This is a genomic window from Streptomyces sp. NPDC021093 (assembly GCF_044333135.1).
Lineage (GTDB): Bacteria > Actinomycetota > Actinomycetes > Streptomycetales > Streptomycetaceae > Streptomyces.
This window is the reverse complement of record NZ_JBIRQJ010000008.1, coordinates 111,138-167,550: the sequence shown is the minus strand read 5'-3', so window position 1 is coordinate 167,550 and position 56,413 is coordinate 111,138. Positions and strand designations below refer to the sequence as shown.

The window sequence follows — 56,413 nt, the reverse complement described above, 5'->3', positions numbered from 1 at the left end:
GGGTTGCGCACCGGTTCACCAGGCTGAACGGGCTCGAAAGTGATTCCCGGTAGGGGCCGGTGATTTTTACGCCGCAGGTTCCGACGTACTCGCGGGCGGCCTCGAAGCCGAGTGCCTCGCTGGTGTCGTACCAGTCGAAGTACGACCCCATGGTGAACCTAAGACCGGTGGAGCCAGCCTCCGCGGCGGTGGATGCCGGATCGACGCCGAGGAGCCGGAACGATGGGGCCTGGAAGAAGTGTTCGGGTTTGCTGTACCTGTCGACGGCTGCCGAATAGGTGGGGACAGCCATCCCGTCGACGGGCGGCCAGTTGGCTTTCAACCGGTCCTTGGCGTCGTCGAAGGTGTCGGCTTGTGGCGCGGAGTAGTACAGATGGACGTCGAGCGGTGACATCGGACGAAGTGGAATCCAGCCCGGTCGAGTCAGCAGTGGGATGTGAGAATCGGCCATGTCCGCACGCTGTTCCGCAATGGACTGCACAATGAGAGAAGAGACCAACTGCCCAACATATCCATGCAGTTGGCGAAATCGGTCGACAAGGCGGGCGTCGTGCTCGGTGAGGCGGTGAGTCACGGCAGGTCCTAGTGGAAGAGGCTCCCGAACTGCTTCTATAGGCAGTGTGACAGGCGGCGAGGCTCCTGGACCCGGTGGAGAACGTGGAACAAACCTGAAGTCCCCTTGGTCCTGGTTGTGGTCGGCCGGGGCCTGGGCGGCGAGGAAGCGGGTGTGGCCGCGGCCAGCGCGGGCCAGCAGTGTCGGGAAGAGCCAGCCGTAGGCAGCGGCGCCAGGCAAATTGTCAGGGCGTGTCACCGGAGTAGTACAGGCGGCAGCTGACGCCCGCGCCCGGCGTGCGGGGTCCCCGGTCCCGGCAGATCATTTCGATGCCAGGATGCCAGGCCAGCCAGCGGGCCAGGGGCACCTTCTCCCGGCCGGGCAGCAGGTCGAGGACGGCATGGGTCTCGAAGTCGACCAGCACGGTTCCATACCTTCGGCCGCGCCGGGTAGCGAAGTCGTCCACTCCCAGCACTCGTGGTGATCCCGGGCACGGGTCGGGCAGTGCCATCAGTGCGCTCAGCAGCGTGACCGGCTGACGAGGATGTGGAGCGTCCCGGCGAGCCGCGCGCCGGCTCTGCCCGCCAGCGCCAGGGCGATCGCCCGCACTACTTCCCTCAGTGCAACAGCGTGACGGCCATAGCGGATGGTCAGCCTCTCGACCTGCTCAACAAAGGTCCGGCGCACGCAACTTGCGGCGTCACAGAAGAGCCGCCGCACGGCCAGCCAGGCCGATGACGACCGGCCGTCCGCCGACAGCCGTGTCAGCCAGGGCCTGCTGATACCAGCTGTGAACTCGGCACGAGGAAACACCACAGTCCGGGCACCGCAGCACACCTCCCCTGGTGCGGGCCTTGACCCGCACCACGCCGTCCTCCACACCCACCCGTTCCACCAGCACCATCTCCAGATGCGGGAACACAATGCCGAGCAAGTTGTCAGACACAATCGACCATGCCACCGAAGTGACGCAACGTCATCCGTCACGGAAATCTTGACTGAGCCCATCGAGAAGCCGGCCTCGTCTTCGAAGACGAGCCAGGCGTCGAGCGCCGCTGCAGCCGGTCGATGTGTGGGCCACCTCCCGCAGCGCGGTATGACAGCCGCGACGGGGACGGAACCCATGAGATCGGTCGGAGAACGTCGGCTCGTAATACGCCTCCGACAGGAGGCGGACTACTTCGCCCACAAGTCAATCCGACCAGGTCGGCAGTCCCAGCGGCCGCATCTTCCCATTCTTCTTCGGGATAAGGACGCGCCGGACCGGGTGGAAGCGGTATCGCTCGTGGCGAACAGCCTCAATGATCCGGATAATCTTCCGCTGTGACATACCATCCACGGTTTCCTGCGTGACTCCGGGCGTCATTGCACCTTGGTTGGCATAGATGCGCCCGTAGGCCATCAGATACAGCTGCGGGTTGAACAACTGTCGATACAGCTCACTGCACGGCAGGCGCCGCCTGCCGCGTTCACGCACGACACCCAGCACCGTTGCGGCACTCTGCATTTCGCATACCTCCCGGGTCTCGGGTGCCCGAACCACCTGGCCCCCTTCGCCCTGCGGACGGCCTTCCCGTTCTCCCTGGCCGGGCGTTACTCCGGCGACTACTACGGGGCCTCCGTCGCCATAGGACTCGCATCCCGTAGACGATCCCACGTTCGTCTCTGCTGTACGTACTAGCGCGACGTAGGCGTCCCACTCATCTCCTCGAAGGTCCTCGCTGGACATCGCTTCGCACTCCGGAGGTGCACTGGCCAAGCATTCAAAGTCGGTGCAGAGTACGACGTCGGTTTCAGCTGTCCTTCCGACGGATGGGAGCTTGCACCTACTGGAGATTGGGCTTCAAACAATTCAGTGTTCGCCATATCGCGCGGGCCACCCAGCACACCGTCCCTGACAACTGGGCCCGGTCACTGGTTTCCTGACATGCTCTTGTCCCATCTGCCTTTCGGCTTCAGGTAAGTCATTGACCCAGGAACCTCCTTCGAGTTCCTCCCGGCTGAGCCGGGAATACAGACAGAGCGCCTCGTGGCGCACAAACTCCGCTCTACCACCCAGCGGGTCTTGCCCAGGCCGGAGCCGTGCGGGGCACCTCGGCGGGCAATCTTCGGAGGTGATCCCTCGACTACGGAGGAGCCGCCGGTACTTGTCGAAGTCGTAGCCGCGGTCGGACACCGTCGTCGGGAGCGCGGCCGGCACCGTTGCCTGTCTGGTGGTTACCCCGCCCGGTCTTGGGTGAGGCCGTATGACGCACGGCCAGCCGCCCACTGACCTGAGTTGCGCTGGTAGAACTTGCTGTCGCGAACACGGTGCGTGATTCGCTCGGACTCCTCGCGGGCATCCTCCCGCACCGTGATCTGGCGGCAGCTACGGGAGGGGAGGACCAGCCGTTCAATGCCAACCCCGCCCACAGTGGTTCCAGCTACTGGTTCCCCGTCTCTGCCCAGCGGATCTTGACGCGGTCCCTGCCGTCGAAGCCGTTGCGACCCGTGTGCCTCACGCACTTCGACACGTAGATCTCGTCGATGGCGAGAGCCAGAAGGTCTCGGCGCAGCGCCGCGTCCGCTGATTCCCAGGCTTCGATCGCTGTTGTCTCTTCCAGGAGGAAGGAGATGTCCACGGAGGATCCCGCGAGATCGCGCAGCGCTTTTCCGCTCACCTCCACGTCTCGCGTGGCCTGTTCCAGCATCGGGTTGAAGAAGCGAGCGGCCGGTCCCTCGTAGACTCCGGCCTGCCGGTCGGCGAGCAGCCGTTGCACTGCGGATTCTGCGGCCTTCGCGGCGGCCCGCGTTGCTGCGATCTCCGCCGTCTCGTCGGGGCGGGTCAGCGCCAGCCACCTTTGTGCGGCGACGACGAGCATCGGGTCGTTCGGCTCTGCCCTCAGCAGCCGGTCGCGCCAGCACTCCACCACGTATCGTTCGAGGCTTCCCCTGATCGCCGAGGCGCGCGCCTCGCAGGGTTTCCCCGCCTTGTTGGCCACGCAGGAGTACGAGCTACCGGTGCACGGCATGCGGCTTCCGCAACCTTCGCATCGCAGCAGGCCGGTGAGCAGGTGTTTCGCCCGGCCGTGCCCACTCCTCTCGACCGCCATGTGGGCGATGCGGTGCCCTCCGACCGTCTCACGGGCGAGGTGGTGCTCCTCGTCGTTCACCACCCCCTCGCCCACCCGGACGGGGCGGCCGTTTCGGTCCATGTAGCGCACGGGGATGCCGTGCCCGCGGTTGAGGCGTGTGACCTGCCATCCGGCGTAGACCGGGTTGAGGAGATGTTGGTAGACCACCTGTGGACTCCACCGGCCGCCGGAACTCGACGGGATCCCCTCGGCGTTCAGCCCGCGGGCGATGGCGCGAGTGCTGTGCCCCTCGATCGCCTCCAGGTACCACCTGCGTGCAACATCGGCCTTGCTGGGGCCTGCCGGCTTGTCGGGGATGGCGGGCCTCGGGTCCGGCTCCAGCTTTCGGGTCTCCTCGGCAACCTTCATTCCGTAAGGCGGCCGTCCGGAAGCCCCCATGCCGTGCTCCCGCTGGTAGTCCTTGGTCTCCCGTACGCGCATCGAGGTGCGCTCGCTCTCCTCCCTCGCGTCCTCCGCGCGGTTGATGATCTGCCGGCGGTCTCGGGGGTTGGAGCTGTCCAGGTAGTCACCGTGGAAGATCAGACGCCTCGGCGGTGTCCCGTCTTCCGGGTCGATGATGTCGAGCACCGAGCGAGCGCCCTTGCGGCTCCACCGGTCGAGCCGGAAGCATCAGAGTCCGCTTACCTCACGGGAACGCACAGCATCGAGCGCGGCGTCGTAGTCGGGGCGCTAGACGTCCTTGTACCCCGAGGCGATGTCCTTCCAGACCCGGCGTACCTTCTTGCCCGCCCGTTCCGCCTCGGCCCGGCCCAGCGCCTCTTGAGCGTCCGTGGACAGCTCCTGTCGGTGCCCTCGGACGAACGCGGACTTACGAACGTAGATGTCCCAGTACTCTTCAGGGTCATGCCCCTCACCCACACCGCTCATCTAAAGATCCTTCTCCCTCTGGTCGTGGGCGACACATCATGGGGATGTGTCGCTCCACCCCAGGAGGGGCTGTTCCGGAAGCTGGGCGACGAGGGATGACCGAGCGGAGGTCGCAGGTCCAGTACACGGTCGAGGCGAAGGCGGTCCACGACAGCCTGTCCACCGAGCGGCAGGCCAAGGTGGACCACGCCGTGCGCGTGCTGGCCAGGGACCCGTTCCACAAGCTCGCCACGGCGCAGATCGGGCCCAACGAGACGTACCGCAAGGCGTATGTCGCACCGGGGATCGTGCTGGAGTACGTGGTCGTGCGCGAGGCGTTCGTCGTCGTGCTCCTTGAGCTGTTCGACGAGTCGTCGTACCTGATCGACGAGTCCGAGGGCGGCTCCGGGTGATCCGGACACGGCTGTACGCGCTCGGAGCGGCGGCGGGCGCGATCGCCGCCGCTCTCGGCATCCGGGCGGTCGGCAGCGGCGGCTTCGCGAAGTACTCGGGGGACTCGCTGTACACGGTGCTGCTGTACGCGCTCGTGGTCGCGGTGGCGCCCCGGGTGCGGCCGATGGTCGCGGCGGGGGTCGCGCTCGGGGTGAGCTGGGCGCTGGAGTTCGCCCAACTCAACTCCGTACCGGCGGAGTTGAGCGCCCGCAGCTGGCTGCTGCGGCAGATGTTCGGGTCGACGTTCAACGCACCCGACCTCTTCTGGTACGTCGTCGGGGCGGCCGCCGCGTGGGGTGTGCACCGGTTGGTGCGGGCGGGCCGGCCGGTGGGCCGATAGGGCACGGCTATCGGGCGCATACCCTAATCGGCCGTTGTGGCGGCCCCGCTCCTGAGCGAGCCTGGCCGGGGACGGCGTCGGGGACGGCGCCGGTCCCGGCTCGGTCCAGCGAAGGGGAGGGCATGGCACCCGTTGTGGAGCGCAATCGGCACGCGACCGCACCGCACCTGCGGCTCAATTTCATCGACGGACAGTGGGTGGCGGCGCAGTCCGGGCAGACCCGGGAGAACGTCAACCCGGCCGATCTCGCCGATGTGCTCGGTGAGTTCACCGAGTCCGGCGGGGTCGACGTGGACCACGCGGTCGACGCGGCGTCGGCGGCCCTGGAGTCCTGGCGCGGTCTCGGGCCCGTCGAGCGGGCCGGGTACCTCGTCGCGGCGGGCCGCATCCTGGGCGAGCGGGCCGAGGAGGTCACCGCCGCGATCACCCGTGAGCAGGGCAAGCTCCTCTCCGAGGCGCGCGGCGAGGTCGAACGGGCGCGGGCCGTCCTGGACTTCACGGCGGGCCAGGCCCGGCTGCTCGGCGGTGTGACGGCACCGGCCGAGGAGGACCGCACCTTCGCGTTCACCTTCCGCAGGGCGATCGGCGTGGTCGCACTGATCGCACCGTGGAACTTCCCGCTCGCCATCCCGATGTGGAAGGTGGCTCCCGCGCTGCTCGCGGGCTGCACTGCGGTCCTGAAGCCGTCGCCGCTGACACCGCTGACGTCGGCGCTGCTTGTGGAGGTCTTCCAGCAGGCGGGGGTTCCCGACGGGGTGCTCAACCTGGTCCAGGGCAATGTCGCGGCCGGTGAGGCACTGGTCGCGAACCCGGCGGTCGCGGGCATCAGCTTCACCGGTTCGCTGCCGGTGGGCACCGCGATCCACACGGGCGGCGCGCACCGACTGCTGCGTACACAACTGGAGTTGGGCGGCAAGAACGCGGTCGTCGTGTGCGACGACGCGGACGTCGACAAGGCCGTGGACGCGGTCGTGAAGGGAGCGTTCGGGCAGGCGGGGCAGCGGTGCAGCGCCACCAGCCGGGCCGTGGTCGACGTGAGCGTGCGCGAGGAGTTCCTGGAGAGGCTGCTCGCCAGGCTCGGTGGGCTGCGGGTGGGTCCCGGCGACGACCCGGCGTCGACGGTCTGCCCGGTGGTCAACACCGCCCGGCTGGACGCGGCGCTGGACGCCGTCGCGGGCGCGCGGCGCGAGGGCGGCAAGGTGCTGTGCGGCGGCGGGCGCGAGGTCCGCGACGACCTGCCCGAGGGCTGCTACGTGCAGCCGACCGTCGTACGAACCTCCTGGGACAGCGAGTTGGCGCAGGAGGAGGTGTTCGGCCCGGTCCTCGCGGTGATCGACGCGGACGGCTTCGAGCACGCCATGAGAATCGCCAACTCGGTGAAGTACGGCATGTCGGGGACCGTCTTCACCGCCTCGCAGTCCCGCGCCTTCGAGGCGATCGAGCGCTTCGAGGCGGGCATGCTGCACGTCAACCGGCCCGGCGTGGGCGCGTACGCGCATCTGCCGCACGTCGGCTCGAAGGCGTCCCAGTACGGTCCGCCGGAGTGCTCGCCCGAGGTCTTCGACTTCTACACGGAGTGGCACTCGGCCTGCATCAGCTACTGACCGCCGAGGGGCCCTGCGTACGTACGGGAGGTCCGGCACCCCCTCGTGAGGGCGTGCCGGACCTCCCGTACGTTCACGCGTCGTCCGCCTCCGCGAGTCTGCGGAGCAGCGGGGCCAGGGACACCACGGCACGGGCCTGCTCCGGGTCGAGGGTGCCGAGCCGGGCGGCCAGCGCCTCGGCCTCGGCGATGGCCACCTCGCTCAGCGCCTCGGCGCCGCGCGCGGTGAGCCGTACCGAGGAGGCCCGGCCGTCGCTGGGGTCGGGCTCGCGGCGCACCAGGCCCCGGGCCTCCAGGGCGGCGATCGCGGCGGTGGCCGTGGGCTGCGAGCAGGGCACCCGCGCGGCGAGTTCGCCGATCCGGGCCGGGCTCTTCTCGTACAGCAGGGACAGGGCGATGACCTGGGTGGGCTGGAGCCGGCCGGCCGGGGCGGCCCGGCGCAGGCTGCGCATCAGGCGGTGCAGGGAGACCACCAGGTCCCGTACCTGTGCGTCCGGTACATACGTGCCCTGCGCATCCGCATCCCGGACGACCGCGTCCCGCACGTCCGCGTCCCGTACCGCCGCATCCCGTACGTCCGCGTCCTCTGCACCCATGTCAACCCGCCCCCGTGCCACGATCAGGTCAAGAGAGTGTCAGGGTCGGCTTGTACATGTCCAGCCAAAGGGCCAGGTCGAGGGTGAGTTCCAGGCCCCGCCGGGAGGCCATGGTGATCTGCGGCGATTCCACTTCGGCGGCGAGCCCGAGCCGGCCCTGGTCCACGACGTCGAACACCCGGTGGCCGGGGTCGGCGAGGAGGTCCTTGGCGTGACCCTGGAGAGCGAGTGCGTACTTGGGGTCCTGGGTGGAGGGGTACGGGCTCTTGACCCTGTCGTACACCGAGCGCGGCAGGACGTCGGCGGTGGCCTCGCGCAGCAGGCTCTTCTCCCGGCCGTCGAAGGACTTCAGGGCCCACGGCGCGTTGTACACGTACTCGACGAGCCGGTGGTCGCAGAACGGGACGCGCACCTCAAGACCCGTGGCCATGCTGGCGCGGTCCTTGCGGTCGAGCAGGATGCGGACGAAGCGGGTGAGGTGGAGGTGGCTGATGCGGCGCATGCCGTACTCGAAGTCGCTGTCGCCGTCGAGGCGTTGGATGCCGGAGACCGCGCTCGTGTAGCTGTCCTTGACGTACGTGCCGAGGTCGAGCGAGTCGACGAGGGCGGGGCGCAGAACGGATTCGTCGCCGATGCCCAGGTGCTTCCCGGTCTCCCCCATCCAGGGGAAGGTGGTGCCCCGGCGGGCCTCTTCTTCGAAGAACTGCCGGTAGCCGCCGAAGACTTCGTCCGCCGACTCCCCCGAAAGGGCGACCGTGGAGCGTTCGCGTATCGCCTTGAAGAGGAGGTAGAGCGAGGCGTCCATGTCGCCGAGGCCCATCGGCAGGTCGCGGGCGCGGATCATTTTGGCGCGCACCTCGGGGTCGGCGAGGGCCTGCGAGTCCAGGACGATGTCCTGGTGGTCGGTGGCGGAGGCGCGCGCCACGTCGTGTACGAACGGGGTGTCGGGGGTGGCGCGCAGTGCGTCGGCGACGAAGCTCTCGGTCTGGCCGACGAAGTCGACGGCGAAGCTGCGCACCCGCTCCCCCGCCGGGGCGAGCTGCCGTGCGGCGAGCGCGGTCATCGCGGAGGAGTCGAGGCCGCCGGAGAGCAGGGTGCACAGGGGGACGTCGGCGACGAGCTGGCGCCGGACGATGTCGTCCATCAGCGTCCTGACGCGGGCGATCGTGGTGTCGCGGTCGTCGGTGTGCTCGGTGGACTCCAACTCCCAGTAGACGTGGCGGCGCAGGCCGCCCCTGTCCACCGTGACGACGGTGCCGGGCTCGACCTCGCGCATGCCCTCCCAGACGGCGTGTCCTGGCGTCTTGGTGAAGGCGAGCACTTCGCGCAGCCCGTCGAGGCCGACCTCACGGCGGGCCAGCGGGTTGGCGAGGATGGCCTTGGGCTCGGAGCCGAAGAGGACGCCGTCGGGGGTCTCGTAGTAGTAGAAGGGCTTGATGCCCATCCGGTCGCGGATCATGACGAGCCGCTGCTTGTGCTCGTCCCAGACGGCGAAGGCGTACATGCCGTTGAGACGGGAGGCGACGTCCTCGCCCCATTCGAGGTAGCCGTGGAGCACGACCTCGGTGTCGGACTCGGTGCTGAACCGGTGTCCGCGCGCGACGAGTTCGGCGCGGAGTTCGGTGAAGTTGTACGCCTCGCCCGAGTAGACGACGGCGACGGTACCGCGCGGGGTGTCGACGGTCATGGGCTGCCGGCCGCCGGGCAGGTCGATGATGGCGAGCCTGCGGTGGCCGAGGGCGGCGGGTCCGGAGATCCAGGTGCCGCGGTCGTCGGGGCCGCGGCAGTCCATGGTCTCGGTCATCGCGTCGACGGTGTGCTGCTCGGCGCGCAGATCACGTGCGTACGAGATCCATCCGCTGATTCCACACATGGGGGCTCCTCCTGACATCCGGGCCGGTCCGGGTCCGGACCGACCAGTTGTATCGGGCACCTATGTTTTGAGGGTGGGTCAGACGGAGGGGGCTCGTCAACCTGCCGGTGACATAACGAGGGGTGCCCGGGCGGAACTCGGCCGACTTTCGACCCGGGTCCAGCGGCGGACAACGCCCGGGACCCTGGTCGGATCACGGACCCCACGGGCCTCGCCCATAATGCGGTGCATGACTACTACTTGGCCGAAACACCTCGACGTGGGCGCCGTGCGCTTCGCCCGCCCCACCGCCCACTACGACGCGGTCCTCGCCTTCTACCGGGACGACCTGCAGCTTCCCGTGCTGGCCGACTGGCGGGGCCACGACGGATACGACGGCGCGGTGTTCGGGCTGCCCGGCACGCCCGTCCACATGGAGATCACCCAGCACGGCAGTCCGCCGCGGATACCGGAGCCGCACCCGGAGAACCAGCTCGTGCTGTACGTGCGCGGGCCCGGGGCCGTCGAGGCGGGCGTGGCCCGGATGCGCGAGCGCGGGCACGAGCCGGTGGAGGCGGCCAACGCGTACTGGCCGGAGCGCGGCGCGGTGGTGTTCGCCGACCCGGACGGCTGGATGGTCATCCTGGCGCCCTGGGTGTTCGGCGAGGACCCGGTGCCGACTCCGGCCTAGCGCTCACGCGGGCGGGGCCCGGGCGGCAACTCCCGCCGGGGCCCCACTCCTTGACGCACCGTCATCTCTGATCCGTCATCCCTGATCCGTCATCTCTGGTCCGTCAAGCCTGATCCGTCAGCCGGGGATCAGCTCCTGCGCGAGGCCGAAGGACAGCGTCATGCCCGCGCCGCCGACGCCGTTGACGACGGTGACGCCCGGCTCCGGGTTCACGATCAGTTCGGTGCGGCCGTCGCGCAGCGAAGGGTAGTAGCCGACCCAGCGCTCGGTGATCTCCGCGTTCGGGAGCTTCGCGAAGGTGGCGAGGTAGTCGAGCACCGCCCTGTTGATCTCCTCGCTCTCGAACGGGTCGAGGGTCCTGCCGTACGCGTGGCTGTCGCCGATGGTCAGGCGTCCGTCGGCGGTCTGCGAGAGCAGCACGTGGATGCCGTTCTCCCGGTGGAAGGGGTACTGCTCGCCCATCCGGCCCGCCAGTTCGGCACGCGACGTGCAGTCGTCGAACGCCGCGTAGTGCAGCAGGGTCAGGCCGCCGCAGAGCATCGGGCCGAGCTCCCAGCGCGACGGCTGCGGGCCGGTCCGCATCATCTGGAGCTTGCAGCGGACGATGCCGGCCTCGGCGAACACCTCGGGGTAGAGGGTCTCGAAGTCGTTGCCGCTGCACACGAAGACGTTGTCGACCCGCCAGTCACCGGCCGTGGTCGAGACGGTCGGCATGTCGATGCCGCGCACGGTGGTGCCGAAGCGGATGTCGACGCCGTACTCACCGATCAGGTACTCGGCGACGGCGGGTATCGCGCGGCGCGGGTCCACATTGAGCTCGGTGGGGCTCCACATCGCGGCGAGCAGGCCGTCCTCGACGGCGGTGGAGCTGCGCTCCAGGGCGTCCTTCGGGGTGATCATCCTGGTGCCCTGCTCACGGGCGGCCCCGGTGGTCTCCACGAACTCCTCCAGGACGGCGACCTCGTCGGCGTGGTGGGCGAGGTGCAGGGAACCGGTCGGGGCCGCCCACAGGCCGGTCCTGGCCGCGATCTCCTGCCACACGGCGCGGCTGCGCAGCCCGCGGTCGTACATGGCGCCGCGCTGCTGGCCGACCGACCAGATCATGCCGAAGTTGCGGATGGAGGCGCCGACGGCGTAGTCGTCGCGCTCGAACAGGACGACCTTGTCGCCCCGCTTGGCGGCGGCGAGTGCGTGGGCGAGGCCGACGATGCCGCCGCCGACGACGGCGGTGTCCGCACGGTTGACGGCTGCGCCGCTGACAACTGTGCTGTTTGCAGACATACGGGGTCCCCTATCTCAGAACGTACGTCGGTACAAGATCAGTTCGCGGTGTACGGGAGGCGACGTCCCGGCGGATGCCACCTTGCTCCGGGGTTACGCGGCCCGGGGAACCCGGTTCCAGTGCGGCACCATCAGCACGCCCGCCAGCAGCGCGGCCACCGCGAAGAGGGTGAACAGGACGCCTCCGGAGAGGAATCCGGGGAGCAGGCCGCCGAGGATGGCGCCGACCGAACCACAGCCGTTGACCAGGCCCGCGGCCGTACCGGCGCCCTTGGCGCTGCCGAAGTCGACGGCGGCGACGCAGGAGATCATCGCGTCGGCCGCGTACACCGAGATCCCGATGACGGCCAGCACGGCGATCATGATGCCGACGCTGCCGGTCGCGGTGAGCGGCATGAACAGGGCCAGTGCCGCCGTCAGGACGCCCAGCGCGACGACGCAGGCGGGGGCGCGCCGGGAGTGGAAGACGTGGTCCGAGACCCAGCCGATGAGGATCGGTGCGACGACTCCTGCGACGCCGAAGGCGACCGGGACGAGCGTGGCGCCCGCCTTGTCGATCTCGGGGATGCGCTCGGCGACGATGACCGGGCCCCAGAACAGGATGGCGTACCGGGCGGGCTTGAGCAGGAAGTAGCAGATGCCCAGGGTGAGGACCATGCGGTCGCGCAGGGTCTCCCGGTAGAGGGCGAGCCCGGTGGGCCGGTTCTCCTCGGCCGGTCCGAATGCCGTCCCGTCGGCCGACCGGGCGGCATTCGGGTCGAGGTCGGGGTCGTCGAGGCCCACGTCCCGGGGCGAGTCGCGCTGGAGGACCAGGAACAGTCCGAGGACGACGGCGAGGGTCGCGGCTCCGGCGAAGAAGGCCGCCTGCCAGCTGTCGAACACCGAGTACGCCAGCCAGCCGAGGAACGGCGGGGCGGCCAGGCCGCCGAAGGCGTAGTTGGTGCTCCACAGCCCCAGGACGCGCCCGCGCTCCTTGACCGTGAAGAAGTTGCCCATGTTCTTGCAGAGCGGCGCCCAGCCGGCGGACTGCGCGAGGCCCTGGAGTACCATCGCCCCGCCGAAGACGAGGACGGCGCTGCTGAGGCCCATGAGGCAGGCGGCGACGATCGCACCGATCATGCCGCCGATGACGACGACGCGCGGACCGAAGCGGTCGGCCCACATGCCCCAGAGGAACTGTCCCGCGGCGTAGGCGGCGAGGTAGACGGAGTCGATGACCCCCAACACCCCTTTGGTGAGTAAGGTGTTGACGGCGGGGTCGTCGAGGATGCCGAGCTTGGCGACGGAGAAGGCCTGGCGTACGAAGTAGAAGCCGGCGTAGGTGACCCAGGTGATCGCGAATATCTGCCGGCGCCAGCGGGAGGCGCGGGCGGAACGCAGCACCGGGTGGGTCCGGTGCACCGCCTCGCGGGTGGTGATGGTCTGTGGCTCTTCTGATCCTTGCTGTGGTGCGAGGTCGGCCATGGCGGCGGCGTCCTGTCCTCGACGTGCACGGGTAGGGGTGAGCGGTTCGGTACGGCCGTGCCCGCACTGCCGGCACGGGCGGGGTGCGGGCACGGCACGGCCCCGGCGCGCGCCCGGGCAGGCGCACCGGGGCCGGGTCCGTGGGGTTCGGTGGGGTTCGGTGGATTTCGGTGTGGGTCGGTGGAGTTCGGTGAGGTTCTGCCGGGTTCGGCGGTACGGATCAGGCGGTCAGGGACCGGCCCGCCGCGAGGGTGGTGCCCACCCAGTACGAGTCGAAGTTGCGCAGCCGGTGCCCGGCGGGCAGCTCGACGGGGACGTTCACCAGGAACGGCACCTTCTGCTCGGTGAGTCCGCCGTGCGAGCGCAGCGGCTCCTTGAAGCCGGAGATGTCGTGGCGCGAAGGCGTCGTGCCGAGGGCGGTGTTGCGGGTCGCGATGACGACGATGTCGCCTATCCGGTCGCCCGGCAGCTCGAACCGCTCGCAGGCCTCCTCGCGGGTCAGGACCGTGTCGACGCCGTCGAGAGCGGCGACCTCGCCGACGAGGGCTGCGGTGTCCGTGCCCTCCGGCAGGTGCACGGTCGCGTAACTGCCGAGCGCACCGTGGTGGACGGTGTACGGGTCGGTGATCGGCAGGATCACGCGGGAGGCGCCCGCGCCGAGCCTCCCGTCGAAGAAGTCCTGGAGGAAGACCACTTGGGCCACGCCGTCGGCGTCGCTCTTGGCGTTCATCCCGTGGTCGGCGGTGACGACGAGGATCGCGCCGAGGGCGTCGATCTTCTCGAAGTAGCCGTCGAGCATGCCGTAGAAGTCGTTGGCGACGGGCGAGCCCGGGGCGTGCTTGTGCTGGATGTAGTCGGTGAGCGACAGGTACATCAGGTGCGCGCCGTCCTTCGGGCTCTCCTTCTCCAGCACGTCGACACCGGCGGCCATGACCAGCTCGCTGAGCTCGGCGCTGTAGACGGACGGCAGTTCCATGCCGACCCGCTCCAGGACCTTGGAGATGCCGTTGTCCTCGTCCGTCACTTGGTCGGCCTTCTCCGCGGAGAAGCAGACGCCGTCGACCAGGTCGCGGCCGAGCAGGCGGCGCAGCTTGTCCTTCGCCGTGATGACGGTGACCCTGCCGCCGGCCTTGGAGAACTCGGCGAAGAGGGTGGGCACCCTGAGCAGCTCCGGGGCGTTCATCATGATCTCGGTGCCGGACTCGGTGTCGAAGAAGTAGTTGCCGCAGATGCCGTGCACGGCCGGCGGCCGCCCGGTGGCGATGGAGATGTTGTTGGGGTTGGTGAACGACGGCATCGTGCAGTCGCCGCGCAGGTCGGCGCCCCGCTCCAGCATCCTCTCCAGGAACGGCATCCGTCCGTCCGCGACGGCCCGCTCGTGGTAGGCGTCCTCGCTGCCGTCGATGCAGACCACGACGACCGGCCGCCGGGGCCAGGGGTAGTCGCGGCCGTTGACCTGAAGCTGCTCCATGGACGGAACTCCCTGCGGTTCGTAGTCACGGAGCGGTGGCTGCCGCCCCGTGGGACATGGGTAGCACCCGGCGCACGCCGTCCAGAACCTCTCGGTTCGCTATGGCTCCCATAGCCGCGTCCGGGCCACCGCACCCCCTCCCCCTGCGGCCGGATCGCGACTAGGCTCGCCGCGCGCACAGTCGATCAACGCGCGCACGGTTGATCAAGGGAGGCATGTGGAACTGAACCTCCACCGGCTGTGGATCTTCATGCAGGTGGTCAAGCACCACGGGTTCTCGGCGGCGGCGCAGAAGCTCTACATGAGCCAGCCGTCCGTCTCCAACCAGGTGCGCCGCCTTGAGCAGTCCCTGCGCGTGACGCTGATCGACCGCTCCGGCGCCAGGACCCGCCCGACGGCGGAGGGCGAGGTGCTCGCCGAGTACGGGAAGCGGGTCTTCCTGCTCGCCGAGGAGGCGGTCTCCGCGGTGCAGCAGGTCAGCGGCCTGACCTCGGGCCGGCTGCTCGTCGGCGGTTCCACGACGGTGGGCACGTACCTCCTCCCCCCGCTGCTCGCCCGCTACCAGCAGGACCATCCGGGGATCATCTGCGACATCTTCGTCGGCAACAACGAGGCGGTACTGGAACGCCTGTTGGGCGGCGGCATCGGCATCGCCGTCGTCGCCGGGACCCCGACCTCGAACCAGCTGGTCGTGGAGACGGTGCTGGACGAACGCCTGGTCGTGGTGGCCGCGTCGACGCATCCCCTCTCCGGTGCGGGCGAGGTCGCCCCGCAGGACCTCCGGGACTGCCGATTCCTGCTGCGCGAGCCCGGCTCGCAGACCCGTGAGCTGCAGGAACAGGTGTTGGGCGACTGGGAGTTGGCGGACGTCCCGCACGGTGACGTGTGGGGCCCCGAGGCCGTGAAGCAGTGCGTGGCGGCGGGCCTCGGCATCACCCTCATCTCGGAGCACGCCGTGGTGGACGACGTGAGGTCCGGGGCGCTGACGGTGGTCCCGGTGAGTCCGGCGCCACGCTCCCGGCCGGTGAACCTCGTCCGTCGGCGCGACCGGCTGCTCTCTCCCGCGGAGCACGCCTTCATGGCACTGCTCCGCACCATCGCCGGCTGGCCGCGCGAACTGCCCGCCCCACAGCGGGAGTCGGGGTCCGGGGTGCAGTCCCCGCAATAGCCCACGGCCAGGGTCACCCCCCTCCCAGCGCGGCAGCGATCCGGCGGGCCACACCCCGGTGGCCGACCCGGTGCGCCAGATCCGCCAGTTCGTCGCGCGCCGCCGCGCCGTCCTGCAGTGACAGCGCCACGACAGCCGCCTCCGCCACCTTGGGCGCGGCGGGTGTCCCGCTCGGCAGGGGCCGCAGCGCGGTGTCCGCGAGCCGGGCCAGGGCGGCGGCCGTGTCCGAGGCGGCGGGCAGCAGGCCCAGCAGCCAGGCGAGGCCGCGCAGGGCCTGGCAGTTGTACGGGTCGGGGCGCCCGGCCGCGTCGATGTCGCCGTACTGGTGGCTGCGCAGTGGTGGCGCCGCACGGTCGAGGCCCACCAGGTCGAACCAGGCGTGGACGCGGTGGCGCACCTGCTCCGCACCCGCCGCCACCAGCAGCGACCGGCCGGTGCGGGCCCACTTCGCGGAGGGTGCCCGGGCGGTGGGCGGGGCGGTGTGTGCCAGCAGCCGCTGCCAGGGTTCGCCGCCCGCGGTTTCGTCCTTGAGGGCCTGGTCGGCCCAGGGTTCTCCGGGGTTGAGGACCGGCCCGGGGCACACGGCGAGGAGCTCCCGCAGGGCGGGCTCGGCGTGGCATTCGAGGGCGGTGCGGCGGAACACCGCGAGGACGGCAGGGGCGGGGGTCCGGCCGGCGGCCAGCTCGGCCACCGCCAGCTCCCAGTCCCGATTGCCGGAGGCGACGACGTACCGCTCCCCCAACTCGATGAGCCTGGCCTGCCGTTCGGCAGCGAGCAGATCGCCGTCGAGGTCCCGGGCCACTCCGCTGGCCACCGTGAGGAGTTCGGCGCGCAGATAGCCCGGGCCGCGGCCGAAGTCCTCGAAGACGTACGGCCCTTCGTCCGCGACCCGCGCCAGCCAGTCCGCCCAGATCCGGGCGAGGGCCAGCCGGTCGGCGTCCGGGAGCGCGCGCAGCAGTGCCAGGTTGTCGGCGCCGGGGCCGGTCATGGAACCGTTGTGGCAGGAGGCCTTCATCACCGCACGGGCGAGCCCCGGCAGGTCACCGCGGGCGGCCAGCTCCCGGTACCCGGCCGCCTGTTCCACCAGCAACTGAGGGTTGCTCATCCATCTGCTCATGGTCACGAGCGTAGGAGCCACCACTGACAACGCCCCTGCGGTCGGCCGCCCGGACGGGGGTCGCGGCGTGACTGTCGGTGTCACGGGTTAGCCTGCGAATTCGGACGAAACCGCAGAGCAATCGAGGAGGACACGCACATGAGCCTGTACGACATCCCGCTGCACACCCTGGACGGCGAGCCGACGAGCCTGGCCGCACACAAGGGCAAGGCGGTTCTGGTCGTCAACGTCGCGTCGAAGTGCGGTCTGACACCGCAGTACGCGGGCCTGGAGGAGCTGCAGAAGACCTACGCGGACCGCGGCTTCACGGTCCTGGGCGTCCCCTGCAACCAGTTCGCGGGGCAGGAGCCGGGGAGCGCGGAGGAGATCGCGACCTTCTGCTCGGCGAGCTACGGGGTGACCTTCCCGCTTCTGGAGAAGATCGAGGTCAACGGGGAGCACCGGCACCCGCTGTACACGGAGCTGACGGCTTTCGCGGACGCGGAGGGTGAGGCGGGGGACGTGCAGTGGAACTTCGAGAAGTTCCTGCTCTCGCCCGCGGGCGAGGTCGCGGGCCGCTTCCGGCCGCGGACGGAGCCGGGTGACGCGGTCGTCGTGGCGGCGATCGAGGCCCAGCTTCCGACTGTGTAGCGGAACTTGGCGGGGGGGGGCGGGTGGTCTTCGTGCGGGTGCGTCGTGGCTGGCCGCCGGGGCGGGTGGTCTTCGTGCAGGTGCGTCGTGGCTGATCGCGCAGTTCCCCGCGCCCCTAAATGCCTGCCCCCTAGCCCCCTCGGTTCTCTAGCCCCCTAGCCTCCTTGGGCAGCGGGGCCGCCCCCGGGGGCGGGACGGGTGGGCAAGGGGGCGGCCCCCCCACTGCGGCACGCCCCATCCCGCGACCGCACACGCTCGCGACCGCCCCGCCCCGCCCCGCCCCGCCCCGCGCCCTAGCGGATCGGCATGCCCGACAGCGTCCGTGCGATCACCAGTCGCTGGATCTCGCTCGTACCTTCAAAGATCGTGTAGATCGCCGCATCCCGGTGCATCCGCTCCACCGGGTACTCCCGCGTGTAACCGTTGCCCCCCAGGATCTGGATCGCCTGCGCGGTCACCTTCTTCGATACCTCGCTCGCGTACAGCTTCGACATCGAGCCCTCCGCCGCCGTGAACGGCTTGCCCGAGACCGCCATCCAGGAGGCACGCCACACCAGCAGGCGGGCCGCGTCGATCTGCGTGCGCATGTCCGCCAGCTGGAAGGCGACGCCCTGGTTGTCGATGATCGGGCGGCCGAACTGCTCGCGGGTCTTCGCGTAGTCGAGGGCGACCTCGTAGGCCGCGCGTGCCGTGCCGACGGCCATCGCGCCGACCGCGGGGCGCGAGGCTTCGAAGGTCGCCATCGCCGCGTTCTTCACCCGCTCGCCGCCACCCTTGGCCGCCCGCTCACGGGCCCTCGCCAGACGCTCGTCGAGCTTCTCCTTGCCGCCGAGCAGGCAGCTGCCGGGGATGCGTGCGTCTTCGAGGACGACCTCCGCCGTGTGCGAGGCGCGGATGCCGTGCTTCTTGAACTTCTGGCCCTGGGAGAGGCCGGGCGTCTGCGGCGGGACGATGAAGGAGGCGTGGCCCTTGGAGCCGAGGGCGGGGTCCACGCAGGCGACCACGACGTGGACGTTGGCGATGCCGCCGTTGGTCGCCCAGGTCTTCGTGCCGTTGAGGACCCACTCGTCCTTCGCCTCGTCGTAGACGGCGCGGGTGCGCATCGACGCGACGTCGGAGCCCGCGTCCGGCTCCGAGGAGCAGAAGGCGGCGACCTTCACGTCGTTCGCGTCGCCGTACATCTGGGGTATCCAGGTGCCGATCTGTTCCTCGGTGCCGTTGGCGAGGACGCCGACGGCGGCGAGGCCCGTCCCGACGATGGAGAGTCCAATACCTGCATCGCCCCAGAACAATTCCTCCATAGCCATGGGGATACCGAGACCCGTAGGGTCGAAGTACTGCTGGGCGTAGAAGTCGAGCGAGTAGATTCCGAGCTTGGCCGCCTCCTGGATCACCGGCCAGGGTGTCTCCTCACGCTCGTCCCACTCCGCTGCTGCCGGGCGCATCACATCCGCGGCGAAACCGTGGATCCAGTCCCGGACCTGCTTCTGGTCGTCATTGAGATCGAGCGTGAACTCGGCCATGTCCCCTCCAGCGCGTGCAAGTTACTTGCGGTAACCCCGAGTGTGTTACCCGCGAGTAGCCCCTGTCAACAGCTCACCCCCGACGGGCAGTGTTACGTTGCGCGGGCGTCACGGAACGGAATCACCTGGGCGGGGAGAGCACACGATGGAGACCACACAGCAGGCCGGATCGCAGCGGTCGAGTGCCGAGACCCGGCGGCGCGAGCTGCTCGAAGCCGCGGACCGGGTGGTCCTGCGGGACGGCCCACAGGCCTCCATGAACGCGATAGCGGCCGAGGCGGGCATCACCAAGCCGATCCTCTACCGGCACTTCGGCGACAAGGGCGGCCTCTACCGCGCCCTCGCCAAGCGGCACACGGACGCCCTGCTCGACGCCCTGCGCAGCGCGCTGGACGCACCGGCGGAGCGGCGCGAGCGGGTGGAGCGGACCCTCGACACCTATCTCGCGGCGATCGAGGCCCGCCCGCAGGTCTACCGGTTCCTGATGCACCCGGCGGAGGACAGCGCCACCCCGCAGCCCGAGCAGGGCTTCGACGTGGGCCGCCACTCGGCGCCGCTGCTGCGGCGGATGGGCGAGGAGCTGGCCGAGGTGATCGCCGAACGCGTCGACCTCGGCCCGAACAGCGAGCAGCTGGCCCGCGTCTGGGGCCACGGCATCGTCGGCATGATGCACGCGGCCGGCGACTGGTGGCTCGGTGAACGCCCGTGCTCCCGCGCCGAGTTGGTGAGCAGCCTGGCCGACCTGCTGTGGGGGCGGCTGGCTGCTGCTGGGGACCGGCCGGGTGGGCCCGGCTTCTAGGCGCGCAGCGCCCCCGCCCCCCGCCTGGCCCCCTTGGGCAGCGGCCCCCCCGCTCCGGGCCCACCCCGGAGCCGCCCCCGCCCAGACCCCGTACGGTCACACTTCGTGCCCGGTGCGCCCCCACTTCGCCTTGCGGGCCTCCCGGAGCACCTTCGCTCTGCGCCAGCCCGTGAGCCGGTCCGGGTAGACCTTGCCGTCAAGGTGGTCGCACTCGTGCTGGAGGCAGCGGGCGAAGAATCCGGTGCCGGTGACCGTGACCGGCTCGCCCGTCATGGTGAAGCCCTCCACGACCGCGTGGTCGAAGCGGGGGGTGCCCGCCTCCAGGCCCGGGAGGGAGAGGCAGCCCTCCGGGCCGCGCACGGTCGGGCCGTCGGCCTCGACGAGGCGGGGGTTGACGACGTGGCCGAGGTGGCGGACGTCCTCGTCGTCGGGGCAGTCGTAGACGAAGACCCGCAGGGACTCCCCGACCTGGTTGGCGGCGAGACCGACGCCCTCGGCGGCGTACATCGTCGCGAACAGGTCCTCGACCAGTTCCGCGAGGTCCTGGCCGAACTCGGTGACCGGCTCGCAGGGCGCGTGCAGGACGGGGTCGCCGAGCAGTGTCATCGGGCGTACGGTGCCGGAACTGCCGGGAATGGGACGAAGGCGCATGGCCGCAAGCGTACGTTCCGCCACACGTCACGTACCGTCGAGCCTGGTCCGCGCCCTTCCCCACGGGTGCCGCGGTTCGGGCACGCGGCGGGATCTCGATAGGCTGAGCCCCGACTGTTGACCGGTGGACCTGGGGCAAGTGCGGCGCCGGATGCAAGGAGGATCAGTGACGATGGCAGGCAACACGGAGCCGTTGTCGCCGCGGGCCAAGCTGGCCGTGACGGCAGGCAAGGCCGCGGCGGCGGTGTCCCGCGCCGCGGGGCGCGGCAGCGGCTCGGTGATCGGCGGAAAGGTCGCGCTCAAGCTCGACCCGGACCTGCTGGGACGACTCGCAAACCACCTGGACGTGGTGCTTGTCTCGGCGACCAACGGCAAGACGACGACGACCCGGCTGATCGCGGAGGCCCTGCGGGCCAGCGGTCCGGTCGTCTCCAACGCGCTCGGCGCCAACATGCCGGCGGGGATCACCTCAGCCCTGGCGGGCGGCTCGGACGCGAAGTACGGCGTGATCGAGGTCGACGAGAAGTACCTCGCGGGCGTGGCCCGCGACGTGACGCCGAAGGCGATCGCGCTGCTGAACCTCTCGCGCGACCAGCTCGACCGGGCCGCCGAGACGCGCATGCTGGCGGAGAAGTGGCGCGAGGGGCTTGCCGGTTCGAAGGCCGTCGTCATCGCCAACGCCGACGACCCGCTGATCGTGTGGGCGGCGTCCTCGTCCCCCAACGTGGTCTGGGTGGCGGCAGGTCAGGAGTGGAAGGACGACGCCTGGTCGTGCCCCTCCTGCGGCGGTGTGATGCAGCGGCCTGGCGACGACTGGTTCTGCGGCGAGTGCGGCTTCCGCCGTCCGACGCCGAGCTGGGTGCTCTCCGGCGACCACGTCCTGGACCCGCACGGCTCCGCGTGGCCGATCCACCTCCAGCTGCCGGGCCGCGCCAACAAGGCGAACGCGGCCACGTCCGCCGCCGTCGCGGCGACCTTCGGCGTACCGCCGCAGGTGGCGCTGGAGCGGATGTACCAGGTGCAGGCGGTGGCCGGGCGGTACGACATCGTCCAGTTCCAGGGCAGGGAACTGCGGCTGCTGCTCGCGAAGAACCCGGCCGGCTGGCTGGAGACGTTCTCGCTGATCAACCCGCCGCCGACGCCGGTGATCCTGGCCGTCAACGCCCGTGGCGCCGACGGCACCGACACCTCCTGGCTGTGGGACGTCGACTACACCCGGCTCGCCGGTCACCCGATCTTCGTGCTCGGCGACCGCAAGCTGGACCTGGCGGTACGGCTCGAAGTCGCGGGCCTGGACTTCCGGGTGTGCGAGACCCTCGACGAGGCCGTGCAGCTCGCACCGCCGGGCCTGATCGAGACGATCGCCAACTACACCGCGTTCCAGGACCTCCGCCGCCGCGTCGGCAACTGACAGAAACCGCAGAGGATCATGACTCGAATGAACGACAGCAGTCTGCGGCTGGTCTGGATCTACCCGGACCTCCTCAGCACGTACGGCGACCAGGGCAACGCCCTCGTCGTCGAGCGCCGGGCCCGCCAGCGCGGCCTGGACGTGCAGCGCGTGGACGTCCGCAGCGACCAGCCCGTCCCCACCTCGGGCGACATCTATCTGATCGGCGGCGGTGAGGACCGCCCGCAGCGTCTGGCGGCCGAGCGGCTGCGCAAGGACGGCGGCCTCAGCCGCGCCGTGTCCAACGGCGCGATCGTCTTCTCCGTCTGCGCCGGGTACCAGATCCTGGGCCACGAGTTCGTCAACGACCTCGGCCAGCGCGAGCAGGGCCTCGGTCTGCTCGACGTGATCTCCACCCGCGGCGAGGGCGAGCGCTGCGTCGGCGACGTGCTCGGCGACATCGACGCCCCGCTGAACCTCCCGCAGCTCACCGGCTTCGAGAACCACCAGGGCATCACCCACCTCGGCCCCACCGCCCGCCCCTTCGCCCGGGTCCGCATCGGCAAGGGCAACGGCACGGGGGACGGCACCGAGGGCGCGTACAACGACACCGTCTTCGGTACGTACATGCACGGCCCGGTGCTCGCCCGCAACCCGCAGATCGCGGACCTGCTGCTGAAGCTGGCCCTCGACGTGAACGCGCTGCCGCCGACGGACGACCGCTGGTACGAGGCGCTGCGCGCCGAGCGCATCGCCAGCGCCACCCAGCCCGCCTGACGCACGATCACGGGAGCAGTCCACCCGTTGGACGTCCGGTTCGGTCCCGTCACCCCGCACTTGTAGGGTGACGGGACCCCGCCCGGACGACGTGGTCCGGTCAGTCGGCCCACGTTGCAAAGGTTTTCGCGCCATGCGCATTGGTGTCCTCACCTCCGGCGGCGACTGCCCCGGCCTGAACGCCGTCATCCGTTCCGTCGTCCACCGCGCCGTCGTCGACCACGGTGACGAGGTCATCGGCTTCCACGACGGCTGGCGGGGCCTCCTCGAATGCGACTACCGCCCGCTCGACCTGGACGCCGTGAACGGCATCCTGGCCCGTGGCGGCACCATCCTCGGCTCCTCCCGGGTCCAGCCCGCGCACCTGCGCGGCGGCGTGGAGACGGCCCGCGGGCACGTCGCCGACCTCGGTCTCGACGCGATCATCCCGATCGGCGGTGAGGGCACCCTCAAGGCCGCCCACCTCCTCTCCGAGGCCGGTCTGCCGATCGTCGGTGTACCGAAGACCATCGACAACGACATCGCCTCGACCGATGTCACCTTCGGCTTCGACACCGCGGTGGGCGTCGCCACGGAGGCGCTGGACCGGCTGAAGACCACCGCCGAGTCCCACCAGCGCGTGCTGATCGTCGAGGTCATGGGCCGGCACACCGGCTGGATCGCGCTGCACTCGGGGATGGCGGCGGGCGCGCACGCCGTCGTCGTCCCGGAGCGTCCCTTCGACATCGGGGAGCTGACCGAGCTGGTCGGCAAGCGGTTCTCGGCGGGCAAGAAGTTCGCGATCGTCGTCGTCGCGGAGGGCGCCAAGCCGCGCGAGGGCTCGATGGAGTTCAACGTCGGCAAGAAGGACCAGTACGGGCACGAGCGCTTCGCGGGCGTCGCCAACCAGCTCGCGATCGAGCTGGAGGAGCGCCTCGGCAAGGAGGCCCGCGCGGTGATCCTCGGCCATGTGCAGCGCGGCGGGACCCCGACCGCGTACGACCGTGTACTGGCGACCCGCTTCGGGTGGCACGCGGTGGAGGCGGCGCACCGCGGCGAGTTCGGCATGATGACGGCGCTGCGCGGCACGGACATCGAGATGGTGCCCCTGGCCAGCGCGGTCGCGGAGCTGAAGACGGTTCCGGCGGAGCGGTACGCGGAAGCGGAGTGCGTGCTCTGATCCCGTCGGGTTCCCGAGCACTGCCCCCGGTCGCAGCAGCGGCCGGGGGCAGTTCTACTCTGGATCGGACAACCGGCACTAATCAGGAGTCAGCGGATGGACCACAGCGGGCACGGCATGAACATGGATCTGCCGCCGTTCACGCTGGGACGGGGCCTTGAGCTCTCCCCCGATCCCTTCTTCCTGATCGGCTGCCTCGCGGCGCTGGCCCTGTACGGGTGGGGCGTGGTGCGGCTGCGGCGGCGAGGCGACGGCTGGCCGGTCGGCCGGACGGTCTTCTTCGTCGTCGGTGTGCTGACCGTGCTGCTCGTGATGTGCACCAAGCTCAACGACTACGGCATGGTCATGTTCAGCGTGCACATGGTGCAGCACATGATCGTCAGCATGCTGTCGCCGATCCTGCTGCTGCTCGGCGCCCCGGTGACCCTGGCGCTGCGCGCGCTGCCGGTGTCGGGGCGTGGGCGCAAGGGCCGCAAGGGTCCGCGCGAGCTGCTCCTGGCGCTGCTGCACAGCCGGTACATGAAGATCATCACGCACCCGGCGTTCACGATCCCGCTGTTCATCGCGAGCCTGTACGGCTTCTACTTCACCCCGCTCTTCGACCTGCTCATGGGCAACACGGTCGGGCACGTCGCGATGATGGTGCACTTCCTGGCCGTCGGCCTGATCTTCTTCTGGCCGATCATGGGCGTCGACCCGGGGCCGCACCGGCCCGGTTACGTGATGCGGATGCTGGAGCTGTTCGCGGGCATGCCCTTCCACGCGTTCTTCGGCATCGCGCTGATGATGGCCTCGCAGCCGATGGTGGAGGCGTACAAGAATCCGCCCGCCTCGCTGGGCATCGACGCGCTCACCGACCAGAACGCGGCGGGCGGCATCGCCTGGGCGTTCAGCGAGATCCCGTCCGTGCTGGTGCTGATCGCGCTGGTCTTCCAGTGGTACCGGTCCGAGCAGCGCGTGGCGCGGCGTTCGGACCGGGCGGCGGACCGCGACGGCGACAAGGAGCTGGAGGAGTACAACGCGTACCTGGCTTCGCTGCGGGCGCGCGGCGGCGAGTCGTAGACGCACGGCCGTTCAGGTGCACAGCTGTAGCGGTGGTGCGCCCCGGCGGGCGAGGATGACCCTCCACTCGTCAGTGAGGGGGCACGCATGTCCGGTTCGCCGAAGTCGATGGGAATGCTCACCGTCGGAACGCTGGTGGTCATCACCGCGTACACGGCCGCGATGGGCAGCAACGGCTGGCTGTGGTTCGGCTGGGTGGTGCTGCTGCTGGCCACCGTGGGAACGGCGGCGACGACGCGGGGCCGCTGACCCGGGGGGCGCGGCCGCACGCCGTACGCGTGCCTGCCGGGCAGGTCGGAACCGGTCAGAACCGGAACACCGGTCCGGTCTCCGCGTCGAGCACGCACGCGTTGGAGAAGGTCTTCGTCCAGTGGACGGTACGTCCGCGCCAGGTGCCGTCCGCCGTCGCGATCACCGGGTCGTACTCCTTGGTGCACGGGTACGGGTCGCCCCGCAGTGCGTCGAAGTCGCCGCGGGCCCAGGTCAGGGCGTTGCACGCGGCCCGCGCCTCCGGGTGGCCGCCGCCGGCCCGCGGCCCGCACTGCAGTCCCACGCCGCGGATCCAGGTGCCTTCCGCTCCGGAGACGGTGAGCAGCAGGCCCCGCTTCGGGGCGGGGTGGCTTTCGGCGACAGCGGTGGCCGCCGGGGCGAGGGCGAGCAGGGTGACTGCCGCGACGGCGGCGGAACGGATGCGCATGGGGCCTCCAGGTCGGGAACGGGGTGCCGGGAAGAGCGCACCCGCCGCTGAAGGGCCCCGCCAACAGGCCACGCCGCCCACCGCTCCCGCGTCGCCCGTCCGGGGGTGTTGCGTTGCCCCACTTGGCCCCTGCCGGAGCCCCGCTCGGGCCCTGCGTGAAGCGTCCCGGGGGCCGTGGGAAGTGACGTACCGTACACCCATGATCGTATTCGCGCCGGCCGGGGCCTTCCTCCTGGCCCTCGTCGTCAGCATGCTGAGGGACCGCCGACGTCTGAGGAACGGCGTCTACCTGGTCTTCGCCCTCTTCTTCGCGGTCCTCGGACTGATGCTGAAGGCGGGGCAGACGCATCCCGTCCTCGCGGGCGTCTTCGCCGCCGTCCTCCTCCTGCTGGCCGTCCTGTCCGCGCTGACCCTGGCCGTGTTCCTGATCAGGAACGGTCTGACGATGGTCCGCAAGGAGGGCCGGAGCCCGGCCAACCTTCTCTCCCTGCTGGCGGGCCTGGGCATCGTCGCCCTCTCCGCGATGCTCGTCGCGACGCTCTCGACCGGCTCGCGCGCGCTGGGCACGGTGACCGTGATCGCGATCCTGGTCGTCGGTTACGTGTCCTTCCTCTTCACCTGTTTCCTGCTGTACTCGCTGCTGTACGGCTGGTTCAGGCCCCGGGGCCGCCTCGACTTCGTCGTCGTGCTGGGCTCGGGACTGATCCGCAACAAGGTGCCGCCGCTGCTCGCGAGCCGGCTGGACAAGGGCCGTGCGCTGTACGACGCCCAGGTCGCGGCCGGCGGGAACCCGATGATGGTCACCTCGGGCGGGCAGGGCCCGGACGAGGACCGCCCGGAGGCGCAGGCCATGGCGGAGTACCTCGTCGAGGCGGGCGTGCCGGAGGATCGGATCCTCCAGGAGAGCAGGTCCCGCACCACGGAGGAGAACCTGACATTCAGCGGCGCCATGATGCGCGAGGTGGACCCCGGCTACCGGTGCGTGGTCGTCACGAACAACTACCACGCGTTCCGGGCCGCCCTGATGGCCCGCAAGACCCGGATCAACGGCCAGGTGATCGGCTCGCCCACGGCCCGCTACTTCTGGCCGAGCGCGGTCATCCGGGAGTTCGTCGCGGTGTTCATGGGGCACAAGGTGATCAACTTCGGGATGTGCGCGCTGCTGGTCCTCATGGGCTCGCTCTCCGGGCTCACCTGAGCCACGGCCGGGACCGCGCGGTGCGGGGCCCGTCCCTGAGGTGTGAGGGGGGGCGGGCCCTGCGGCGTGTTTCGGCCGTTGCTGTCCGGTCCGTTGTCCCGCTCCGGAGGGTGGGCATGATGCCGGGTGGACATCGGCAGTCGATTCCGGTGCTTGGCCGGACGTCGGGAGTTCGCTCATGCGTATGTCTCGGGCCGTCACTGCGGCAGTGGCCACCGTGCTCTGCGGAGCCGCCGTCGCCTGCGGAGGAAGCGACGGGGACACGGGAGGCAAGGGGGGCCGGGGCGACAGAAGCACGCTGACGATCGCGGTCAGGGACGACCTCCCCGGCATCGGGCTGCGGACCCCCGACGGTGTCTACGAGGGGTTCGACATCGACGTCGCGACCTATGTCGCCGGCCGTCTCGGCGTGCCGGCGAGCCGGATCAAGTGGAAGGCCACGGTGCCCGCCGAGCGGGAGAACCTGCTCGTCCGCGGGGACGTCGACCTGGTGATCGCCACCTACTCGATCACCGAGCAGCGCAAGCGGAAGGTCAGCTTCGCGGGCCCGTACTTCCTGGCCCACCAGGACCTCCTGGTCCGCGCCGACGACCGTTCCCTCCGGAGCGCCACGGACCTGAACGGCAGGAAGCTGTGCTCCGTGACCGGTTCGACGTCCGCGCAGAACGTGAAGAACAAGCTCGCCCCCGACGCCGACCTGCAGGAGTTCTCCTCCCCCACGGAGTGTCTGACGGGTCTGGAGAACAAGGCCGTGGACGCCCTGACCAACGACGACTCGATCCTGGCCGGGTTCGCGGGGCAGCGGCAGCACCGGGGCAAGTTCCGGCTCGCCGGCCTCAGGCTGAGCGACGAGCGCTACGGCGTGGGGATCGCCAAGGAGGACGGCGCGCTGCGCCGCGACGTCAACCGGGCGCTCGCCTCGATGGTCTCCGACGGCTCGTGGGACAAGGCCGTACGCACCCACTTCGGCCCCGGCGGTTACGTGCCCGAGAAGGCGCCGAAGATCGACGAGACCGGCGAGCCGGGCTGAGGTCCCGGCGTGCCCGGGTTCCTCGACCCGCAGCGCTACGACGTGCTGGGCGCGTTCGCGGTGACGGTCCAGCTCGCCCTGTGGTCGGCGGCGGGGGCGCTCGTCTGGGGCACGGTGCTGGCGGCGCTGCGGGTCAGTCCGGTGCCGGTGATGCGGCTGTTCTCCGCCGGGTACGTGACGGTCGTCCGCAACACGCCCCTGACCGTCATCGTCGTGGCCGCCTCGCTGGGCCTCCACCAGACGCTGGGCATGGCGCTGGGCGGGGACACGGCCAAGGAGTCGGGTTTCCGGCTCGCCGTGCTCGCGCTCGCGGCGTACACGGCGACGTTCGTCTGCGAGTCGCTGCGCTCGGGCATCAACAGCGTGGACGCCGGCCAGACGGAGGCCGCCCGCGCGCTCGGGCTGAGCCTTCGTCAGGTCCTGGTCTGTGTGGTGTTCCCGCAGGCGTTCCGCAGTGTGGTGGTCCCGCTGGCCACCGTGCTGATGTCGCTGACCAAGAACACCACGGTGGCCGCCGCGATCGGAGTGGCCGAGGCGGCCCTCCTCATGAAGGAGATGATCGAGAACGAGGCCGACGTGATGTTCGCCGTCTTCGGCGTCTTCGCCCTGGGGTTCGTCTGCCTCACCCTGCCCGTGGGGCTGCTGCTCAACCTGGTGGGCCGGCGGGTGGCGGTGCGGCGATGAGCGGGCCGCCGCCGCGGGAGGAACCGCGGGGGGAGCCGCGGGAAGAGCAGCAGGGGGAGCCGCGGGAGGTGGGGCCGTGAGCGGGCTGCCGCCGCTGTACGACTCCCCCGGTCCGCGGACCCGTCGTCGGCACGCCCTGCTCGCCGTCGTCTTCGTGCTCGCCCTGGCCCTGGCGCTGGCGTGGGTGGCGTACCGGATGGCCGGGCGTCACCAGCTCGACGCCGACAAGTGGAGCCCCTTCGTCACGGACGTACGGGTGTGGACCGAGTTCCTGCTGCCGGGTCTGCGCACCACCGTCGAGGCGTCCGCGCTCGCCATGTCGCTGAGCCTGCCGCTGGGCGCGCTCCTCGCCGTGGCCCGGCTCTCCTCCCGCGACTGGCTGCGCCGCACGACGGGTTCCCTGACCGACCTCCTGCGGGCCGTTCCGGTCCTGCTGCTGATGCTGCTGGCCAACGAGGCGTACGCACGCTTCAGCGACGTCTCCCCCGACACCCGCCCGTTCTACGCGGTGGTCACCGGGCTCGTCCTCTTCAACGCCGCCGTCCTCGCCGAGATCGTCCGGGCGGGAATCCTCGCGCTGCCCGCCGGGCAGGCGGACGCCGCCAGGGCGGTCGGCATGCGCGAGTACCAGGTCATGGCTCTGGTGCTGCTCCCCCAGGCCGTCACCGCGATGCTGCCGGCGCTGGCGAGCCAGCTGGTGGTCGTGGTCAAGGACACCGCGCTGGGCAGCGAGATGCTCGGCTTCGGCGAACTACTGCACCAGGCGAGGCTGATCGCCGCCAACTACGGGGCCAACACCATCGCCTGCCTCACCGTGGTCGCCGCCCTCTTCATCGCGCTCAACTTCCTGCTGACCACCCTGGCCGCCCGCACCGAACGCTTCCTGCGCACGCGGGTGCGCTAGCCGGCCGGTCAGACCGTGTCCGCCTCCCGCCCGCTCACCCGCAGCTGGAACTCCAGGGCGGCGACCGCGGCGCGGGCCGCCCGCACCGCTTCTTCCTGGGTCGGGGCCGAGGCCCTCGCGTACGCCACCCGGGAGACCGAGCTCTCCAGCGTGCCCACCTTCGCGCCGGGGCGGAGCATCAGGTCCGCTTCCGTCACGCCGGGCAGGGCGCGGGCCTCCTTGAGGCCGTGGACCTCCTCCAGCGTGCCGGGGGCGTCCAGCGCGGCGAACCAGATGGCCGAGCAGTCCCGTTGGGGCCCTCGGGCGGCCGCCTCCAGGGTGTCCTTGATCGCCGGGAGGACCTGTTCGCCCAGGGTCTGGCGGGCGGTGCAGTCGTCGATGTCCACGCCCGTCGCCTCCAGGGCGAGCGTCGGGATCATGTCGCCGCCCATCCGGACGTGCGTCTCGATCAGGCGCGGGCCCTTCGCGGTGAGGATGACCTCCGTGTGGGTGGGGCCGAAGGTGATGCCGAGGGCGTCCAGGATCCCCGGTACGTAGTCGTGGATCGCCTTCGTGTCCACGTCCGGCAGGTCGGCCGGCGCGACGTGACCGAGCTCGACGAAGCTCTGCGGGTCCGAGTACTTCCGGGTGATCGCCACCATCGTGTGCTCGCCCGCCTCCGAGAAGGCCTCGACGCTGAACTGCGGGCCCTCCAGGAACTCCTCCACCAGGACCCCGGTGTTGGACAGGCCCAGATAGCTGTCGGCCGCCCGCTCGAAGGCCTCGGCCAGTTGGCCCTCGTCCGAGATCTTCGTGACGCCCGCGCTGCCCGAGCTGGAGACCGGCTTCACCACGCACGGGGTGCCGTGCTCGCGGACGAACGCCCGCAGTCGGTCCACGTCGTCGACGCGCGCGCAGGCCGTCGTGTCGACGCCCGCCTCCCGCAGCCGTACCCGCATGGCCTCCTTGTCGTGGACCAGCGTCACCGTGCGCGGGGTGTGGGCGGGCAGGCCGAGGGCGTCGGCGATCACCGCGTAGTGGTCCTGGTCGCGTTCGCCGAACGTACCGATCCGGGTGAACGGGTCGCGGGCGTGCGCGGCTGCCGCCAGGTCGATCCACTCCTGGTCGGGGGCGTCGCTGCGGATGCCGAGTACACGGGCGTTGGCGCCGGGATCGCGGACCTTGCCGACGTAGTCGAGCTGGCAGATCACCGTGGTCCTGGTGCCGGGCCGGGCGCCGCGGATACGGGCCGGGAAGTCGCGGCCCGGACCGACGACCAGTACGTGCTCGGACGAAGTCATGGGGTCTTTCTCCCTCTCGGACAATTCCTCGGTCAGTGAGGTCAATGAGGTCAGTGCGGTCGGTGAGGTCGGTGAGGTCGCGTCAGTCGGGTCGGTCCACGCCGCGTTCATGTGCCACCAGTCCATCGCCTCGGCCAGCAGCCGCTGCACCGTCCGCGCGCTGTCCGCCGTCACGAACACCGTGGCCGCCGCGTCCGAGACGTGCTCCACCCCCCTGCTCCGCGCGCCCGCCTCAAGCAGCAGCGTCACCTCGGCGCCCGGTACGGGACAGGGCCCGGCCGGCGGTACGAACGTGCCGTGTCCCGGCGGCAGCAGCACCCAGCCGACCGCGGCCGATGGCGCCGCGGGCTGTGCGTCGAGCGTCAGCTCCGCACCGCACTGGGCCCGCAGCCCCTCCTTCGCCAGCTGGACGCCGAAGGCGCGCGCGTAGGCCTCCGCGATGAGCGCGCCGCCCGCCCGGCTCGCGATCTCGCACAGCACCGGCTCGCCCTCGGAGTCGAGCCACGCCTCCAGGTGGAAGGCGAGCGGATGCGGCGCCGCGGGCAGCGCCGCGACCACGTCCGCCGCCATCTGCCGCAGTACGGCCGCCTCCGGGTCGTCGGGGTCCAACAGGACGCTGCCGATGTGCAGTTGGTCGTGGAGGCGCTCGGCGAGGCCGCCGCTGTACCGGGCGGGCCAGGCGTGCACGATCCGGCCGTCCCGCATGATGCCGTCGACGTGGAAGAACTCCCCCGTCTGGAAGGCTTCGGCCATCCACTGGCCAGGGAGGTACGGCACGTCACTGGTGCGCTGCCGGTCGAAGAAGGCCGTCAGGTCGGCCGGTCCGCGCAGGATCGAAACGTCCTCCGCGCCCGCGCCGAGGCGCGGCTTCACCACGACCGGAAAGCCCTCGGCCGCGACGAAGTCCAGCAGGTCGGCCGGGCTGTCGACGGGCGTGAACGCGGGCACCTTGAGGCCGGCCCGGCGCACCTGCTCCTTCATCACGACCTTGTCCCGGTACGCGAGGGCCGAGGCGACGCTCTGCCCCGGCAGGCCGAGCCGCTCGCGCAGCCTGGCCGCCCGCAGCACGTCGCTCTCGCTGGTGCTGGCGACGAGTTCGGCCCCGTGCTCCAGGGCCGCTTCCTCCGCGGCCTGCTCCGTGGACCAGGCGTGGTAGTCGTCGACGAGCCGGTGCTGCGGGAAGTACCCGGCGAGCGTGGCCCCGGCGTCGGCGACCGCGCCCGGGGTCGTCAGCAGGACGATCTCCTCGGCGGTGCGGTCCAGCCAGTCCTGGAGGGGGCGCGCGGCCAGCGGCTGGCGGGAGAGCAGAAGGGCTTTCGGCATGGTTCAGGTCCTCGCGGGAGTGGGAGCGGTGACGGGGCGCAGGCTCCCGTGCAGATGCACCAGGCCGTCGCCGGGAGCCCCGTGCCGTACCTGCTGGACTGCGCCCACCAGCAGGTGGTGGTCGCCGAGCCGGAGCCGCTCGTACGGGGAGCAGACCAGCCAGCTCAGGCAGTCGTCGAGCAGCGGAACACCGTGCGGGCCCGGCTGCCAGTCGGTGGGCGGCGCGAAGCGGTCGATGCCGGGCGTGGCGAAGCGCTGTGCCAGGTCGGCCTGGTGGGCCCCGAGCAGCTGGATGCCGAAGTGACCGCAGTTCCGCAGCCGCGCCCAGGTGCTGGACGTGTCGGCGAGGGTGACGGAGACCAGGGCGGGGGCGGCGCTCACCGAGGTGAAGGAGGTCACCGTCACGCCCAGCGGTCCGGCAGCGTCGGCGGCGGTGAGCACCGCGACTCCGGCGGCGTGCGCCCGCAGTACGGAGCGCAGGTCGCCGCCGTCCACCGTCATGGTGGCCATGTCGACGCTCACCTGCCCGCACCCGCTGCCGCGCCGGTGCCCGCCGCCGCGCCGAGAGCGGCTGCCGCGCCGAACGCGGGACGTGGCAGGCCCAGGTTCTCGCGCAGCGTCGTGCCCTCGTACTCGGTGCGGACCAGGCCGCGCCGCTGGAGCTCGGGCACGAGCAGGTCGACGATCGCGTCGAGGCCGTCGGGGTGGTAGTCCGGCATGATGTTGAAGCCGTCGGCGGCCTCGTTCACGAACCACTCCTCCAGCTGGTCCGCGACGGTCTCGGGGGTGCCGAGCAGGAAGCGGTGACCGCGGCCCGCGGCGACGGACAGGTACAGCTCGCGGATGGTGAGCCCCTGCCGCCTGGCCTGCTCGTAGATCATCTGCTGCTTGCTGGTGCTGCCCTCGGTGGCGGGCAGTTCGGGCAGCGGTCCGTCCAGCGGGTAGCCGGAGATGTCGACCATGCCGAGCTGGTACGAGAGCATGCCGAGGCCCACCACCGGGTCGACGAGCGCCTGCAGCGTCTCGTACTTGTCCTCGGCCTCGGCCTGGGTGCGGCCGACGACGATGAAGGCGCCGGGCAGGATCTTCACGTCGTCGGGGTCGCGGCCGCAGTCGGCGACCTGCTTCTTCAGGCCCCGGTAGTAGACCTGCGCCTGGTCCAGGGTCTGCTGCACGGTGAAGACGACCTCGGCCCAGCGGGCGGCGAAGTCCTGGCCGTCCGGGGAGGATCCGGCCTGCACGATCACCGGGTAACCCTGCGGCGGGCGGGCCACGTTGAGCGGGCCGCGCACCTGGAAGTGCTCGCCCCGGTGGCCGAGGATGTGCAGCTTCTCCGGGTCGAAGAAGCGGCCGGACTCCTTGTCGTACAGGAAGGCGTCGTCCTCCCAGCTGTCCCAGAGGCCGGTGACGACCTCCATGAACTCGCGTGCCCTGCGGTAGCGCGCCGAGTGCTCGGGCTGCTTGTCGAGGTGGTAGTTGCGCGCCTCGGCGTCGGTGGCGGAGGTGACGACGTTCCAGCCGGCGCGGCCCGCGCTGAGGTGGTCGAGGGAGGCGAACTGCCGGGCCACGGTGAAGGGTTCGTTGTACGTCGTCGAGGAGGTCGCCGTCAGGCCGATGTGCGTGGTGTGCACGGCGAGCGCGGACAGCAGCGTCATCGGCTCGAAGTGGACCATGCGGCCCTGCCTGCTGAGTTCGTCGGCGTCCTTGTACTTGGTGCGTACGCCGGCCCCGTCCGACAGGAAGATCATGTCGAACTTGCCGCGCTCCGCGGTCTGTACGAGCGAGCGGTAGTGGTCGAAGTCGAGGCCGCCGTCGGGGCGGGCGTTCGGGTGCCGCCAGGCGGCGACGTGGTGACCTGGCGCGGGAAGGAAGGCGCCGAGCTTCATCATGCGGCGCTGCGGGCTGCTCACCGGTGGATCTCCCAAGGGCTTGGGGCAGAGGGTCTGCCGGGGGAAGGGGGAAGAGGGGAAGGAGGAAAGGGGAAGGGGGAAGGCTGCGGTCAACCGGGCTCGCGGACGGGTGCGCGCAGTGTCACGGCGATGGCGAAGTCGGCGACGGCGAAGTCGGCAAGGGCGGCACAGCGCGGCCGCATGTCAGTCCTCCTCCTGTGTGTACGTGGCTGCGAACGTGGCGAACTCGGCGGGCCCGGCCGTGGGGGCGGCGCCGATGCCGGGCGTCGAGGGCAGGATCAGGGCGCCGCGGTCGATGCGCACGCCGGTGAACGGGTCGTCGAGCAGGCCGACGGGACCGTCCAGGTCGAGCTGGTCGGCGAGTCCTGCGAGCTGTGCCATGGCGGTGGTGCCGAGGCTGCTCTCCACCTTGCAGCCGAGCATGACCTGCAGGTCGCAGGCGTGCGCGAGCGTGATCATCTGGTGGGCGCGGGCGAGGCCGCCGCACTTGAGCAGCTTGATGTTGACTCCGGCGACCCGGCCGCGCAGCCGCAGGACGTCCTCGGGCCCGCCGCAGTCCTCGTCGGCGAAGACCGGCACGGGGGAGCGTTCGTGCACCTGCCGGAGGTCGTCCAACTGCCCCGGTGCGATGGGCTGTTCGAGGAGCTCGACGTCGTGCCGGTGGAGCTCTTCGGCGACCTTGAGTGCCTGTTCGGGCGTCCAGGAGCCGTTGCCGTCGACCCGGATGCGCCCGCCGTAGACGGAGCGGAGCACCCCGGCCCGACTGCCGTCGTCCTCGGGGGTGAGCTTCAGCTTGAGGACCGGCCAGTCGGCCAACTCCCCGGCCCGTACGACGAGTTCCTCGTCCGAGCAGACTCCGATGGACAGGGCCGTGGGCTGCGGCGGCAGCCCGCCGAGGCCGAGCAGGCGGTGCAGCGGCTGCCCGCAGGCCTTGCCCAGCAGGTCGTGCAGCGCCATGTCGAGGGCGGCCCGCGTGGCGGGGCCGACTCCGCCGCTGCCGTCGACACCGCCAATGCGGTCGATGCCGTGCAGCACGCGCCGGATCTCGTACGGTGACGCACCGTCAAGGAGCGGTTCACAGGCTGCCAGTTCGGCCGCGGAAGCGCCGCGCGCGGTGCCGTAGCCGGTGTGGCCGTCCCAGTCGAGCTCGACGATCCGCTGGCGCACCTCGGTGGTGACGCCGGTGTTGCTGATGAACGGCTCCCTGAGGCGGACGACGACCTCGCGGTGGGCGATCCTCATCCCAGTACCTCCTCGAAGGCCGCGACCGCGCCGCATGCCTGACGGAAGCTCAGCTCGCGGAAGCCCTCGGGTTCCACCGGCACGGCGGGCTCGCGCAGTGCGCCGTCCGCGGGTACTCCGCTGCCGCTCCTGAAGCGGCCGCGCAGATACCCGGAGAGCCGCTCGCCGTTGCCGTCGAGCCAGCCCAGCGTCGTCTCGTACGCGGCGGCGGGGCCTGCGGCCCGTACGGCGGCGAACAGGCCAGCGAGGACCTCGGCGTCGTCGGGCGAAGTGCTGGGCGGGCAGAGCATGAAGGCCTGCGCGGGCAGCAGCACGAACGCCATCGGGGCGGCCTCGTCGAAGTGCTCGGTCAGCGGGTCGGTGAGGGCGCGCAGGGAACGCACCGTGGAGCGGCGCGAGAGATAGCCGCCGCGCCGGGGCGGGCAGCCCGCCATGGCCCGCGCACCCCAGTGGAGGTGGGTGATGAACGGCGCTTCCGGAGCGCCGGGCGGGGCGTCCGGGTGGTGCATGTCGAGCAGCGCGAACAGCACGTTGGTGAGCTGCAGCGACATCACCGGGAGCACCGGCGGCAGTTCGGGCATCCTGGCGAAGAACTCCGCGGGCTCCACGAGGGCGCGCACCGTCAGCAGTACGGTCTCGGCGAGTGCGCGCGCCGACGGATAGCGGTGGCCGTCGAGCAGATAGCCGGTGCCGTCCGGGCGCAGGTCGCAGCGCGCCACCTCGCCGTCGAGCCGTACCGCCTGGCTGATCAGTTCGGCGAAGGCCTGGTTGCGGCCCTGCGCCGCCGCCTGTTCCAGGAGCAGCGTCAGCATGTCGGTGACGAGCGCGGCGTTGTCGGTGAGGGCGGCCGCCCACTGCTTGAAGGGGTAGCCGAGGTCCTGCATGCGCTGCCAGTGCAGGTCCACCAGGGGGTGCAGCGAGCCGTCCACCTCCGCCTGCACGAGCGGGCAGAACAGGGCCCGCGAGCGGTCCCTGCGCACGAAGCCTGTGCCGTCCCAGGAGTGCAGCGCGAGGGTGTGCCGCTTGCCCCCTTCGATCAGCGAGCCGGGCTGGTAGGCCTCGTCCCCGCCCTCCGTGTCGGCTTCGGTGCGGGTGAATCCGTAGATCAGCGGATAGCCGTGACCGCCGCCGCAGATCGCGGTGTTGAAGTCCATCGGTCCCGAGCGTCCTGCCGCGATGTCCTCCCAGTTGCCCAGGTGGCCGGTGCGGGGCGGCAGCAGGGTGGGGTCGGCGGCGATTTCGTCCAGGACGGTGGCGATGGACACGTCGTGGTTGCCGACGTGGACCGGTACGAACGTCTTCCTGCCGGAGGCGAGCGCGTCGGCGCCGGCGGCCTCGCGCAGCCCCAGCCGGTCCAGGAGGTGGGTGCTCACGGGGCTCGTGGGGCTCGTGGGGCTCGTGGGGCTCGCAGTGCTTGCAGTGCTTGCAGCGCTCTCAGTGCTCGCGGGCATCACGGTGCTCGCGGGGATCACGGTGCTCACCGGGCGGCCTCCGCGGGGTACGGGCTCTCCGCCACGGCCTCTTCCGCGTGCAGCCGCCCCAGCAGGTACGGCAGGGTGCCGCCCGCCAGGACCACGTCCCACTCCCCCGCCGACCGCACGTCGGCCACCGCGGTGAAGGCGAGGGAACCGGCGGTGACCGGCACCCGGCCGGTGTCCCGCACCCGGTCGAGGTCGAGTGCGTACTCCTCGCGCCCGGTCAGGCCGAGACCGGCCCAGCTCCGGGGCAGCAGCAGCGGCAGGATGCCCATGGCGCACAGGTTGGCGCGGTGGATCCGCTCGAAGCTCTCCGCGAGCACCGCCCGCACCCCCAGCAGCCAGGGGCCCTTCGCTGCCCAGTCGCGGGAGGAGCCCATGCCGTAGCTGTGGCCGGCCAGGACGACGAGGGGGGTGCCTTCGGCGGCGTAGCGCTCGGCGGCCTCGAAGACCGGCAGCCGTTCGCCGGACGGCAGGTGCAGTGTCGTACCGCCGCTGTCGCCCTCGCCGACCAGGGAGTTGCGCAGGCGCGGGTTGCTGAAGGTGCCGCGGGCCATCACCTCGTGGTTGCCGCGCCGGGAGCCGTAGGAGTTGAAGTCCCGTACCCCTCGCGCCAGCAGGTGCCGCCCGGCGGGCGAACCGGCCGGGATGGCACCGACCGGTGAGATGTGGTCGGTGCTGATGTCGTCGCCGAGCGCCAGCAGCGCACGGGCGCCGGTCAGGGAGGAGCGGGCGGGCGCCGGGTCCACATAGGCGGGCGGGCGGATGTACGTGGAGTCCTCGTCCCAGGCGAACACCTCGCCCCGCGGTGCGGGGATCGCCTGCCAGGCCGGGCCGGGGGCGTCCTCGCGGGCGAAGACGGCGGGGGTGACGAACTCGTCCTCCAGTTCCCGCAGTTCGCCGCTGTGCGGCCACAGGTCCCGCAGATGGACGGGGTTGCCCTCGCGGTCGGTGCCGAGCGGCTCGCTCGCCAGGTCGGCGCGGACGGTGCCGGCCAGGGCGAGGGCCACGACGAGGGCCGGGGAGGCGAGGTATCCGGCGCGGACCTGGGAGTGCACGCGGGACTCGAAGTTGCGGTTGCCGCTGAGGACGGCGGCGACGGTGAGGCCCGCCCGGTCGACGGCCTCGCCGACCCCCGCGTTGAGGGGTCCGCTGCCGCCGTTGCAGGTCATGCAGCCGTAACCGGCGACGTGGAAGCCGAGCGTCTCCAGGTCGGCGAGGAGGCCCGAGTCGCGCAGATAGCGGGTGACGGCGCGGGAGCCGGGCGAGAGGCTGGTCTTGACGTGTCCCGGCACGGTGAGTCCGCGTGCGACGGCCCGCCGGGCGAGCAGTCCCGCGGCCAGCATCGCCTTCGGGTTGGAGGTGCTGGTGCAGGAGGTGATGGCGGCGATGACGAGGTCGCCGTCGGTGATGCCGTCCTCGGTGCGTATCTCCCCCTCGTGCGGTGCCTCGGACGACTCGTGCTGCGGCTCGGAGGACTTGCGCGGTGCCTCGGACGACTGGTGCAGCGCCTCGAAGGAGGCGGGCAGTTCGCCGAGCGAGATCCGCTGGTCGGGGCGGCTCGGCCCGGCGAGGCCCGGCCCGACCTCGCCGAGGTCGAAGTCGATGACGCGCCCGAAGACGGGGTCGGGGCCCTCGCGCAGCAGTCCCTGGGCGCGGCAGTAGGAGCGCACCCGTGCCGCGTCGGCTTCGGACCTGCCGGTGCGCCGCAGGTAGTCGAGGGTCTCCTCGTCGACCGGGAAGAACGCGGACATGGCACCGTACTCGGGGGCCATGTTGGCGATGGTGCAGCGGTCGGGTGCGCTGAGCGCCCCGAGTCCCGGCCCGGTGAACTCCAGCATCAGCGCCCGTACGTTCTCCGCGCGCAGCCGTTCGGTCAGGGCGAGCACCACGTCGGTGGGCGAGGTGCCCTGGCTGACGACGCCGGTGAGGCGGACGCCGACGATCTGCGGGACGCGCAGCGGCTGGGCGAGGCCGAGCACCTGCGCCTCCGCCTCCAGGCCGCCGACGCCCCAGCCGAGCACGCCGAGCCCGTTGACCATGGTGGTGTGGCTGTCGGTGCCGATGACGGTGTCGGGGAACAGTTCCCCGTCCGGCCCTTCGGCGACGACGGTGGCGAGCTGTTCCAGGTTGACCTGGTGGACGATGCCGCGCCCCGGCGGGATGACCCGCAGCCCGTCGAAGGCTCCTTCTGCCCACTTCAGGAAGGCGTAGCGCTCCTGGTTGCGGGACATCTCCAGGGCCTCGTTGAGGCCGAGCGCGTCGGGCCGGCCCGCCCAGTCGGCCTGTACGGAATGGTCGACGACGACATCCACGGGCAGTGCCGGGTTGACCCGGCCCGGTTCGGCGACGCGGTCGCGCAGCGCCGCGAGGTCGACGAGCAGCGGGATGCCGGTGTAGTCCTGCACCAGGATGCGGGCGGGACGGAACGGCAGCTCCAGGTCCGGTTCCTCGCCGCGGGCGAGCCGCTTGCCCAGGAGGGCGGCCCGGTCCTGGTCGCCGTCCCTGAGCAGCGCCTCGATCAGGACGCGTCCGGTGTACGGGACGGCGTCGAGTGCGAAGCCGTGCGCGGCGGCGAAGCCGGGCAGCGCGGGGGTACGGGGCGCGGAGGTACCGGTCGAAGGGGTACCGGTCGAAGGGGTGCGGGGTGCGGAGGTACGGGTCATCGTGCGGCCGTCCCCGGGTAGCCGCGGTCCTGCTCGCCGACGTAGTCGAGCAGCGGCCTGATCAGGACGTTGTTGGACTGCTGCTCCAGCGCCTGGGCGACCCAGCCCGCGGTGCGGCCCACCACGAAGAGCGGCACGGCGAGGTCGTCGGGCAGCCCGAGCAGGCGGTACGCGAGCCCCGCGTACAGGTCGACGTTGGCGGCGACGCCGTGCCGGTGGTACGGGGCCATCGCCGCGGCCACCGCGTCGAGGATCTCCAGCCCGGTGCCGTCGCCGCGCTCCTCGCTCAACTCCACGACGGTGGAACGCAGATGGCGTACGCGCGGGTCCTCGGTCCGGTAGACGCGGTGCCCGAACCCCATCACGGGCTCGCCCCGCCCCTGGAGCTCGGCGACGTGCGCCTCGGCGTTCCGGGGCGAGCCGACCCGGTCGATGAGGCCGACGACGCGCTCGGCGGCGCCGCCGTGCACGGAACCGGCGAAGGCGGCGACGGCGGCGGTGACGGCCGCGGTCATGCCGGCCCGGCAGCCGATGGCGACCCTGGCGGTGAACGCGGACGCGTTGGAGCTGTGGTCGGCGTGCACGATGAAGCCCTTGTTGATGAACCGCACGGCGGCCGGGCCCGGCTTCTCGCCGAGCAGGACGGTGAGGAAGGCTTCGGCGTGCGTGGCGTCCTCGTCGGGCCACAGCGGCTCCCGGCCGCTGCGGAAGGCGTGGTGGGCGGCGACCAGCATCGGGATCTGCGCGATCAGCTCGATGCCGGTGCGGCGGGCCTCTTCGATGCTCTCGTCGGTGCCGTGGGCGCGGCGCGGCGCGTAGGCACCGAGCGCGGAGACGCAGGTGCGCAGCGCGTCCATGGGGTGGGCGTGCGCGAGGGAACGGGCGAGTTCGAGCACGGGGGCGGGCAGCTCGCGGGCCACGGTCAGCTGCTTCGCGAAGCTCTCCAGGGCTGCCGCGTCGGGCAGTTCACCGTGTACGAGAAGGTGGGCGACCTCTTCGAAGGAGGCCTGCCCTGCGAGGTCGTGGATGCTGTAGCCGCGGTATTCGAGGATGCCCGCGGTGCCGTCGATACGGGTGATGGTGGTGCGGTCGAAGGCGATGCCTTCCAGGCCCCGGTGGACGGCGCGGCCGGACTCGGGGGCCTTGGTGGCGGCCTCCGCGGTGGTACGGGCTTCCTGGACCGCCGTCCCGGCAGCGGTCCCGGCGGCGGTCCCGGCGGCCAGGGTGGCCAGGGTGGCGGCGTACTCGCGGATGTCGGCCACGGAACGCAGGGTCAGCACGAGGTCGTCGTCGACCTCGACGCCGTACTCCTCCTCGATCGCGACCATCAGCGACACGTGCCGGAGCGAGTCCCATTCCTTGATCGACTGGTATTCGAGCCCGTCCGTGACGCGCTCCTCGGCGATGCCGAGGGTGGAGGCGATGAGCTGGTCGACGTTGCTCACACGATGCCCTTTCTGCGGGTATGGGGGTGGTGGTCAGGCCCGGCCGGCGTCGGCCGGGGCGTCGAGCAGGCGCCGGAGTGCGGCGCGGTCGACCTTGCCGTTGCCGTTGACCGGCAGCTCGTCGACGAGACGCACGGAACGCGGCGTCATGTACGCGGGCAGGGCGGCCTCGCAGGCCGCGGCGAGCGGGTCCGGGTCCGGGACGCCGGAGACCACGGCGGTCAGGGTGTCCCGGTCCGGCCACACCAGGGCGACGGCCTCGACGGCGCCGGCCCTGCGCAGCACGGCCTCGATCTCGCCGAGTTCGATGCGGTGCCCGCCGACCTTGACCTGCTGGTCGTTGCGTCCGAGGCAGACGTACTCGCCGTCCTGCAGCCGGACCAGGTCGCCGGTGCGGTAGTAGGTCCTGCCCGCCCGGCGGAAATAGCGTGCGGCGGTGAGGTCCGGGGCCTGCCAGTAGCCCGGGGTGGTCTGGGCCCCGGCCATGCAGAGCTCGCCGCTCTCCCCCGCTCGCACGGGGTTCAACTCCTCGTCCACGACGAGGGGTTGGAGGCCGGGGTAGGGGCGTCCGATGGGTACGTTCTCGTGGACGCAGGCGGCCGGGCTGGTCGCCGGGTCCCAGCGGTGGACGGTGCAGGCGACGGTGAGCTCGGTGGGCCCGTAGAGGTTCTCGACCGTCGAGTGGGGCGCGGCCGCCTGCCACGCCTCGGCGGTGGCCCGGGGCAGCGGTTCGCCGCAGAACAGGCTCCACCGCAGGGTGGGCATGGATCCCGGCTTGAGCGCTCCCCGCTTGCGCAGCACGGCGCCGACGGAGGGCACGGAGAACCACACGGTGATTCCGTTGCGCTCCAGGTACTTGGCGGGCGCGATGATCTCCAGGGGGTCCATCGCGCAGAGCCGCGCGCCGTTCTCCCAGGCCATGAACAGGTCGAAGACCGACAGGTCGAAGGTCTGGTCGAAGGTCTGGGTGAGCCGGTCGTCGGCGGTGAGCCGATAGCGCTCCTGGTTGGCGTCGAGGAAGGCCCGCACGTTCCCGTGCGTCACCGGGACACCCTTGGGGGTGCCGGTGCTGCCGGAGGTGAAGAGCAGGTACGCGACGTCGGTGGCGTCCACCGGGGGGAGCTGGAGCAGGGGCGGGGCGATGGCGAGGTCCATGGCGTCCAGCACCCGTACGTCCGGGCCGAGTTCCCCGGCCTCGCTCCGTACGACGTCGGGAAGCAGCACGACGGGCTTGCGGCGCAGGCCCCGGAGTACGTCGGCGAGGGCGGGCAGTGAGGCGGCGTCGACGATCAAAGCGTCGACCTCGGCGCGCTCCAGCATCGAGCGGGTGCGCTCGACGGGGAACTTCCGGTTGAGCGGCACGAAGGCGGCGCCGGCGAAGAGGGCGGCGGCCACCCCGAGGTAGGAGGCTTCGCTGCGCTGGGCGAACACGCCGACGCGCCCCGGCCGGCCGCCGACGGACTCGACGAGCAGGGAGGCCCAGCGGCGGGCGGTGTCGACGGCCTCTTCGTAGCTGTAGTCGCGGCGGCCGACGGTCAGGGCCGTGCGTGCCGGCTGCAGACGGGCGTGTTCGAGAAGGCCGGCGCCCAGGCGCGGGTTCAGTGCTGTGGTCATGACGATCCGAACGCTTCGGGAACGGGACGTACAGGACGCTATCGACGCGGCCGACCAGGCTCTCTATTGCGCGCGCTGAACCCCTAAACACTCTTGAGCCGAGTAAATCCCTTTGTGCTCACGGGAGTTGCGGGGCGGTCGGGCTGGGCGCGCGGGCCTCGCGGGGGGGGACACGAGGACGGTGCGGGTACGGGGGCACGTGCCCGGTGCGGGTGGCCCGTGCGGGTGGCCGGTGCGGGTGCACACAGACATGCGGGCATACGGGCGTTGCGGGGAGCGGGGCGCGCGGGTGCGGAGGCGCGCGGGGGCTCTGTGGGCCTACGCGGGCGTACGGGGCACACGGGTGCGAGGGCGTTGCAGGCACTGCGGGGCACGTGGGCGCTACGGGCGTACCAGGCGCGCGGGCGTTGCGGGGAGCGCGGGCGACCCGGCAAGCGGGCGCTGCTGGGGACCGGGCACCCTGCGGGGGACGGGGGGGCTCTGCGGGCGTACGGGGCACACGGGTACGAGGACATTGCAGGCACTGCGGGGCACGTGGGCGCTACGGGCGTACCGGGCGCGCGGGCGTTGCGGGGAGCGCGGGCGACCCGGCAAGCGGGCGCTGCTGGGGACCGGGGGCACTGCGGGGGACGGGGGGCTCTGCGGGCGTACGGGGCACACGGGTACGAGCACATTGCAGGCACTGCGGGGCACGTGGGCGCTACGGGCGTACCGGGCGCACGGGCGTTGCGGGGAGCGCGGGCGACCCGGCAAGCGGGCGCTGCTGGGGACCGGGGGCACTGCGGGCGCGCGGGCGTTACGAGGCGCGGGCACTGCGGGCGTACAGGGACGTTGCGGGGTGCGGAGCGTGCGGGTGCGAGGGCGTTGCGGGCGTACAGGACGCGCGGGCGTTGCGGGATGCGCGGGCGAGCGGGCGCTGCTGGGGACCGGGGGCTCTGCGGGCGACGGGGACGTTGCGGGACGCAGGCACTGCGGGCGTACGGGCACGTTGCGGAGCACGCGCGCGCGAGAAGCGGGGGCTCTGCGGGCCTAGGCGGGCGTTGCGGGGTGCGCGGGCGTTGCGGAGTGTGCGGGCGTTACGGAGTGTGCGGGCGTTACGGAGTGTCGGGTGCGCGGGTACAGCAGTGGGCGGCCGGTGGGGTTGGTCCACCGGCCGCCCGTGCGTGCCTCACGGTCTCTCCTCGGGCCTCAGTCCGTGAAGCCCTGTTCGCTCAGCGCCTTCTCGATCCGCGCCCGGTGGTTCTCCTCCCAGGCGTCCAGCGTCTCGCCGGCCTCCTTCACGAGCTTCGCCCGCGCCGCTTCGAGCACCTCCTGCGCACGGGCGGACGGCGTGACGACCACGCCCTCCTCGTTCGCCACCACCACGTCGCCCGGGTTGATGAGCACGCCGCCCACCCGTACCGCGGCCCCCACTTCGCCCAGCTTCTTCTTCGTGCCGGGGATCGGGATGACGCCTCGGGAGAACACCGGGAAGCCCGCCTCGCGGACCTCCGCGAGGTCGCGGATGACTCCGTCCACCACGAACCCCGCGATGCCCCGGCGCTGCGCCACCGCGCACACGTTGCCGCCCGCCAGCGCGTGGTCCAGGTCTCCCGACTCGACGACGACGACCGAGCCGGGTTCCGCCCGGTAGATCGCCGCGTGCAGCATCAGGTTGTCGCCGGGCACGCACCGCACCGTGTAGGCGGGGCCCGCGATGCGGGGCGAGTCCCACAGCGGCCGGATCCCGGCGTCCATCACCTGGGCCCGGCCCAGCAGGTCCGCCAGCGTGGTGGGGGGAACGTCTTCGAACGTCTTGATCTCGGTCATCGCTTGTCCTTCTCCGGGCTGTAGAAGTGCTGGTTCCATGTTGTGCCGCCGTCGGCGGTCGAGAGCACATGGCCCTCGTCGCCGACCGTCCAGATTTCCAGACCGGTGAACACCTGGACGTTCCACAGGGACATCCCCGAGCCGGTGGAACCCGGCTGCCACGTCCCGCCGCCGTCCCGCGTCGTGATCACCGTGTCGCTGCGGCCCACCGCGCTGCCGTTCCTGCCGTCCGGCGTGAAGTGGACCGCGGTGAAGTTCTGGCCGGTGGGGCTCGGGCAGCGGTGCCAGTTGCGGCCGCCGTCCCGGGTCCGCAGGATCGTGCCGCGGTGGCCCACCGCCCAGGCCGTCCGGGCGTCGACGGCGTGCACGTCGATCAGGTCGTCCTCGCCGCCGCTGTCCTGGACCCGCCAGGTCGTACCGCCGTCGGTGGTGGCGAACACGGTGCCGCCGGTGCCCACCGCCCAGCCCGTGGAGGCGTCGGCGAAGTCCACGGCCCACAGACCGCAGTTCCGGTAGGGACTCGGCTGGTGCCGCCAGGTCGTGCCGCCGTCGACGGTGGCGAGGATCGTGCCCCGGTCGCCGACCGCCCAGGCCGTCAACGCGTCCGGGCGTACGTGGACTTCGAGGAGGTCCTTGGTGCTGCCGCCGGCCTGCTGCCGCCAAGTGGCGCCCGCGTCGCGGGTGTGCAGGATCGTACCGGCGCGGCCCACCGCCCAGGCGACGGCGGCACCGGCCGGTGAGACCGAGTACAGGTTGGCCGCCGTGCCGCTCGGCCGCGGTGCGAAGCGGCCGCCGTCGCGGACCGCGAGCACGGTACCGCCGTCGCCGACCACCCAGCCGTTCATGCCGCCGGGGAAGCCGTCCCGCCCGCCGGAGAAGCCGTCCTTCTCGCCGGGGAAGAGGTGGACCCCGTACAGGTTGCGGCCGGTGCTCGCCACTTCCAGGGTCCAGGTCGCGCCCCGGTCCCGGGTGGCGATGACCGAGCTGCCGTCCCCGACCGCGTGGACCCGCCGGCCGTCCGGGTGCGCCCAGACCGCCTTCAGGTTGTCGACGACCCCGCTGTCCTGGGCGGACCAGGAGAGACCGCCGTCCCGCGTCGCCAGGACGGTACCGCCGTCGCCCACTGCCCAGCCCCGCTCGCCCTGTTCCGTGAAGGCGACGCCCCACAGGCTGACGTCGGTGCCGCTGTCCCGCGGGGTCCAGGTCGTGCCGCCGTCCTGCGTGACGAGCAGGGTGCCGGACCTGCCCACCACGGTGGCACGGCCCGCGGGGCCCGCGTGGAGGTGGCTCAACGTCGCCCGGGTTCCGGTCCGTTGGCGCTGCCAGGTGGTGCCGCCGTCGTCGCTGGCCAGGACGGCTCCGTCGCCGCCGACCGCCCAGCCCTGCTTGCCCTCGGCCTCGAAGTGCACGCCCAGCAGCGGCTGTTGCACTCCGCTGTCCCGCGGGGTCCAGGTCGCACCGCCGTCCTGCGTGGCCAGCAGCGTGCCCGCTTCGCCCACCGCCCAGCCCCGCTCGCCGCCCGCCTCGAAGTGCACGCCGAAGAGCGGCAGTCGCACCCCGCTGTCCGCCGGTGTCCAGTGCGTGCCGCCGTCCACGGTGCGCAGCACGGTGCCCGCGTCCCCGACCGCCCAGCCGTGCTCGCCGTCCGCCGCGAAGTGCACGTCCCAGATCAGCGCGCCGGTTCCGGTGTCCCCGATCTGCCAGGTCGCACCGCCGTCCGTACTGGCGGCCAGCACACCGTCCTGGCCGACCGCCCAGCGGGCGTCGCCCGCCCCGTACAGCCCGGTCAGGTCCTTGTGGACGCCGGTGAGCTGCGGGGTCCAGGTCTCACCGCCGTCCCCGGTGCGCAGGACGAGGCCGTTGTCGCCGACCGTCCAGCCGTGCCGGGCGTCGGGCATCAGCGCCAGGGAGACCACGTCCGCCGCGGTGCCGCTGGACTGCGGTGCCCAGGTGCGGCCGCCGTCGTGCGAGGCGAGGATCACGCCGTCGTCGCCCGAGGTGCGGACCTCCCGGCCGTCCGGCGCGGCCCACAGCCCGTACAGGTCGAGACCGGTCCCCGCGTCCTCGCGCAGCCATGTCCCGCCGCCGTCCTCGGAGCGCAGCACGGTGCCCATGCGGCCCACCGCCCAGCACAGCGCGCGGGAGACCGCGTGGATGCCCCGCAGGTCGACCTCCGCGTCGCTCCGCTGGACGGTCCAGGTCGCGCCGCCGTCGACGGTGGCGTGGATGTTGCCGCGTTTGCCAATCGCCCAGGCGGTGTTCTCGTCGAGCGTGAAGCAGCGGGTGAAGTGGGTGTCGTCGGAGTGCTGGCGCTGCCAGGTGAGGCCGCCGTCCACGGTCGCGAGGATCACGCCGCTGTCGCCGACCGCCCAGCCGGCCAGGCCCGACGGCTCGAAGGAGATGCCGTACAGATTGCGGTCGGTGCCCGCGTCGCGCCGCTCCCAGGTCCGGCCGCCGTCCGTGGTGTGCAGGAGGGTGCCGTCCCGGCCGGCCGTCCAGCCGCGCTCGGTGTCGGCGAAGCAGACGGCGCGCAGGTCCTTGTCGGTGTCGCCCTGGGACTGCCAGCGGTGGCCGCCGTCGTCGGTCGCGAGGATCATGCCGCCGTCGCCGACGGCCCAGCCGTGCGCCTCGTCCACCAGGCAGACGCCCTGGAGGTTCACGCTCCGTGGCGCGATGGTGCAGATCATGGGGTACCTCGTCGATTCTGTGGATCGGTGGGGGTCGGGCCTGACCGGCCCTGCGGAGTCCGTCGGCAGGACGGAGCGGATGCCTCGGCCGCGGCGGATACCTCGGCCGCGGCGGATGCACCGTCGGCCGACGGTGGCGGCACCGTCAGCCGACAGTGGCGGCAGCCGGATCCTGGCCCTTGGCTCCGGCGGCTGCCGCGGCCCGGTCGCGGCTGCGGGTGCCCCGCGCGACGACCGCCGGCATCGCGGCGCCCAGGACCGCGTACGACACCCCGAGGACGATCCAGCCGGTGGTGCCGTTGTCGAAGATCAGCCAGGCGAAGAGCGCGGGGGCGAACATCTTGCCGATGTCGCCGCCCATCTTGTACGTGCCCTGGTACTGGCCCTGGGCGTGGTCGGGGGCGAGGTCGAAGGCGATGGTCCAGCTGCCCGCCGCCTGCCGGATCTCGCCCAGCGCGTGCAGCAGCGCACCGACGACCAGCAGGAGGCACGCCTCGAACATCCCCTTGCCGCCCGACACGGCGAACACCAGACAGGCCACCGCGACGCAACAGGCGCCCTGCGTGCTCGCCCACGAGGCGGACCGGGGCGTGTCGGTGCCGCGCGCGGCCCTCGTCTGGAAGGCCACCACGAACCCGGTGTTGATCAGCAGGACGACCGCGCTCATCCAGCGCGGCGCCTCCGTGTGGTGGACCACCCACAGCGGCAGTACGAGATCGAGCAGCAGCGCGTGCGTGACGAGCAGCCCGTCCAACGCGGTGAACAGCAGGAACGGCCCGTCGCGCAGGACCGCGAACGCGGCGCCCGCCGAGGCCGGCACCGGCGCGACCGGAGGCTCCTTCAGCGTGAGCAGTCCCGTCGCGAGGAAGCAGAGGGCGGTGAACAGAACGGCGGCCTGATACCCCTCGCGGGCCCCCCAGGCGAGCACGAGCCCGGACAGACAGGCGCCGATCGCCATCGTCGCGTTGAGGGACGCACGGATGTACGCCATCACGTGCGCGCGGTTCTCCCGGGGCACGTTCGCCGCGATCATCGCCTTGCGGGCGTTGTTGCCCGCCCGGTAGGCGAAGCCCTGGACGGACGTGACGACCAGGTACGACCAGAAGCCGTCCACGAGCACCAGGGCCGCCGTCAGCGGTGCCAGTGCCAGGAAGGACCACATCTGTACGGTCCTGGGTCCGGCCCGGTCGGCGAGGTGCCCGAGCGGAATGCTCGACACCAGTACGAGCGCGGCCGATATGCCGACGCTGAGGCCGAGTTGCCCCGGCGTGAGTCGGATCACCGTCACCGCGTAGATCGCGTTGATGGCCATCCACAGACCCTGCCCGAGGGCCATCACCATGGTGATGACGGTGAGCATCCGGGCAGGTCCTGGCGGCGGGAGGATACGGGTCAGCACGATGGTCTTCCTGTCCTGGCGGATTCCCTGCGGGTGCCTGGCTGTGGTGTGGAGGCTAGGTGACCGGCGGGCTCGCGCGATCGCTTGTGGGCGCAAAGCGACTTGACGGCGAAAAGCCCGTTCTGCTCGTAAATCCAAAGGCGGCCGACCGTACGTGCCCGGAACCGGCGGGGGCAGCACCCGGCCGGGGATCGGTGGCCGCGCCCGGCTTGGGATCAGTGGCCGTGCCCGGCTTGGGGTCGGTGGCCGCACCCAGCCTGGGATCAGTGGCCGCGCCCGGCCCGGGGGCGGTGGCCGCACCCAGCCTGGGATCAACGGCCGCGCCCGGCCCGGGGGCGGTGGCCGCACCCAGCCTGGGATCAACGGCCGCGCCCGGCCCGGGGGCGGTGGCAGCGCCCAGCCGAAGATCAGCGACCGCGCCCTGCCGGAGGCCGGGAGCCTCGCCCGCTCGCGGGTCCGGCAGGTCGTGGCGTCCCGCCAGTGCCTCCTGGACGCGTACCTTCGCCGCGATCACCGGTACCCGCAGCCGGAGTTCGCGCAGCTGGGCGCGGTGCTGTTTGTACGGGTGCCGTGCTCCGTACCGCCAGCGGGCCCACGGCGCCTGCGGGCGGCTGAGCCGCAGCGCGCCCGCGACCAGCAGCGGTGGACAGAAGATGCCGACCAGGCCGGTCCAGATCTTGCCCTTGACCAGGGTGACCACGGCCAGCACCAGGGACACGGTCACTCCGCTCACCAGCCCCGGGCCGCCGCGGGCGGACCCGTGGAGTCCCAGCGGGCGCAGACCGATCAGGACCATGCCGCTCAGTGCGACCGCCGCGAAGACCGCGTCGACCGAGGTGCGGCCGCGCTCGGTCCAGTACACGTCCTCCAGGTGCAGGATCAGTGCGAACTCGTCGAGGACCAGACCCGTGCCGACCCCGAAGAGCAGCGCGGGGGCCGCCCGCCAGCCGGGCATCCCGTCCGGCACCGCCAGCCCCGCGATGCCCGCGGCCACCATGGCCACCAGGCCGAAGACGGCGTGGTGGACATGGAGTCCGCCGAGCCGCACATTGCCCGGCCACCAGCGGGCCCCGGCCCGGATCAGCCGGACGCTGACCCGGATCCCGACGAAGGCCGCGAGCAGACCGACGAGGAACGCGAAGAGGGGCAGCCGTCCGGCCGCCACGATGTCCTGCCGGAACCAGACGGAGAACCACACGGGCAGCCCGTACTCGTCCCACTCCATCAGCTGCTCGCGTACAGGTGCTCGGGGCGCCCGCTGTCGCCGTACCTCAACGTCAGCCTCAACTTCCCCGCCTCGGCGAGGTACTTGAGATAGCGCTGCGCGGTGGACCGGCTGATCCTGGCCCGCTCGGCCACTTCCTGCGCGGAGATCTGCCGGCCCGCCCCGTACTCCCCGACGATCCGCTTGACCAGCTCGGCGGTCCGCTCCGAGAAGCCCTTCGGCAGGGCGTGCTCGCTCTCGGGGGTGCGCAGTGCGCCCAGCATCCGGTCGATGCGGGCCTGGTCCATCTCGGCGCCGTCCTCGATGGTGGTGCGCAGCCGGACGTACGCCTCCAGCTTGGCGCGCAGGCCCTCGCAGGTGAACGGCTTGACGATGTACTGCAGGACGCCGAAGCGCAGGGCCTCGCGCACGGAGGCGGCGCGGCGGTCCGCGGTGACCATGATGACGTCGATGTCGTACCCGAGCCCGCGCATCCTGCGGACCAGGGACACCCCGCTCTCGCTGGGCAGATGCTGGTCGAGCAGGATCAGATCGATGCCGCCGCGCTCCACCGCGGCGAGCGCGGGCGCGGCGTCGTGCGCGATGCCGGCGACCCTGAAGCCCGGCACCTCCGACACGTAATGGGCGTTGATCTTCGCCACGTAGAAGTCGTCGTCGACGATGAGGACTTCAATCACCGCAGGCTCCCCCGCCTCTCCCCGGTGCGGTCGGCAGCCGCACGGTGAACACCGCTCCACGACCGCCGTCGTCCCGGTCGGCGACGGTGACCGTCCCGCCGCCGTCGATGGTGACGGCCCGGATCAGCGCGAGGCCGAGTCCTCTGACCCGTACGCCGGTACGGGGCTTCGTGGAGAACCCCGGGGCGAAGATCCGCCGCCGAAGGTCCGGGGTGACGCCGGGTCCGTTGTCGGCGACCGTGACCACCACGCAGCCCTCTTCCTCGTCCTCGCACAGGGAGACCTCGACACGGGGCTCCACAGTCCCGCCGTCCGTCACGGCGTCCGCCCCGCCGTCCGTCACGGCGTCCAGGGCGTTGTCGATCAGATTCCCCAGCACGGTGACGATCTCTTCGTCCCGCCCGTCCCGCCCGTCCCGCCCGTCCCGCCCGCTCAGCACGGACCGCGGGCTCAGCGTCAGGACCACCCCCCGCTGCTCGGCGGCCATGGCCTTCCCGACCAACTGGGCCATGACCAGGGGCACTTCGATCCGCTTCGCGGCATCCAGGAGCTCGCCGAACGGCAGCCCCGCCGCAGCGGCGGTCGCCCCGGAGCGCTTCTCCGCCTGCTCGGCGAGCTCCATCAGGCCGTACAGGATGTGCAGGGCATTGCGCCGCTCGTGCCGGTGGACCGCGAGGGCCTCCCGGCCGCCCCGCGCGGCTTGTGGCCGCGGGACGCCCGAGGGCTGCCGGACATCCGGAAGTGTGCGAGGAATCACGGGTAACAGCCCTCCTGTGGCACGCACCTGGTGGGTGCACCTCATTGGACCCAAGAGGCTCGCAAAGCAACAAGATCGATGGGGCAAAGAGATTCCTTGACCAGACCATCGACGCCCCGAACCCTGCGAAGAATGATGAATTTTCCGCATCCGCACCCCGCTCGCACCCCGCCCACCGAGATCGATCCCCCAACGGATCAGGACAGAACATCGAGTCGGCACCGGAACGGCCGCGCATGGTTACCCGGGACGGGACCCGCCCCTACACTGAGCGCCCCCGAAACAAGCCCTGACCAGCACAGGACAGCCCACAGGGCGATCCGTCACCAGAGGGAGCAACCGGGTGTTCTATTACGTGCTCAAGCATGTCGTCCTCGGACCGCTGCTGAGACTTCTGTTCCGCCCCCGGATCGAGGGGCTGCGGCACATTCCCGCGGCCGGGGCGGCGATCGTCGCGGGCAATCACCTGTCGTTCTCGGACCACTTCCTGATGCCCGCCGTACTGAAGCGGAGAATCACCTTCCTCGCCAAGGCGGAGTACTTCACCGGGCCCGGGGTGAAGGGGCGGCTGACGGCCGCGTTCTTCCGCAGCGCGGGGCAGATTCCGGTCGACAGATCCGGCAAGGAGGCAGGGAAGGCGGCCGTGCGGGAGGGGCTCGGGGTGCTCGCGAAGGACGAGTTGCTGGGGATCTACCCGGAGGGCACGCGCTCGCACGACGGGCGCCTGTACAAGGGCAAGGTCGGCGTCGCGGTGATGGCGATCAGGGCGGGTGTCCCGGTGGTGCCGTGCGCGATGGTGGGGACGTTCGAGATCCAGCCGCCGGGGCGGAAGATCCCGAAGGTCAAGCGGGTGACGATCCGGTTCGGGGAGCCGCTGGACTTCTCGCGGTTCGCCGGCATGGAGAACGAGAAGACGGCGCTGCGGGCCGTCACCGACGAGATCATGTACGCGATCCTGAACCTGTCGGGGCAGGAGTACGTCGACCGGTACGCGGCCGAAGTGAAGGCCGAACAGGCCGCACAGGGACGGAAGTTCCCGCGCCTTCGGCACTGAGCCGGAGAACATCGCGTGGGAGAACACCGTGCAGGGGACGGCCGGTGGGAGAGCACCGGCCGCCCCCGGTTCGGGCGGACTGTCGCCAGCCAGGAGCTACGGCTCGGTCGCTACGGCTTCGGCGTGGCGTGCGGGGCGCACGTCACGTCACGGCTGTCCAGCTTGCCGCTGAGCAGATAGGCCTCGACCTTGCCGTTGAGGCACGGGTTCTCCAGGTTGGTGATGCCGTGCGAGCCCGCGTCGCGCTCGGTGATCAGGCGCGAACCCTTGAAGCGCTTGTGCAGCTCCACCGCACCGGCGTACGGCGTGGCCGCGTCCCGGGTCGACTGGGCGATCAGCACCGGAGGAAGACCCTTGTTGGTCTTCACCTCCGTGGCGTGCTGCTGCGGGGCGCCCCAGGTGGCGCAGGGCAGGTTCATCCAGGCGTTGGACCAGGTGAGGAAGGGGTACTTCTCGTGCAGCCGGGTGTTGTCCCGGTCCCACTTCTTCCAGCTGGTCGGCCACTTGGCGTCGGCGCACTCGACCGCCGTGTAGACGGCGTTGGAGTTCTCCGAGGCGATGTTGCCCGCGGTGTCCTCCGGGTGCGGTCCCGCCTTGTCGACGAGGGGCGCCGGGTCACCCTTGAGGTACTTGCTCCAGGTGGCCGCGACGTTCGCCCAGGCGGAGTCGTAGTACGGCGCGCTCTGGAAGAAGATGACCAGCTCCTGCGGGCCGACGACTCCGCCCACGGGGTTCTTCTTGGCCGTGGCGCGCAGCTTCTCCCACTGCTGCTGGACCTTCTCGACGGTGTTGCCGATGTGGTAGGTCGCGTCGTTCTCGGCGACCCACTTCATCCAGTCCTTCCAGCGGCCCTCGAAGGCGATGTCCTGGTCGAGGTTGACCTCGTACCAGATCTTCTTCGTGGACGGGTTGACGACGCTGTCGAGGACCATGCGGCGCACGTGCGACGGGAAGAGCGTGCCGTAGACGGCGCCCAGGTAGGTGCCGTACGAGACGCCCAGGTAGTTGAGCTTCTTGTCGCCGAGCGCGGCCCGGACGACGTCCAGGTCGCGTGCCGTGTTCGGGGTGGTCATGTGCGGCAGCATCCAGCCGCTGCGCTCCTTGCAGCCGGCCGCGTACTCGGCGGCGAGCTTGCGCTGGGCGCGCTTGTCGGCCTCGCTGTCGGGGACCGGGTCGGCCTTCGGCGCCTTGACGTACTCCTGCGGGTCGACGCAGGAGATCGGGGTCGACTTTCCGACTCCGCGCGGGTCGAAGCCCACCAGGTCGTACGCCTTGGCGGCGCCCGCCCAGATCTTGCTCTTGGTGACGACCCGGCGCGGGAACTTGAGGCCGGAGCCACCGGGACCGCCCGGGTTGTAGACCAGCGAGCCCTGCCGGTCCTTCTTGGAACCGGTGTTGCCGATCTTGTCGACAGCGATCTGGATCTGCTTGCCGTACGGCTTCCTGTAGTCCAGCGGGACCGTGACGTAGCCGCACTTGATGGGCTTCTCCAGGCCCCAGTCGGCCGGGCAGTCCTTCCAGTCGATGCCATGCCTGGCGGCCCTGTCGGCGGCCACCTTCACGCCGTACGCTTCCGAACTCCCGCCGTGGGAAAGGCTGTTGGAGCCCTGATTGGCCTGCTTGGTCTGTCCTGGGTCTGCGGTCGCGGCCGGTGCGGCCATCGCGCCCGCTATGAGCGTGCCCGCGAGCAGTGTGCCGGCCGAACCGAGCACTGCGGTGCGTCGCAAGTGGACCTCCCCCTGTGAGTTTCCTTGAGTCCCCGGAAACGGGTGTGGGCGGCATCCTTCCGCCCGGAGGGACGCCGCGAACAGACCGTACTGGTGTTTCTTTGCCGAACCAATAACCGGTGCGAGATGTCCCGCTCAGCGGTACGTCCCGACCGGCAGTACGCCCCGATCGGCGGTACGTCCCGATCGGCGGTGCTCCGGGTCAGGCCGCCGGCCGGCCCGCCGCCTGCGACGCCAGTACGTCGTCCAGGATCAGCCGCAGTTCCCTGGCGTCCGCCGCCACCGCCGTCACGAGTACGGCGGGCCCCGCGAGCGGCGTCAGCACCGCGGTCTCGCCGAGCAGCCGGGGACTCCGCTCCGCGTGCGCCAGCCGCTCGTCCACCACGAGCAGCTGGCCGACCGCCCGGTGGCCGCCCAGGACCGCGCCGCCGTCCCAGCCGCCCGGCGCGCCAGGACCGTACAGGAGCTCCTGGTCGAAGAGGGGGCGTCCGCCGCGGTGGACGGTGAGGCGGGTGAAGAGGGTGCCGGTGGACTCGCCGTGGCGGCCCAGGACCTGTTCCTCGCGGAGCACCAGACGGGCGGTGGGGGCGAGTTCGACCCGGGTGGTCATCCGCAGGTCGCTGCCGCACGCGGAGATCAGCTGCTCCGGCAGCCAGCGCAGCTCCGCGTCCCGACCCACCGTCAGCCGGACGTCGTAGTGGGCGGGTTCGAGGGTGCGGCCGGGCAGGGCGACGGTGGCGGCCGCCGCGTCGACGGTCAGCCGGGCACCTTCCAGGACCGCCGCCTCCACGGCGAGACGGTCACCGCCGAGCGGCGCGCTCATGGCGCCGACGACGGTGACCCTGCTGCTGCCGGGGCCGCCCGCGGATCTCGTACGGCGCAGGGCGAGCGGCCCGTCGCTCTCCAGGACCGGAAGCCGGCCGCCGGGGGCGGCCACGATCCGGGCGGTGGCGCGCAGGCTCATGCGGTACGGGCGGGGGCGGTCCAGGCGGCGAGCTGGGCGCGCACCCAGTCCGCGATCGGCCTGACGCCCTCGCCCGAGGTCAACGACGTGAAGGCGACGGGGAGTTCACCGCGCTGCTCCTTCGCGTCGCGGGCCATCCGTCCCAGGTCGGATCCGACGTACGGCGCGAGGTCCGTCTTGTTGACGACCAGGAGGTCGGCGGTGGTGACGCCGGGTCCGCCCTTGCGGGGGATGTCGTCGCCGCCCGCCACGTCGATGACGAAGACCTGCGCGTCGACGAGGCCCTTGGAGAAGGTGGCGGTGAGGTTGTCTCCGCCGGACTCGACGAGGATCAGGTCGAGCGGACCGACCTCGTCCTCCAGGTCCTCCACCGCTTCGAGGTTCGCGGAGATGTCGTCGCGGATCGCGGTGTGCGGGCAGGCCCCGGTCTCGACGGCCTGGATGCGCTCGGGCGGCAACACCGCGTTGCGCAGCAGGAATTCGGCGTCCTCGCGGGTGTAGATGTCGTTGGTGACGACGGCGAGGGAGAGCGTGTCGCGCAGCTCGCGGCAGAGCGCGGCGACGGTCGCGGTCTTGCCGGACCCGACGGGCCCGCCGAGCCCGATGCGCAGGGCGCGCCGGGTGCCGTCGGGGCGGTGGGCGTCGGCGCTGACGGCGGTGGTGTGGGAGTGGTCGTGGTCGAGGTGCATGGTGCGGCTCCTTGTTTCTTGCGTCCTGCGAATCCTGCGAGTCCTGCGAGCGCCGCGCTCCGTACGGGCGCTACGACGCGAAGAGGCGTACGGGCCAGGCCGCGTGCGCCTCCGCCGTGATGTCGAGCAGCGGGGCGGATGCGGCGGGCAGGGCGTCGATGCCCTCGTACGCCGCCAGCACCGCACGCTCGGCGACCCGGTCGAGCTCGGGGGCGAGCCGCGCGAGCACGCCGGTGGCTTCGAACGGGTCCAGGCTCAGCAGCCGTACGACCGCCGTCGCCGCCCCGCTGACACTTTCGTACGCGGCACAGTGCGCGGCGTCATCGGGCCCGAGCCCGGCGGAGCGGGCTGCGAGACCGAGTACGACGGGCTGGTGCGCGCCGCGCGGCCGGGCGGCGGCGAGCGCGTCCAGCTCGGTACAGGGCCAGGTGGCGCGGGCGGCCCGCATCATCTGCCGGCCGAGCTTGCGGGCGGTGGCCCGCAGCGCGGGCGACGGGGTCCGGGCGTCAGCGGCCTCGTCGAGGGCGAGCGGGTCGAGTCCGAGCGCGGCCGCCGCGGCCAGTCCTGCGGCGGTGAGCCCCGCCGTGTGCAGCCGCCCGCGACAGAACGAGGCGAGGTCCCGGTGGTCCCGGATCCGCCCGGCCTTGACCGCGGCCTCCGCCCCGCCGGAGTGCGCGTGCCCCCCGGCGGGAAACCGCCCGTCGGCGAGCACGAGCAGCGCGGCACGGGCACCGGGTACGGGCCGGGCACCGGGGCCGCGCGGGGCAGGGGCGGCGCCCGGTCGGCCCGTCGCCGGACCGACCGGCTGGGGCCGTCCGGTGGCGGGCCTGCCCGGCCCCGGTCCGGTGTTCGCGGCAGGGGCAGGGCCGGAGCCCCGTACACACTCCGCAGCCGGGAGTACGGCCGCACCGGAGGCCGTGCGCGCAGACAGTCGATCCATGTGCTGACGCCCCTCAGAAGAGGAAGTAGCGCTGGGCCATGGGCAGTTCGGCCGCCGGGGCCGGTTCCACCGGGTCTCCGTCGATGGTCACCGTGAAGGTGTCCGCGTCGACCTCGACGCGCGGCATCGCGTCGTTCTCCCGCATGTCCGCCTTGCTGACCCCTCGCGTGCTGGTGATCGGCACGAACGACTTGCCGACGCCGAAGCGTGCCCCCATCCGCTCCGCGAGACCGTCCTCGACCGCCGCCTCGGCGACGAAGTTGAAGGAGTTCGCGGCCGGGGCGCGCCCGGTCGCGCCGAACATCGGCCGGGGCAGGATCGGCTGCGGGGTGGGGATCGACGCGTTGGCGTCGCCCATCTGCGCGTACGCGATCTGGCCGCCCTTGATCACGAGCAGTGGCTTGACGCCGAAGAAGGCGGGCTCCCAGAGGACCAGGTCGGCGAGCTTGCCGGTCTC

The 56,413-nt window shown here is 71.5% G+C and carries 50 protein-coding genes and 2 pseudogenes (2 of these 52 only partly in view); 17 read left to right on the top strand and 35 right to left on the bottom strand.

Features of this window, described 5'->3' with window-relative positions; translation table 11 throughout:
• The 7 genes and pseudogenes from ACH4SP_RS25815 to ACH4SP_RS25785 all read right to left on the bottom strand — a co-directional run.
• On the bottom strand, positions 1–394 hold the 5' portion of the coding sequence (locus ACH4SP_RS25815) for a hypothetical protein (RefSeq protein ID WP_398417928.1). It extends 674 nt beyond the left edge of the window; 394 of the gene's 1,068 nt are visible here — the first part of the coding sequence; its start codon is at positions 392–394; its stop codon lies beyond the left edge, outside the window.
• 403 nt (positions 395–797) lie between these two features.
• A complete protein-coding gene (locus ACH4SP_RS25810) occupies positions 798–1,064 on the bottom strand; it encodes a transposase (RefSeq protein WP_398417927.1) in 267 nt (88 codons plus the stop codon).
• A gap of 189 nt (positions 1,065–1,253) precedes the next feature.
• Positions 1,254–1,499 (bottom strand): transposase family protein, encoded by a 246-nt coding sequence (locus ACH4SP_RS25805; RefSeq protein WP_398417926.1) that lies wholly within the window; start codon positions 1,497–1,499, stop codon positions 1,254–1,256.
• A gap of 114 nt (positions 1,500–1,613) precedes the next feature.
• A pseudogene (locus tag ACH4SP_RS25800) lies at positions 1,614–2,060 on the bottom strand (maturase); the annotation flags it as partial.
• A 533-nt stretch (positions 2,061–2,593) separates the two neighbouring features.
• Positions 2,594–2,726, bottom strand: a pseudogene (locus tag ACH4SP_RS25795) (IS5/IS1182 family transposase); the annotation flags it as partial.
• A gap of 250 nt (positions 2,727–2,976) precedes the next feature.
• On the bottom strand, positions 2,977–4,254 hold the full coding sequence (locus ACH4SP_RS25790) for a recombinase family protein (protein WP_398417925.1): 1,278 nt from the start codon (positions 4,252–4,254) through the stop codon (positions 2,977–2,979).
• A 102-nt stretch (positions 4,255–4,356) separates the two neighbouring features.
• Positions 4,357–4,554: a hypothetical protein gene (locus tag ACH4SP_RS25785; protein ID WP_398417924.1), complete on the bottom strand. Its 198-nt coding sequence runs from the start codon at positions 4,552–4,554 to the stop codon at positions 4,357–4,359.
• Between the two features lie 95 nt (positions 4,555–4,649).
• Here ACH4SP_RS25785 and ACH4SP_RS25780 point away from each other — a divergent pair, with 95 nt between their 5' ends.
• The 3 genes from ACH4SP_RS25780 to ACH4SP_RS25770 all read left to right on the top strand — a co-directional run bounded on the left by ACH4SP_RS25780 (position 4,650) and on the right by ACH4SP_RS25770 (position 6,930).
• Positions 4,650–4,946, top strand: a complete 297-nt coding sequence (locus ACH4SP_RS25780) for a hypothetical protein (RefSeq protein ID WP_398417923.1) — start codon at positions 4,650–4,652, stop codon at positions 4,944–4,946.
• The gene (locus ACH4SP_RS25775) at positions 4,943–5,326 is read left to right on the top strand and encodes a DUF2809 domain-containing protein (protein ID WP_398417922.1); all 384 of its coding nucleotides are present in this window, start codon (positions 4,943–4,945) and stop codon (positions 5,324–5,326) included. The genes ACH4SP_RS25780 and ACH4SP_RS25775 overlap by 4 nt, the downstream gene beginning before the upstream one ends.
• Positions 5,327–5,448: 122 nt before the next feature.
• Complete coding sequence (locus ACH4SP_RS25770; RefSeq protein WP_398417921.1) at positions 5,449–6,930, top strand: aldehyde dehydrogenase family protein; 1,482 nt, start codon at positions 5,449–5,451, stop codon at positions 6,928–6,930.
• 73 nt (positions 6,931–7,003) lie between these two features.
• Here the strand turns inward: ACH4SP_RS25770 and ACH4SP_RS25765 are convergent, their stop codons facing one another.
• Positions 7,004–7,525, bottom strand: coding sequence for a MarR family winged helix-turn-helix transcriptional regulator (locus ACH4SP_RS25765; protein ID WP_398417920.1), 522 nt, complete (start codon positions 7,523–7,525; stop codon positions 7,004–7,006).
• Positions 7,526–7,553: 28 nt separating this feature from the next.
• Complete coding sequence (gene asnB, locus ACH4SP_RS25760) at positions 7,554–9,398, bottom strand: asparagine synthase (glutamine-hydrolyzing) (RefSeq protein WP_398417919.1); 1,845 nt, start codon at positions 9,396–9,398, stop codon at positions 7,554–7,556.
• A 229-nt stretch (positions 9,399–9,627) separates the two neighbouring features.
• Here asnB and ACH4SP_RS25755 point away from each other — a divergent pair, with 229 nt between their 5' ends.
• Positions 9,628–10,068, top strand: coding sequence for a VOC family protein (locus tag ACH4SP_RS25755; protein ID WP_398417918.1), 441 nt, complete (start codon positions 9,628–9,630; stop codon positions 10,066–10,068).
• Positions 10,069–10,185: 117 nt separating this feature from the next.
• On the opposite strand, the gene ACH4SP_RS25750 is transcribed toward ACH4SP_RS25755, so the two are convergent.
• The 3 genes from ACH4SP_RS25750 to phnA all read right to left on the bottom strand — a co-directional run bounded on the left by ACH4SP_RS25750 (position 10,186) and on the right by phnA (position 14,284).
• Positions 10,186–11,349 carry a TIGR03364 family FAD-dependent oxidoreductase gene (locus tag ACH4SP_RS25750; protein ID WP_398417917.1) on the bottom strand — a complete coding sequence of 388 codons (1,164 nt, stop codon included), beginning with the start codon at positions 11,347–11,349 and terminating at the stop codon, positions 10,186–10,188.
• Positions 11,350–11,442: 93 nt separating this feature from the next.
• Complete coding sequence (locus ACH4SP_RS25745) at positions 11,443–12,813, bottom strand: MFS transporter (protein WP_398417916.1); 1,371 nt, start codon at positions 12,811–12,813, stop codon at positions 11,443–11,445.
• A 220-nt stretch (positions 12,814–13,033) separates the two neighbouring features.
• Entirely contained in the window at positions 13,034–14,284 is a 1,251-nt protein-coding gene (gene phnA / locus ACH4SP_RS25740) for a phosphonoacetate hydrolase (RefSeq protein WP_398417915.1), read from the bottom strand.
• Between the two features lie 217 nt (positions 14,285–14,501).
• Here phnA and ACH4SP_RS25735 point away from each other — a divergent pair, with 217 nt between their 5' ends.
• A complete protein-coding gene (locus tag ACH4SP_RS25735; protein ID WP_398417914.1) occupies positions 14,502–15,452 on the top strand; it encodes a LysR family transcriptional regulator in 951 nt (316 codons plus the stop codon).
• Positions 15,453–15,465: 13 nt separating this feature from the next.
• Here the strand turns inward: ACH4SP_RS25735 and ACH4SP_RS25730 are convergent, their stop codons facing one another.
• Complete coding sequence (locus tag ACH4SP_RS25730) at positions 15,466–16,569, bottom strand: hypothetical protein (protein ID WP_398417913.1); 1,104 nt, start codon at positions 16,567–16,569, stop codon at positions 15,466–15,468.
• Positions 16,570–16,707: 138 nt separating this feature from the next.
• Here ACH4SP_RS25730 and ACH4SP_RS25725 point away from each other — a divergent pair, with 138 nt between their 5' ends.
• Positions 16,708–17,199 carry a glutathione peroxidase gene (locus ACH4SP_RS25725; protein ID WP_398417912.1) on the top strand — a complete coding sequence of 164 codons (492 nt, stop codon included), beginning with the start codon at positions 16,708–16,710 and terminating at the stop codon, positions 17,197–17,199.
• A gap of 293 nt (positions 17,200–17,492) precedes the next feature.
• Here ACH4SP_RS25725 and ACH4SP_RS25720 read toward each other — a convergent pair whose 3' ends face one another.
• Positions 17,493–18,722, bottom strand: a complete 1,230-nt coding sequence (locus tag ACH4SP_RS25720) for an acyl-CoA dehydrogenase family protein (protein WP_398417911.1) — start codon at positions 18,720–18,722, stop codon at positions 17,493–17,495.
• Between the two features lie 145 nt (positions 18,723–18,867).
• Between ACH4SP_RS25720 and ACH4SP_RS25715 the strand changes: the two genes are divergently transcribed.
• Positions 18,868–19,521, top strand: coding sequence for a TetR family transcriptional regulator (locus tag ACH4SP_RS25715; RefSeq protein WP_398417910.1), 654 nt, complete (start codon positions 18,868–18,870; stop codon positions 19,519–19,521).
• 96 nt (positions 19,522–19,617) lie between these two features.
• Here the strand turns inward: ACH4SP_RS25715 and def are convergent, their stop codons facing one another.
• Positions 19,618–20,172 (bottom strand): peptide deformylase, encoded by a 555-nt coding sequence (def, locus tag ACH4SP_RS25710; protein ID WP_398417909.1) that lies wholly within the window; start codon positions 20,170–20,172, stop codon positions 19,618–19,620.
• 172 nt (positions 20,173–20,344) lie between these two features.
• On the opposite strand from def, the gene ACH4SP_RS25705 reads away from it, so the two are divergent.
• The 5 genes from ACH4SP_RS25705 (at position 20,345) to ACH4SP_RS25685 (ending at position 24,809) form a co-directional block, all read left to right on the top strand.
• Positions 20,345–21,583 carry a MurT ligase domain-containing protein gene (locus ACH4SP_RS25705; RefSeq protein ID WP_398417908.1) on the top strand — a complete coding sequence of 413 codons (1,239 nt, stop codon included), beginning with the start codon at positions 20,345–20,347 and terminating at the stop codon, positions 21,581–21,583.
• A 27-nt stretch (positions 21,584–21,610) separates the two neighbouring features.
• The gene (locus ACH4SP_RS25700; protein WP_398417907.1) at positions 21,611–22,339 is read left to right on the top strand and encodes a type 1 glutamine amidotransferase; all 729 of its coding nucleotides are present in this window, start codon (positions 21,611–21,613) and stop codon (positions 22,337–22,339) included.
• 133 nt (positions 22,340–22,472) lie between these two features.
• Positions 22,473–23,498, top strand: coding sequence for a 6-phosphofructokinase (locus ACH4SP_RS25695; RefSeq protein ID WP_398417906.1), 1,026 nt, complete (start codon positions 22,473–22,475; stop codon positions 23,496–23,498).
• A 96-nt stretch (positions 23,499–23,594) separates the two neighbouring features.
• Complete coding sequence (locus ACH4SP_RS25690; protein ID WP_398417905.1) at positions 23,595–24,560, top strand: cytochrome c oxidase assembly protein; 966 nt, start codon at positions 23,595–23,597, stop codon at positions 24,558–24,560.
• Between the two features lie 87 nt (positions 24,561–24,647).
• Positions 24,648–24,809, top strand: coding sequence for a hypothetical protein (locus ACH4SP_RS25685; protein ID WP_398417904.1), 162 nt, complete (start codon positions 24,648–24,650; stop codon positions 24,807–24,809).
• A gap of 55 nt (positions 24,810–24,864) precedes the next feature.
• Here the strand turns inward: ACH4SP_RS25685 and ACH4SP_RS25680 are convergent, their stop codons facing one another.
• Positions 24,865–25,257: an SSI family serine proteinase inhibitor gene (locus ACH4SP_RS25680; protein WP_398417903.1), complete on the bottom strand. Its 393-nt coding sequence runs from the start codon at positions 25,255–25,257 to the stop codon at positions 24,865–24,867.
• A 199-nt stretch (positions 25,258–25,456) separates the two neighbouring features.
• Between ACH4SP_RS25680 and ACH4SP_RS25675 the strand changes: the two genes are divergently transcribed.
• The 4 genes from ACH4SP_RS25675 (at position 25,457) to ACH4SP_RS25660 (ending at position 29,073) form a co-directional block, all read left to right on the top strand.
• A complete protein-coding gene (locus ACH4SP_RS25675; protein WP_398417902.1) occupies positions 25,457–26,455 on the top strand; it encodes a YdcF family protein in 999 nt (332 codons plus the stop codon).
• Positions 26,456–26,633: 178 nt separating this feature from the next.
• Positions 26,634–27,485 (top strand): glutamate ABC transporter substrate-binding protein, encoded by an 852-nt coding sequence (locus tag ACH4SP_RS25670; RefSeq protein WP_398417901.1) that lies wholly within the window; start codon positions 26,634–26,636, stop codon positions 27,483–27,485.
• A gap of 9 nt (positions 27,486–27,494) precedes the next feature.
• Entirely contained in the window at positions 27,495–28,169 is a 675-nt protein-coding gene (locus tag ACH4SP_RS25665; RefSeq protein WP_398417900.1) for an amino acid ABC transporter permease, read from the top strand.
• A gap of 76 nt (positions 28,170–28,245) precedes the next feature.
• Positions 28,246–29,073 (top strand): amino acid ABC transporter permease, encoded by an 828-nt coding sequence (locus tag ACH4SP_RS25660; RefSeq protein ID WP_398417899.1) that lies wholly within the window; start codon positions 28,246–28,248, stop codon positions 29,071–29,073.
• Positions 29,074–29,081: 8 nt separating this feature from the next.
• On the opposite strand, the gene ACH4SP_RS25655 is transcribed toward ACH4SP_RS25660, so the two are convergent.
• From ACH4SP_RS25655 to ACH4SP_RS25590, 14 genes are all read right to left on the bottom strand, one after another.
• Positions 29,082–31,676 (bottom strand): ATP-grasp domain-containing protein, encoded by a 2,595-nt coding sequence (locus ACH4SP_RS25655; RefSeq protein ID WP_398417898.1) that lies wholly within the window; start codon positions 31,674–31,676, stop codon positions 29,082–29,084.
• Between the two features lie 3 nt (positions 31,677–31,679).
• A complete protein-coding gene (locus tag ACH4SP_RS25650) occupies positions 31,680–32,186 on the bottom strand; it encodes a flavin reductase family protein (protein WP_398417897.1) in 507 nt (168 codons plus the stop codon).
• Positions 32,187–32,194: 8 nt separating this feature from the next.
• Positions 32,195–33,586, bottom strand: coding sequence for an LLM class flavin-dependent oxidoreductase (locus ACH4SP_RS25645; RefSeq protein WP_398417896.1), 1,392 nt, complete (start codon positions 33,584–33,586; stop codon positions 32,195–32,197).
• A 183-nt stretch (positions 33,587–33,769) separates the two neighbouring features.
• Positions 33,770–34,828 carry an enolase C-terminal domain-like protein gene (locus tag ACH4SP_RS25640; protein ID WP_398417895.1) on the bottom strand — a complete coding sequence of 353 codons (1,059 nt, stop codon included), beginning with the start codon at positions 34,826–34,828 and terminating at the stop codon, positions 33,770–33,772.
• Positions 34,825–36,201: a DUF6025 family protein gene (locus ACH4SP_RS25635; protein ID WP_398417894.1), complete on the bottom strand. Its 1,377-nt coding sequence runs from the start codon at positions 36,199–36,201 to the stop codon at positions 34,825–34,827. Before ACH4SP_RS25635 ends, ACH4SP_RS25640 begins: the two co-directional genes overlap by 4 nt.
• A 104-nt stretch (positions 36,202–36,305) precedes the next feature.
• Positions 36,306–38,969 (bottom strand): aconitate hydratase AcnA, encoded by a 2,664-nt coding sequence (gene acnA, locus ACH4SP_RS25630; protein ID WP_398417893.1) that lies wholly within the window; start codon positions 38,967–38,969, stop codon positions 36,306–36,308.
• A complete protein-coding gene (locus tag ACH4SP_RS25625) occupies positions 38,966–40,414 on the bottom strand; it encodes a citrate/2-methylcitrate synthase (protein WP_398417892.1) in 1,449 nt (482 codons plus the stop codon). Before ACH4SP_RS25625 ends, acnA begins: the two co-directional genes overlap by 4 nt.
• Positions 40,415–40,447: 33 nt before the next feature.
• Positions 40,448–42,028 (bottom strand): amino acid adenylation domain-containing protein, encoded by a 1,581-nt coding sequence (locus ACH4SP_RS25620; RefSeq protein WP_398417891.1) that lies wholly within the window; start codon positions 42,026–42,028, stop codon positions 40,448–40,450.
• A gap of 1,188 nt (positions 42,029–43,216) precedes the next feature.
• Complete coding sequence (locus tag ACH4SP_RS25615) at positions 43,217–43,837, bottom strand: RraA family protein (RefSeq protein WP_398417890.1); 621 nt, start codon at positions 43,835–43,837, stop codon at positions 43,217–43,219.
• The gene (locus ACH4SP_RS25610) at positions 43,834–46,524 is read right to left on the bottom strand and encodes a WD40/YVTN/BNR-like repeat-containing protein (protein WP_398417889.1); all 2,691 of its coding nucleotides are present in this window, start codon (positions 46,522–46,524) and stop codon (positions 43,834–43,836) included. The genes ACH4SP_RS25615 and ACH4SP_RS25610 overlap by 4 nt, the downstream gene beginning before the upstream one ends.
• A 145-nt stretch (positions 46,525–46,669) precedes the next feature.
• A complete protein-coding gene (locus ACH4SP_RS25605; protein ID WP_398417888.1) occupies positions 46,670–47,923 on the bottom strand; it encodes an MFS transporter in 1,254 nt (417 codons plus the stop codon).
• A 55-nt stretch (positions 47,924–47,978) separates the two neighbouring features.
• Positions 47,979–49,148 (bottom strand): hypothetical protein, encoded by a 1,170-nt coding sequence (locus ACH4SP_RS25600; protein WP_398417887.1) that lies wholly within the window; start codon positions 49,146–49,148, stop codon positions 47,979–47,981.
• Positions 49,148–49,825 (bottom strand): response regulator, encoded by a 678-nt coding sequence (locus tag ACH4SP_RS25595; RefSeq protein ID WP_398417886.1) that lies wholly within the window; start codon positions 49,823–49,825, stop codon positions 49,148–49,150. Before ACH4SP_RS25595 ends, ACH4SP_RS25600 begins: the two co-directional genes overlap by 1 nt.
• Positions 49,818–50,582 (bottom strand): sensor histidine kinase, encoded by a 765-nt coding sequence (locus tag ACH4SP_RS25590; protein ID WP_398417885.1) that lies wholly within the window; start codon positions 50,580–50,582, stop codon positions 49,818–49,820. Before ACH4SP_RS25590 ends, ACH4SP_RS25595 begins: the two co-directional genes overlap by 8 nt.
• A 343-nt stretch (positions 50,583–50,925) precedes the next feature.
• Between ACH4SP_RS25590 and ACH4SP_RS25585 the strand changes: the two genes are divergently transcribed.
• Entirely contained in the window at positions 50,926–51,636 is a 711-nt protein-coding gene (locus ACH4SP_RS25585; protein ID WP_398417884.1) for a lysophospholipid acyltransferase family protein, read from the top strand.
• A gap of 110 nt (positions 51,637–51,746) precedes the next feature.
• On the opposite strand, the gene ACH4SP_RS25580 is transcribed toward ACH4SP_RS25585, so the two are convergent.
• From ACH4SP_RS25580 to ACH4SP_RS25560, 5 genes are all read right to left on the bottom strand, one after another.
• Entirely contained in the window at positions 51,747–53,363 is a 1,617-nt protein-coding gene (locus tag ACH4SP_RS25580; protein WP_398417883.1) for an alpha/beta hydrolase, read from the bottom strand.
• A 202-nt stretch (positions 53,364–53,565) separates the two neighbouring features.
• A complete protein-coding gene (locus ACH4SP_RS25575; protein WP_398417882.1) occupies positions 53,566–54,327 on the bottom strand; it encodes an urease accessory protein UreD in 762 nt (253 codons plus the stop codon).
• Entirely contained in the window at positions 54,324–55,016 is a 693-nt protein-coding gene (gene ureG / locus ACH4SP_RS25570; protein ID WP_398417881.1) for an urease accessory protein UreG, read from the bottom strand. Before ureG ends, ACH4SP_RS25575 begins: the two co-directional genes overlap by 4 nt.
• A gap of 70 nt (positions 55,017–55,086) precedes the next feature.
• Positions 55,087–55,734, bottom strand: a complete 648-nt coding sequence (locus ACH4SP_RS25565) for an urease accessory protein UreF (protein ID WP_398418372.1) — start codon at positions 55,732–55,734, stop codon at positions 55,087–55,089.
• 235 nt (positions 55,735–55,969) lie between these two features.
• Positions 55,970–56,413, bottom strand: partial view of an urease subunit alpha gene (locus tag ACH4SP_RS25560; protein ID WP_398417880.1) — the final stretch only. The gene runs 1,323 nt beyond the window's last position; 444 of the gene's 1,767 nt are visible here — the last part of the coding sequence; its start codon lies beyond the right edge, outside the window; its stop codon occupies positions 55,970–55,972.

What these genes read in the sequence shown, in the direction of transcription:
- ACH4SP_RS25810 (WP_398417927.1), bottom strand. Translation starts at nt 1,064, where the DNA reads ATGGCACTGCCCGACCCGTGCCCGGGATCACCACGAGTGCTGGGAGTG.
- ACH4SP_RS25785 (WP_398417924.1), bottom strand. Translation starts at nt 4,554, where the DNA reads ATGAGCGGTGTGGGTGAGGGGCATGACCCTGAAGAGTACTGGGACATC.
- ACH4SP_RS25780 (WP_398417923.1), top strand. Translation starts at nt 4,650, where the DNA reads ATGACCGAGCGGAGGTCGCAGGTCCAGTACACGGTCGAGGCGAAGGCG.
- ACH4SP_RS25770 (WP_398417921.1), top strand. Translation starts at nt 5,449, where the DNA reads ATGGCACCCGTTGTGGAGCGCAATCGGCACGCGACCGCACCGCACCTG.
- ACH4SP_RS25765 (WP_398417920.1), bottom strand. Translation starts at nt 7,525, where the DNA reads ATGGGTGCAGAGGACGCGGACGTACGGGATGCGGCGGTACGGGACGCG.
- asnB (WP_398417919.1), bottom strand. Translation starts at nt 9,398, where the DNA reads ATGTGTGGAATCAGCGGATGGATCTCGTACGCACGTGATCTGCGCGCC.
- ACH4SP_RS25755 (WP_398417918.1), top strand. Translation starts at nt 9,628, where the DNA reads ATGACTACTACTTGGCCGAAACACCTCGACGTGGGCGCCGTGCGCTTC.
- ACH4SP_RS25750 (WP_398417917.1), bottom strand. Translation starts at nt 11,349, where the DNA reads ATGTCTGCAAACAGCACAGTTGTCAGCGGCGCAGCCGTCAACCGTGCG.
- ACH4SP_RS25745 (WP_398417916.1), bottom strand. Translation starts at nt 12,813, where the DNA reads ATGGCCGACCTCGCACCACAGCAAGGATCAGAAGAGCCACAGACCATC.
- phnA (WP_398417915.1), bottom strand. Translation starts at nt 14,284, where the DNA reads ATGGAGCAGCTTCAGGTCAACGGCCGCGACTACCCCTGGCCCCGGCGG.
- ACH4SP_RS25730 (WP_398417913.1), bottom strand. Translation starts at nt 16,569, where the DNA reads ATGAGCAGATGGATGAGCAACCCTCAGTTGCTGGTGGAACAGGCGGCC.
- ACH4SP_RS25725 (WP_398417912.1), top strand. Translation starts at nt 16,708, where the DNA reads ATGAGCCTGTACGACATCCCGCTGCACACCCTGGACGGCGAGCCGACG.
- ACH4SP_RS25720 (WP_398417911.1), bottom strand. Translation starts at nt 18,722, where the DNA reads ATGGCCGAGTTCACGCTCGATCTCAATGACGACCAGAAGCAGGTCCGG.
- ACH4SP_RS25715 (WP_398417910.1), top strand. Translation starts at nt 18,868, where the DNA reads ATGGAGACCACACAGCAGGCCGGATCGCAGCGGTCGAGTGCCGAGACC.
- def (WP_398417909.1), bottom strand. Translation starts at nt 20,172, where the DNA reads ATGCGCCTTCGTCCCATTCCCGGCAGTTCCGGCACCGTACGCCCGATG.
- ACH4SP_RS25705 (WP_398417908.1), top strand. Translation starts at nt 20,345, where the DNA reads ATGGCAGGCAACACGGAGCCGTTGTCGCCGCGGGCCAAGCTGGCCGTG.
- ACH4SP_RS25700 (WP_398417907.1), top strand. Translation starts at nt 21,611, where the DNA reads ATGAACGACAGCAGTCTGCGGCTGGTCTGGATCTACCCGGACCTCCTC.
- ACH4SP_RS25695 (WP_398417906.1), top strand. Translation starts at nt 22,473, where the DNA reads ATGCGCATTGGTGTCCTCACCTCCGGCGGCGACTGCCCCGGCCTGAAC.
- ACH4SP_RS25690 (WP_398417905.1), top strand. Translation starts at nt 23,595, where the DNA reads ATGGACCACAGCGGGCACGGCATGAACATGGATCTGCCGCCGTTCACG.
- ACH4SP_RS25685 (WP_398417904.1), top strand. Translation starts at nt 24,648, where the DNA reads ATGTCCGGTTCGCCGAAGTCGATGGGAATGCTCACCGTCGGAACGCTG.
- ACH4SP_RS25680 (WP_398417903.1), bottom strand. Translation starts at nt 25,257, where the DNA reads ATGCGCATCCGTTCCGCCGCCGTCGCGGCAGTCACCCTGCTCGCCCTC.
- ACH4SP_RS25675 (WP_398417902.1), top strand. Translation starts at nt 25,457, where the DNA reads ATGATCGTATTCGCGCCGGCCGGGGCCTTCCTCCTGGCCCTCGTCGTC.
- ACH4SP_RS25670 (WP_398417901.1), top strand. Translation starts at nt 26,634, where the DNA reads ATGCGTATGTCTCGGGCCGTCACTGCGGCAGTGGCCACCGTGCTCTGC.
- ACH4SP_RS25655 (WP_398417898.1), bottom strand. Translation starts at nt 31,676, where the DNA reads ATGCCGAAAGCCCTTCTGCTCTCCCGCCAGCCGCTGGCCGCGCGCCCC.
- ACH4SP_RS25650 (WP_398417897.1), bottom strand. Translation starts at nt 32,186, where the DNA reads ATGGCCACCATGACGGTGGACGGCGGCGACCTGCGCTCCGTACTGCGG.
- ACH4SP_RS25640 (WP_398417895.1), bottom strand. Translation starts at nt 34,828, where the DNA reads ATGAGGATCGCCCACCGCGAGGTCGTCGTCCGCCTCAGGGAGCCGTTC.
- acnA (WP_398417893.1), bottom strand. Translation starts at nt 38,969, where the DNA reads ATGACCCGTACCTCCGCACCCCGCACCCCTTCGACCGGTACCCCTTCG.
- ACH4SP_RS25620 (WP_398417891.1), bottom strand. Translation starts at nt 42,028, where the DNA reads ATGACCACAGCACTGAACCCGCGCCTGGGCGCCGGCCTTCTCGAACAC.
- ACH4SP_RS25615 (WP_398417890.1), bottom strand. Translation starts at nt 43,837, where the DNA reads ATGACCGAGATCAAGACGTTCGAAGACGTTCCCCCCACCACGCTGGCG.
- ACH4SP_RS25610 (WP_398417889.1), bottom strand. Translation starts at nt 46,524, where the DNA reads ATGATCTGCACCATCGCGCCACGGAGCGTGAACCTCCAGGGCGTCTGC.
- ACH4SP_RS25600 (WP_398417887.1), bottom strand. Translation starts at nt 49,148, where the DNA reads ATGGAGTGGGACGAGTACGGGCTGCCCGTGTGGTTCTCCGTCTGGTTC.
- ACH4SP_RS25575 (WP_398417882.1), bottom strand. Translation starts at nt 54,327, where the DNA reads ATGAGCCTGCGCGCCACCGCCCGGATCGTGGCCGCCCCCGGCGGCCGG.
- ureG (WP_398417881.1), bottom strand. Translation starts at nt 55,016, where the DNA reads ATGCACCTCGACCACGACCACTCCCACACCACCGCCGTCAGCGCCGAC.